At 67.3% G+C, this 40,685-nt stretch carries 34 protein-coding genes (1 of these 34 cut by a window edge); 14 read left to right on the forward strand and 20 right to left on the reverse strand.

Going from position 1 to position 40,685, the window contains the following annotated elements:
• The 5 genes from D7T59_RS10210 to D7T59_RS10230 form a co-directional block, all read right to left on the reverse strand.
• On the reverse strand, window positions 1-64 hold the 5' end (the start) of the coding sequence (locus D7T59_RS10210) for an alpha/beta hydrolase (RefSeq protein ID WP_164136816.1). It extends 773 nt beyond the left edge of the window; the window shows 64 of its 837 coding nt (coding positions 1-64); it begins with the start codon at window positions 62-64; the stop codon falls past the left edge of the window.
• 79 nt (window positions 65-143) lie between these two features.
• Window positions 144-1,523 (reverse strand): sensor histidine kinase, encoded by a 1,380-nt coding sequence (locus D7T59_RS10215; RefSeq protein ID WP_164136815.1) that lies wholly within the window; start codon window positions 1,521-1,523, stop codon window positions 144-146.
• Window positions 1,520-2,203 carry a response regulator gene (locus D7T59_RS10220; protein ID WP_008265770.1) on the reverse strand — a complete coding sequence of 228 codons (684 nt, stop codon included), beginning with the start codon at window positions 2,201-2,203 and terminating at the stop codon, window positions 1,520-1,522. Before D7T59_RS10220 ends, D7T59_RS10215 begins: the two co-directional genes overlap by 4 nt.
• Window positions 2,204-2,336: 133 nt before the next feature.
• Window positions 2,337-3,458: a metallophosphoesterase gene (locus tag D7T59_RS10225; RefSeq protein WP_180852192.1), complete on the reverse strand. Its 1,122-nt coding sequence runs from the start codon at window positions 3,456-3,458 to the stop codon at window positions 2,337-2,339.
• 73 nt (window positions 3,459-3,531) lie between these two features.
• On the reverse strand, window positions 3,532-3,981 hold the full coding sequence (locus D7T59_RS10230; RefSeq protein WP_180852193.1) for a winged helix-turn-helix transcriptional regulator: 450 nt from the start codon (window positions 3,979-3,981) through the stop codon (window positions 3,532-3,534).
• 90 nt (window positions 3,982-4,071) lie between these two features.
• On the opposite strand from D7T59_RS10230, the gene D7T59_RS10235 reads away from it, so the two are divergent.
• Entirely contained in the window at window positions 4,072-5,277 is a 1,206-nt protein-coding gene (locus D7T59_RS10235) for an MFS transporter (protein WP_407070868.1), read from the forward strand.
• Between the two features lie 111 nt (window positions 5,278-5,388).
• Here the strand turns inward: D7T59_RS10235 and D7T59_RS10240 are convergent, their stop codons facing one another.
• Window positions 5,389-6,804: a diguanylate cyclase gene (locus tag D7T59_RS10240; protein ID WP_180852197.1), complete on the reverse strand. Its 1,416-nt coding sequence runs from the start codon at window positions 6,802-6,804 to the stop codon at window positions 5,389-5,391.
• Window positions 6,805-7,090: 286 nt separating this feature from the next.
• On the opposite strand from D7T59_RS10240, the gene D7T59_RS10245 reads away from it, so the two are divergent.
• A complete protein-coding gene (locus tag D7T59_RS10245; RefSeq protein ID WP_180852198.1) occupies window positions 7,091-9,340 on the forward strand; it encodes a TonB-dependent siderophore receptor in 2,250 nt (749 codons plus the stop codon).
• A 45-nt stretch (window positions 9,341-9,385) separates the two neighbouring features.
• Here D7T59_RS10245 and D7T59_RS10250 read toward each other — a convergent pair whose 3' ends face one another.
• Entirely contained in the window at window positions 9,386-10,312 is a 927-nt protein-coding gene (locus D7T59_RS10250; protein ID WP_180852200.1) for a hypothetical protein, read from the reverse strand.
• A gap of 221 nt (window positions 10,313-10,533) precedes the next feature.
• Here D7T59_RS10250 and D7T59_RS10255 point away from each other — a divergent pair, with 221 nt between their 5' ends.
• Complete coding sequence (locus tag D7T59_RS10255) at window positions 10,534-11,514, forward strand: cation diffusion facilitator family transporter (protein WP_164136808.1); 981 nt, start codon at window positions 10,534-10,536, stop codon at window positions 11,512-11,514.
• A 308-nt stretch (window positions 11,515-11,822) separates the two neighbouring features.
• On the opposite strand, the gene nfi is transcribed toward D7T59_RS10255, so the two are convergent.
• Window positions 11,823-12,506 carry a deoxyribonuclease V gene (gene nfi / locus D7T59_RS10260; protein ID WP_180852202.1) on the reverse strand — a complete coding sequence of 228 codons (684 nt, stop codon included), beginning with the start codon at window positions 12,504-12,506 and terminating at the stop codon, window positions 11,823-11,825.
• 94 nt (window positions 12,507-12,600) lie between these two features.
• Here nfi and gpmA point away from each other — a divergent pair, with 94 nt between their 5' ends.
• Window positions 12,601-13,350: a 2,3-diphosphoglycerate-dependent phosphoglycerate mutase gene (gene gpmA / locus D7T59_RS10265; RefSeq protein WP_014036448.1), complete on the forward strand. Its 750-nt coding sequence runs from the start codon at window positions 12,601-12,603 to the stop codon at window positions 13,348-13,350.
• 110 nt (window positions 13,351-13,460) lie between these two features.
• Here gpmA and D7T59_RS10270 read toward each other — a convergent pair whose 3' ends face one another.
• Window positions 13,461-13,922 carry a hypothetical protein gene (locus D7T59_RS10270; protein WP_180852204.1) on the reverse strand — a complete coding sequence of 154 codons (462 nt, stop codon included), beginning with the start codon at window positions 13,920-13,922 and terminating at the stop codon, window positions 13,461-13,463.
• Window positions 13,923-14,059: 137 nt separating this feature from the next.
• Between D7T59_RS10270 and D7T59_RS10275 the strand changes: the two genes are divergently transcribed.
• Entirely contained in the window at window positions 14,060-16,153 is a 2,094-nt protein-coding gene (locus tag D7T59_RS10275; protein ID WP_180852206.1) for a M13 family metallopeptidase, read from the forward strand.
• 214 nt (window positions 16,154-16,367) lie between these two features.
• Here the strand turns inward: D7T59_RS10275 and D7T59_RS10280 are convergent, their stop codons facing one another.
• The 4 genes from D7T59_RS10280 to D7T59_RS10295 form a co-directional block, all read right to left on the reverse strand.
• Entirely contained in the window at window positions 16,368-16,985 is a 618-nt protein-coding gene (locus D7T59_RS10280; protein WP_180852207.1) for an HD-GYP domain-containing protein, read from the reverse strand.
• Window positions 16,986-17,030: 45 nt separating this feature from the next.
• Window positions 17,031-20,495: a transcription-repair coupling factor gene (gene mfd / locus D7T59_RS10285; protein WP_180852209.1), complete on the reverse strand. Its 3,465-nt coding sequence runs from the start codon at window positions 20,493-20,495 to the stop codon at window positions 17,031-17,033.
• 150 nt (window positions 20,496-20,645) lie between these two features.
• Window positions 20,646-21,191 carry a GNAT family N-acetyltransferase gene (locus tag D7T59_RS10290; protein ID WP_004150340.1) on the reverse strand — a complete coding sequence of 182 codons (546 nt, stop codon included), beginning with the start codon at window positions 21,189-21,191 and terminating at the stop codon, window positions 20,646-20,648.
• Window positions 21,192-21,286: 95 nt separating this feature from the next.
• On the reverse strand, window positions 21,287-22,144 hold the full coding sequence (locus tag D7T59_RS10295; RefSeq protein ID WP_164138764.1) for a 23S rRNA (adenine(2030)-N(6))-methyltransferase RlmJ: 858 nt from the start codon (window positions 22,142-22,144) through the stop codon (window positions 21,287-21,289).
• 35 nt (window positions 22,145-22,179) lie between these two features.
• Between D7T59_RS10295 and creB the strand changes: the two genes are divergently transcribed.
• The 7 genes from creB (at window position 22,180) to D7T59_RS10330 (ending at window position 29,991) form a co-directional block, all read left to right on the forward strand.
• Window positions 22,180-22,905, forward strand: a complete 726-nt coding sequence (gene creB / locus D7T59_RS10300; RefSeq protein ID WP_180882683.1) for a two-component system response regulator CreB — start codon at window positions 22,180-22,182, stop codon at window positions 22,903-22,905.
• 3 nt (window positions 22,906-22,908) lie between these two features.
• Window positions 22,909-24,369, forward strand: a complete 1,461-nt coding sequence (gene creC / locus D7T59_RS10305; RefSeq protein ID WP_164138760.1) for a two-component system sensor histidine kinase CreC — start codon at window positions 22,909-22,911, stop codon at window positions 24,367-24,369.
• 81 nt (window positions 24,370-24,450) lie between these two features.
• The gene (gene creD / locus D7T59_RS10310) at window positions 24,451-25,770 is read left to right on the forward strand and encodes a cell envelope integrity protein CreD (RefSeq protein ID WP_164138758.1); all 1,320 of its coding nucleotides are present in this window, start codon (window positions 24,451-24,453) and stop codon (window positions 25,768-25,770) included.
• 10 nt (window positions 25,771-25,780) lie between these two features.
• The gene (locus D7T59_RS10315) at window positions 25,781-26,191 is read left to right on the forward strand and encodes a hypothetical protein (RefSeq protein ID WP_180852211.1); all 411 of its coding nucleotides are present in this window, start codon (window positions 25,781-25,783) and stop codon (window positions 26,189-26,191) included.
• Between the two features lie 124 nt (window positions 26,192-26,315).
• On the forward strand, window positions 26,316-27,908 hold the full coding sequence (locus D7T59_RS10320; protein ID WP_180852212.1) for a M20/M25/M40 family metallo-hydrolase: 1,593 nt from the start codon (window positions 26,316-26,318) through the stop codon (window positions 27,906-27,908).
• Window positions 27,909-28,061: 153 nt separating this feature from the next.
• The gene (gene gltX, locus D7T59_RS10325) at window positions 28,062-29,465 is read left to right on the forward strand and encodes a glutamate--tRNA ligase (protein WP_180852213.1); all 1,404 of its coding nucleotides are present in this window, start codon (window positions 28,062-28,064) and stop codon (window positions 29,463-29,465) included.
• Window positions 29,466-29,499: 34 nt separating this feature from the next.
• Complete coding sequence (locus D7T59_RS10330) at window positions 29,500-29,991, forward strand: Fur family transcriptional regulator (protein ID WP_004150412.1); 492 nt, start codon at window positions 29,500-29,502, stop codon at window positions 29,989-29,991.
• A 92-nt stretch (window positions 29,992-30,083) separates the two neighbouring features.
• Here D7T59_RS10330 and D7T59_RS10335 read toward each other — a convergent pair whose 3' ends face one another.
• The 4 genes from D7T59_RS10335 to D7T59_RS10350 form a co-directional block, all read right to left on the reverse strand.
• Window positions 30,084-31,244, reverse strand: a complete 1,161-nt coding sequence (locus tag D7T59_RS10335) for an HlyD family secretion protein (protein ID WP_180852215.1) — start codon at window positions 31,242-31,244, stop codon at window positions 30,084-30,086.
• Between the two features lie 10 nt (window positions 31,245-31,254).
• Complete coding sequence (locus D7T59_RS10340) at window positions 31,255-32,928, reverse strand: MFS transporter (protein ID WP_180852217.1); 1,674 nt, start codon at window positions 32,926-32,928, stop codon at window positions 31,255-31,257.
• On the reverse strand, window positions 32,928-33,494 hold the full coding sequence (locus D7T59_RS10345; RefSeq protein ID WP_010483118.1) for a TetR/AcrR family transcriptional regulator: 567 nt from the start codon (window positions 33,492-33,494) through the stop codon (window positions 32,928-32,930). Before D7T59_RS10345 ends, D7T59_RS10340 begins: the two co-directional genes overlap by 1 nt.
• A 193-nt stretch (window positions 33,495-33,687) precedes the next feature.
• Window positions 33,688-35,892: a TonB-dependent receptor gene (locus tag D7T59_RS10350; RefSeq protein WP_180852219.1), complete on the reverse strand. Its 2,205-nt coding sequence runs from the start codon at window positions 35,890-35,892 to the stop codon at window positions 33,688-33,690.
• Window positions 35,893-36,027: 135 nt separating this feature from the next.
• On the opposite strand from D7T59_RS10350, the gene D7T59_RS10355 reads away from it, so the two are divergent.
• Both D7T59_RS10355 and D7T59_RS10360 read left to right on the forward strand, forming a co-directional pair.
• A complete protein-coding gene (locus tag D7T59_RS10355) occupies window positions 36,028-36,441 on the forward strand; it encodes a MerC domain-containing protein (protein ID WP_008264835.1) in 414 nt (137 codons plus the stop codon).
• 110 nt (window positions 36,442-36,551) lie between these two features.
• Window positions 36,552-36,731: a 30S ribosomal protein THX gene (locus D7T59_RS10360; RefSeq protein ID WP_004150462.1), complete on the forward strand. Its 180-nt coding sequence runs from the start codon at window positions 36,552-36,554 to the stop codon at window positions 36,729-36,731.
• A gap of 132 nt (window positions 36,732-36,863) precedes the next feature.
• Here D7T59_RS10360 and D7T59_RS10365 read toward each other — a convergent pair whose 3' ends face one another.
• The 3 genes from D7T59_RS10365 to D7T59_RS10375 form a co-directional block, all read right to left on the reverse strand.
• Entirely contained in the window at window positions 36,864-38,114 is a 1,251-nt protein-coding gene (locus tag D7T59_RS10365) for an alkaline phosphatase family protein (RefSeq protein ID WP_180852221.1), read from the reverse strand.
• Window positions 38,115-38,534: 420 nt separating this feature from the next.
• A complete protein-coding gene (locus D7T59_RS10370) occupies window positions 38,535-39,026 on the reverse strand; it encodes a methylated-DNA--[protein]-cysteine S-methyltransferase (protein WP_164138289.1) in 492 nt (163 codons plus the stop codon).
• Window positions 39,023-40,501: a DNA-3-methyladenine glycosylase 2 family protein gene (locus D7T59_RS10375; RefSeq protein ID WP_180852223.1), complete on the reverse strand. Its 1,479-nt coding sequence runs from the start codon at window positions 40,499-40,501 to the stop codon at window positions 39,023-39,025. The genes D7T59_RS10370 and D7T59_RS10375 overlap by 4 nt, the downstream gene beginning before the upstream one ends.
• Window positions 40,502-40,685: the final 184 nt, after the last annotated feature.

The following is a 40,685-nucleotide window of genomic DNA, read 5'->3' on the forward strand; positions in this document are numbered from 1 at the left end:
GGCCATGGACCAGCAGCACGCCCTGTGGGCCACCGGGGAGGAAGAAGTCGTGCGATTCGGTCACCTGGCGGCTCCGGGACGGCAGTGGGGATGGCAGGATCGCAAGCGCGATTTTCGCCAGCCTTTCAGCGCCCCGGGCCGGGTCAGGGGGCCTTCAGCAGCGGCAGCGTGATGGCGACCTTGAGCCCGCCACCCGGGCGGTTGAGGAAGCTCAGGCGACCGCCGAAGTGCTCCACCGCCTCGTGCGCGATGGCCAGGCCCAGCCCGGTGCCGCTGGCGGTGGTGCCAGGGGCACGGAAGAAGCGCTCGCCGAGGCGCGGCATCACGTCTTCCGGGACGCCGGGGCCGTTGTCTTCCACGTACAGTTCCACATCATTGTCGTCCAGTGCGTGCACGCCGACCGTGACGGTGGCATCACGTCCGGCATAGCGCAGGGCGTTGTCGATCAGGTTGTCCAGTGCCTCCTGCAGCATCGCACCGTTGCCCAGCACGCGCAGCGGCTGGGGGCTGCCACGGTAGCCGAGGTCGATGCCATCACGGATCGCTTCCGGCACCCGCATGCCGACCCACTGCGGTACCAGAACGCCCAGATCCAACGCTTCGACCGTTTCCGGCACGGTCTGCGCCCGGCTCAGCGCCAGCAGCTGGGTGCTGACCCGCGCGGTGCGCTGATTGAGCCGGCGGATGTGCTGCAGGGCCTCGCGCACCGTATCCGGATCGCCATGTGCCAGCGCCTGGTCCACATGCAGGGCCATTCCGGCCAATGGCGAGCGCAGCTGGTGCGCAGCGTCGGCGATGAAGCGGTTCTGCAGGGTGATCATTTCCGCCTGGCGCGCGAACAGATCGTCGATGGTGCTGATCAGCGGCTGGATCTCCTCCGGTACGTCGGCATCGGAAATCGGCGCCAGTTCGCCGCGGCGCTGCGCCAGGCGGGTCCTCAGCGGGGTCAGGATGCGCAGGCCGTAGGTCACGCCGAACCAGACCAGCGCGGCGGTGCCCAGCGCCAGCATGGTCATCAGCGGAATGATGATCATCAGGATCTCGCGTGCGCGCTGGCGGCGGTCGGCCATGCTCTCGGCCACAGTCACTGCCAGCTGGTCCTGCGGATCGTTCATCGCCTGCGTGCAGACCGTGGCCATGCGTACCTGCTGGCCGTTGAGGGTGCCGTCGTACAGCGCCGGATGCACGCCGGTGCAGTCCTGCGAGGGGGCGTACGGGCTGAAGTCTGCATTGCCGCTGAGGGTGCCCTTGCGGCTGCTGTCGACGTTGAAATAGCGATGGCCGTCGGGGTCGTACTCGATCAGGAAACGCGCCTGTGGTGACAGGTCGCTGGTCACCGGCATGGTGCTCAGCATCTGCGCGAACGAGTGGGTGTCGTCGATCAGGTTGCGGTCGTGGATGCGGTTGGAATAGTCCAGCGCAACGTAATAGGCCAGGAGCGTGTTGAAGGTGAGCAGGCCCAGCATCGGCAGCGCCAGGAAGGCGAGCAGGCGCCGGCGCAGGCTGGGCGGTCCACTGATCACGGGGCGCTGTCGTCCTGCGCGTCTTCCAGCATGTAGCCCAGCCCGCGCACGGTGCGGATGCCCATGCCGCCGGGCTGCAGCTTGCGGCGCAGGCGGTGCAGGGCGATGTCCAGGCCATTGTCGGTCAGGTCCTGGCCCCAGTCGCACAGCGCTTCCACCAGCTGCGCGCGCGATACGATGCGCTCGGCGCGTACCGCCAGTGCCGACAGCAGGCCGAATTCGCGCGCGGTCAGTTCCAGCGACTGGTCGTCGATCCACACCCGATGCCCGGCCAGGTCCAGGCGCAGGCGGCCGATGCGCAGGTCCGGGTTGCCATTGCTGGTGACCCGGCGCAGCTGGGCACGCACGCGTGCTTCGAATTCGTCCAGCGCGAACGGCTTGACCAGGTAGTCGTCGGCACCCAGGTCGAGCACGCGTACGCGTTCGGCCAGGCCGTCGCGGGCGGTCACCACCAGCACCGCCAGGCCATCACCGCGCTGGCGCAGGCGCTGCAGCACGTCGCGGCCATCCAGCTGCGGCAGGCCCAGGTCCAGCACCAGCAGTGCGTACTGGGTCGAGCCCAGGGCAGCGTCGGCGTGCGCGCCATTGTCGACGTGGTCGACCACGTGCCCCTGCCGGCGCAGCGAGGCGCACAGGCCGGAGGCGATGTCCGGGTCGTCTTCAGCAATCAGAACGCGCATGCGCGGGGGGCTCCTGTAACGGTCAGGCCCACCGGATGGACGGGGTGGGCCTCTCGGCTGCCGAGGGTAGCCGCAAACCGGGTGAAGGTGGAGCGCGGCAACGCCGTCGGGCGCGGTCGCGCTGTCCGTCCATTCAGTCCTGCAGGCCGGGCTCGCCCTGCGCCAGCGGCACCCGCGAACCGTCCAGCAGGCCGCGGCTGAGTCTGCCATCCTCGATGAACAGCAGTTCGCCGTTCTCGCCGTTCTTGATGCTGCTGTCGATGGCGATCACGCGGTCGCCATGGAAGCTGCTGACGTGCGGCATCGAGGTGTGGCCGACCACGATGCGGGTCAGTTGCAGGCGGTCGAGCACGTTCTGCACCCCAGCGGTGTCGAGGCGGCCATCGAAGTAGCCGCGGTACCAGATCGGGCTGGTCTTGCCGTCATACAGCGGCGCGGTGGCCGGGTCGGCCTTCACCTCGGCCTTGGGCAGGCCCAGCGAGGCCTGGTAAGCCGCGTTGGTGCGTGCCGGGTCCAGCGCCAGCTCGACGGCTTCGGGCGAGATGCCACCGTGCAGGAACAGGGTGTCACCGATCTTCAGCAGTACCGGGCGGGTGCGCAGCCACTGGCCGATCACCGAATCGGGACCGTACAGCTGCGGGTAGCTGCGACCGAGCAGCTGGGCGCTGCGCAGGTACTTCGGGTTGACGTAGCGCAGGTCGTCGTACAGCACCATGGTTTCGTGGTTGCCGAGCACGAAGTGCACTGCGCCACCGGCGGCGGCCGCCTGCTGCTGCAGGCCGTACAGCAGCCAGAAGGCCTCGGTCACCTGCGGGCCACGGTCGAACACATCGCCGGCGATGACCAGGGTGTCCTTGCCCAGCGCCCAGCGATCCTGTGCATCGATGACCTGGTTGGCGCGCAGCAGCCGCACCAGCAGCCCGTACTGGCCGTGGATGTCGGACAGCGCGACGATGCGTGGCACGGCCGGCAGCACGGAAATCGAGGGTGCATTCGGCGCGGCCACATGCACGGTGTGCTCGTAGCCGCAGCGCGAGGCGACATCGGTGCCTGCTGCGCCAATGGCCAGCGCGTGCGACTCGACCTTGTCGGCGCAGATCCACTTGGCCTGCAGCTGGTTGCCCTGGCGGAACACATAGGGGCCATCGGCCTCTACATGGGCGGCCGGTGCGGCGACCTCGCGGGCCTGCAGGGTTCCCGTGGCGCAGGCCACCAGCAGCAGGGCGGTCGAGAGGAAGGGGCGATAGCGCGGCATCGGCGGCATCCAGCGGCGGAAAGGCCCGATGCTACCCGGCATGGCCGTGCCGTGGTGTGCGCGAATTGGCGGATCAGGCGCCGCGCCCATCGTCCTTGAGTTTGCGTACGCGGGTCGCGGCGGCCTGCAGGGGCTGACCGTCGCGGCCACGCGGTTGCATGTAGGGCAACGGCCGCCGCGTGCTGGATTCGAGCAGCTGCGAATGGGCTTCACCGGCGCCGAAGCGATGGCGTTCTCCCCACTGGCGCAGCGCGACCAGCAGCGGGAACAGTTCCTGGCCGGCGTGGGTGAGCACGTATTCCTGGTAGGCCGAACCATCGGAGGCCGGCTGCAGCTGCAGGATGCCGGCCTCGACCAGCCTGCGCAGGCGATCGCTGAGGATGTTGCGCGCAGCGCCCAGGCTGCGCTGGAAGTCGCCAAAGCGGGTGATGCCATCGAAGGCATCGCGAATGACCAGCAATGCCCAGCGGTCGCCGAGCAGGTCGGCGCTGCGGGCGACGGGGCAGGGGCTGTCAGCGTGCATGGCGGGCATCTCCGAATGTGGTTGCAGTTTAAAACCAATATCGCTAGCCTGCATCAAGTTTCAATTTGCAACTACATCATGAATGTTCCAATGATTTCCCGCCCACTGCTGGCCCTGCTCGCGGTCGCGGCCGGCGCCAGCGTTGCCAACGTCTATTACGCGCAACCGCTGCTTGACCAGCTGGCACAAGCGTTCGCGCTGGATCGCGCGGTGGCGGGCGCGGTACTGGCCGCTACCCAGGCCGGCAGTGTGCTGGCGCTGCTCGGCCTGCTGCCGTTGGCCGATCGCGGTGACCGGCGTCGCCTGCTGCGGTTGCAGCTGATGGCACTGGTGCTGGGCCTGCTGTGGCTGGCGGCTGCCCGTACTGCGGCATGGCTGTTGTCGGGCATGCTGCTGGCCGGCCTGCTGGGAACCGCGCTGACCCAGGGGCTGATCGCCTATACCGCCACGCTGGCGCCGCCGGAGCAGCGCGGCCGCGTGGTGGGCGTGGTGCAGGGCGGTGTGTTCATCGGCCTGTTGCTGGCGCGCGTGGTATCGGGCGCGGTCGCGGCCACCATCGGCTGGCGGGCGGTCTATCTGCTGTCGGCAGCGGTGATGGCGGCCTTGGCCGTGCTGCTGTGGCGGCGCCTGCCGGCGGTGCCGGTACCGGTGGTACGACCGCGCTGGCGCGAACTGCTGTGTTCGATGCTGGGCATGCTGCGCCGGAACCGTACGCTGCGCGAGCGTGGGCCGCTGGCGTTGCTGCTGTTTGCTGGCCTCAACGTGTTCTGGGCGGCGGCGCCGCTGCCGTTGTCGGCGCCTCCGCTGCAGTGGTCCACTGCGGCCATCGGTGCACTGGGCCTGGCCGGCGTAGTTGGCGCATTGATGGCGGCGCGGGTCGGGCACTGGATGGACCGCGGTTGGGCCGATCGGGTCAGTCTTGGCGCGTTGCTGCTGATGCTGGCCGCGTGGTGGCCGCTTCTGGGCCTGCCGCAGTCGCTGTCGTTGCTGCTGCTGGGCGTGATCGTGCTCGACCTGGGTGGGCAGGCACTGCACGTCGCCAACCAGGCGCTGCTGCTACGTGCGCCCGGTGAACAGCATGGACGCCTGGTGGCGCTGTACATGCTGTTCTATGCGGTGGGCAGTGGTGCCGGTGCGGCTGCCGGGCCCTGGATGCAGGCCCGTCATGGATGGTCGGCGGTCTGCCTGCTGGGCGCAGGCATCGCGCTGTTGGCAGTGCTGTGGTGGGGGGCGTGGCGGATGGCGGCGTTCAATGCATCGGCTGCGGTGCGAAGCGGTAGCGCCGGTTGTCGGTAGAGTCGACTGTTAGTCGACTGCTCTTCCGTCAGTTTGCAAAGAAACCGCGCTGCGCGCGATAGTCGACTGACAGTCGACTCTACCGCCCCCGGGATTTTCATTTCCGCCGGTTCAGCGCTGCAATGCCCGCCGTCCCGGGGCCTCCTGCAATGCCTCGCTGGCCACCACCACGCGGTTGCGGCCGCTGCGCTTGGCCTCGTACATCGCGGCGTCGGCACGTGCCATCAGCCGCTCGTAGTCCGGGTGACCATCGTGACCGGCCACACCGATGCTGGCGGTCAGTTCCAGTATCTGCCCGTTGGCCAGCGTCACCGGCGATTGCGCGATCTGCCTGCGCAGGCTTTCGGCAATCACCTCGGCCTGTGATTCGCTGGCCGCAATCAGCACCACCACGAACTCCTCACCGCCATAGCGGAACAGGTAATCACTGCCGCGTGTGAGCTGCCCCAGCAGGCCGGCCACGTGCTGCAACGCGCGGTCGCCTGCATCGTGGCCGTGGCCGTCGTTGATCGCCTTGAAGTGATCCAGGTCGAGCAGCAGCAGCGAGAACGGCGTGCGGTTGCGGGTGGCCAGTTCGATTTCCCGGCGCAGCACGGTGGGCAGGAAGCGGCGGTTGAGCAGGTTGGTCAGGGCATCGCTGCCGGCATCGAGTTCGCCGATGCGTTCGAACAGCAGCGTCATCAGGGTACGGATGGCGGCCAGGTCCTCGCGGATGGCCGGCAGTACTGCCAGCCGCTGCGCCGGGGCATCGCCGCTCGCGCGCTGCAGGTGCCCGTCGATGCGGGCCATCAACTGGCCCACCTGCTGCGTTTCGCTGCTCTCGCCGAAGCTGGGGATGCCCTTGTGGGTGAACCACAGGCCGAACTCGGAGGTGGCCAGGCTGGCACTATCGCTGCCCTGCACGTGGCCGGCCAGGGCGTAGAGCAGGGCGTTCTCCCAATCCAGCAGCAGGGCGCGCTGGCGCTCGCGTTCGGTGCTGACGTTCTGCACCAGCGAGAACAACCGGTAGGCCGCATCGGCACGGGTGGAGCGTTCGCGCGCATGGGTGTAGGCCAGGGTCATGCCTTCCATGGCGATGTCCATGACCGCACTGAGGCAGTCGATGGCGGCGAAGGCGGTGGCGCTGTCCGGCGCATCGTCGCGCAGGCGCATGAACAGTTCGTGCTTGAGCACGCGTGCGCCGCGGGTGACCAGATCGACCGGAATGCCAACCCGCGCATGCACGTCGCCGATCACCCGCTGCGAGGCCACGGTGGTGGCGACGCCAGCGGCGTCGGTGGTCAGCAACTGCACCAGCCAGCGCTGCATGGCCGGTTGCAGGCGCTGCTTGACCTGCTCGTGGGACAGGAAGCGGCGTGCACGGCCATCCTGCAGCAGCACTTCGTAGAAGCGCTGGGCCAGCGCGGGTGGGGTATCGGTGGCAGCGGCGCGCAACAGCGCGGTGGCGGCCGGGCCGGCCTGTTGCAGGCACTGCTGCCAGGCCTCGGCCAGCGGCTGGCTGGCATCGTCCAGTTGGGGTGGTTCCACGTCGATCTCTGACTGCGTACGGCAAACCACGGGTATCGGCCGCGGCGGCGTGCGGTTGATGGCGGGTTGGCCGGCCAGTTTACGCGCGGTGCAGGGTTGCACGGTGCGCAAACCACATCGGTGCCGCTGCTGCAATGAGTAGACGCATTTGAGAATCACTCGCATTGATGGGAGAATGCGCGCACGGATCGGGCCGCAGGTGACTGCAGCGACGCTCCGCCTCCCCCTCGTCGTTGCCTCAAGCCCTTTGCCAGAGGCCCCGTTGCCCTGCCAGAAGGTCCAGACCATGTCCCCTGCCATTGTCCTTTCGCCGCGCCCGCTGGCGCTTGCCGTTGCCGCCCTGCTGGCGGGCAGCGCCCTGACCGCCCAGGCCGAAACCGACGCCACCGATATCGACACGGTGCATGTCACCGCCTCGCAGATCGCACGCCAGGCACTGGGTACCTCGACCATCACCGCCGAGGACATCGCCAGGCGCCCGCCCGCCAACGACATTGCCGAGCTGCTGCGCACCATGCCGGGCGTCAATCTGACCGGCAACAGCGCCTCGGGCCAGTACGGCAACAACCGCCAGATCGATCTGCGCGGCATGGGCCCGGAAAACACCCTGATCCTGGTAGATGGCAAGCGCATCGGCGCCCGCGATGCAGTACGCATGGGCCGCAGCGGCGAACGCAATACGCGCGGCGATACCAACTGGGTGCCGGCGGAAATGATCGAACGCATCGAAGTGCTGCGCGGCCCGGCGGCGGCGCGCTACGGCTCGGGTGCCTCCGGTGGCGTGGTCAACATCATCACCAAGCGCCCGACCGGTGATCTGACCGGCGCGGTCGATCTGTACGGCCTGGTACCCGAGCACAGCGCTGAAGGTGGCAGCGAACGCGTCGGCCTGCAGCTGAGCGGGCCGATGACCGACACCCTGTCGTTCCGCCTGTACGGCAACCTCAACAAGACCGACGCCGATTCGCTGGAGCTCAACCGCCAGTACGCCACCAATCCGAACGCGGTGCCCCCGGCCGGCCGCGAGGGCGTCAAGAATCGTGATGTCAACGCGCTGCTGCGCTGGGACGTGACCGCCAACCAGGTGGTCGAGTTCGAGGCCGGCACCAGCCGCCAGGGCAACATCTACGCCGGCGACCGTGCGGTCAGCACCACCGGCACTTCGACCGGCATCGATCTGGCCGCCCTGGCCGACGACAAGGCGGAAACCAACCGCATGTACCGCAACACCGGCGCGATCACCCATCGCGGCCGCTGGGGCGATGTCACTTCGCGGGTGACGGCGGCAGTGGAAGCGGTGAACAACTCGCGCATCAATGAAGGCCTTGCCGGTGGCCCGGAAGGCAGCTTCAACGGCACCGACTGGTCGACCTCGCGCCTGCGCAACTACCAGCTGGATGGCGAAGTGAGTTTCCCGACCACACTGGGCGGTGCCGAGAACATCTGGACGCTGGGCTTTGAATACCTGGACAGCCGCCTGACCGACCCGTATTCGATGAGCCAGTCCAGCAGCAGCGGCGGCGGCTTCCCGGGGCTGTCGGCCGACCGAGCGCGCGGCAAGGCCGATGCGCAGACCACCGCCGTATTCGTGGAAGACAACATCTACCTGGGCGAGCGCTGGATCGTTACCCCGGGGCTGCGTTTCGACCATCACAGCCAGTTCGGCAACAACACCAGCCCCAGCCTCAATGCGCAGTTCCGCATCAACAGCGACTGGGTGGTGAAGGGCGGTATAGCGCGTGCGTTCAAGGCGCCGAACCTGTACCAGTCGAACCCGGACTATCTGTACTACACCCGTGGCAATGGCTGCCCGAATGCACTGCCTAGCCTGGGCGCCGGCTGCTACATGCGCGGCAACGCGGACCTGAAGGCGGAAACCAGCCTGAACAAGGAGCTGGGCATCGAGTGGGCGCCGCAGAGCGGCTGGCAGGCGTCGTTGACCTACTTCCACAACGACTACAAGGACAAGATCCAGGCCGGCTACGACCAGATCGGCCTGACCGCCGACGGCCGCGGCCGCATCTTCCGCTGGGAGAACGCACCGAAGGCGATCGTGCAGGGGCTGGAAGGCAACCTGGTGATCCCGCTGCTGGGCGAGCAGGGCAGCCGCCTGAAGTGGAGCAACAACTTCACCTACATGGTGGAGAACGAGAACAAGACCACGCGCCAGCCGCTGTCGGTGATCCCGAAGTACACGATCAACACCATGCTGGACTGGCAGGCCACCGACAAGCTGTCGCTGCTGCTGACCGGCACGTTCTATGGCAAGCAGAAGCCGGCCACCACCAACATCAACAACGATCCGCGCTGCACCGGTACCTGCGACCCGTCGATCGCACTGCAGGATCGCGGTGCGTACAACATCTGGGGCGTGAGCGCGCGCTACAAGGTGACAGAGACGGTCAGCTTCGGTTTCGGCGTCAACAACCTGGCCGACAAGCGCCTGTTCCGCGAGGCCAACAGCAGCGATGCCGGCGCGGCGACCTACAACGAACCGGGCCGCGCGTACTGGGCCAGCCTGCGTTTCGGGTTCTGATCCGACGAGAACTGCGCCGGGGCGTTCCCCGGCGCAGCCTGGAGGTTACTTCACCTGCCGGCAATCGCGCAGGTGGACGCCACCGGTGTCCATCTTGTCGACCACGCCTTCCAGTTTCACCCAGTCGTTCTCACGCAGGGTGGCGCCCAGTGCCATCTGATCCGGGGCCAGCGCACAGTGCACGGTGAAGTTGGCGTTGTTGTCGTCGTTCGACTGGCGCCCGCCGATGCCACCGATGCCCTTCATCCTGGTGACCAGATAGCCCACCTCGAAGGTCTTGGCAAAGCGGTTCGGCTGGGCGGTGTAGACCTGGCCATCGATGATGAAACGACGGCCGAAATACTTGACGAGCAACGGCTGGTACATCGCATCGGTATCCGGCGGGGTGCTGGTGCCGGAGAACAGCGCCCTGAGCGGTGCGGTGTTGATTTCCCGCTGCAGCCGCTTGGAGTCCTTGCCCATTTCGGTGGACATGCCGACCGCGGTGGCCTGGATCGGCTTGTCGAAACCGCTGGAAACACGCACGGCTTCGGCGATCGCCTCGCCTTCGGGGCCGGTCTTCAGCTTGTCCAGCCAGCCACACAGCGCGCTGCGTGCGTCCTCTTCCTTGGCGGTCTGCCCGCGCGACAGCTTGGTGCCGACCACCACGTTGCCACCATTGGAGGCGGTGATGATGCTGACCAGCGGCATCTTGGTGTCGGTCTGCAGCACGTACATCTGGCCTTCGGTCTCGGTGATGACATCACCGCTGACGAAGTTGTTGCCTTCGTCAAGTGCCGCCTTGCGCAGCTGGCCCAGCGCACTGCGGGGCTTCAGGCCGGGAAGGGTGACCTCGGAGGTGAAGAACTGGCCATTGCGGGGGTCGCCTACCGCCTGGAAGTTCTGCTGGCAGGTCTTGGCCGAGACGCTTGCGGCCGTGCCCAGCGCGCAGGCCACGGCGACGGCGACCCAGGGGGTCTTGGTAGTCCACATGTTCCGGATTCCTTGTGCTTGGGTGTCCATTGCGGGCAGCAACGCCGAAGCGATCCGGCCGCCCGTTCCCCATCCACAGGGGATGGGGCCATCATAGTGTGGCCCGGCACGGGCGCAAGCTGCGGCGAGCCGCGGTGTGCAGTCTGCAATGTTATAAACACCGTGATAGTTTCCCCACGGCCGCCGGCGTAGCCTGCCTCCATCGCAAAGGAGCTGTTGCCATGGGCCACGACCACGATCACCTGCCATCCGAGATCCGCCACGAGAAGCCCTTGTGGTGGGCACTCGGCCTGACTTCCACCTTCCTCGTCGTCGAGGTGGTGGGCGCGTTCTGGACCAACAGCCTGGCGCTGCTGTCCGACGCGGCCCACATGGCCACCGATGCGCTGGCGCTGATGATCGCGCTGATCGCGGTACGGCTGAGCCGACGCCCGCCGGACGCGCGCCGCACCTACGGCTACGCACGCCTGGAAGCACTGGGCGCGATGATCAACGGCGCGATGCTGTTCGTGGTTGCCGGCTACATCCTGTGGGAAGCCGTCGGGCGCTTCAGCAAGCCGCAGGAGATCGCCTCCACCGGCATGCTGGTGATCGCCTCGGCCGGCCTGGTCATCAACCTGATCTCGATGCGCCTGCTGCAGGCCGGCAGCGGCGAGAGCCTCAACGTGAAGGGTGCCTACCTGGAAGTGTGGGCGGACATGCTCGGCTCGGTGGCGGTGATCGCGGGTGCGGTGCTGATCCAGTTCACCGGCTGGAAGCCGATCGACCCGATCCTGGCAGTGCTGATCGGCCTGTGGGTGCTGCCGCGCACCTGGGTGCTGATGCGCGAGGCGATCAACGTGCTGCTGGAAGGCGTGCCCAAGGGCATGGACGTGGCCAAGGTGCGCGACAGCCTGTCCGGCCATGCCGCGGTGCTGGACGTGCATGACCTGCACGTGTGGGCGCTGGCCTCCAGCACCCCGGCGCTGACCGCGCATGTCGTGATGCGCGACGGCACCGATGCCGATGCGCTGCGCCGTGAGCTGGGTGCCCGCCTGCACGATGATTTCGGCATCGAGCACGTGACGCTGCAGATCGAGGCCGACCACTGCGGCGAAGCCTGCGGTGAACCGGCGCCGGTGAAGGGCGGCGAGCACGAGGGCCACGAAGGTCACGACCATGGTGAGGACGCGCAGGGCCATCGCGGTCACGTGCATCGTTGAATGGGGAAATGCGGGGACGCCGATCGGGTGAAACCGGCCGGGTGAAACCAACTGGACGAAACCAACTGGACGAAACGGGCTGGATGAAGCCGGCTGGATGAAGCCGGCTGGATCAAACCGACTGGATGAAACCGACTGGATGAAGCCGGCTGGATCAAACCGACTGGATGAAACCGACTGGATGAAACCGGHTGGATGAAACCGGCTGGATCAAACCGACTGGATGAAACCGGCTGGGTAGAGTCGACTGTTAGTCGACTGCTCTACCGCGTGGTTGCGACAGAGCCCGCGCTGCGCGCGATAGTCGACTAACAGTCGACTCTACCTCGTTGGGAAGCCAGCCGGTCCGCCAGCCGGGTCGGCTCCGGCAGGCGGTAGCCCCGCAAAGTGCGCTGTACCCAGTCCAGCGCAGTATCCGCACTGACCCGATGGCCGCCGGCCACGAACAGCGGCTTGCAGCGGATCTTGCTGCGCAGCACCCAGCCCAGTTGTTCATCGCCATCCAGCAGCGGCGTATGCGCGCCGGCCTCGGCGCCCGGTTCGACGAACCGTCCCACCAGTTTCGACTTGGCCACACCGATGCTGGGCAGGTCGGTGACCACACCCAGGTGCGCGGCCACGCCCAACCGGCGCGGATGGCTGACGCCGTGGCCATCGACGAACACCAGGTCCGGCGTGCGCGGCAGCAGCGCCAGCGCGGCCAACAACGCTGGCAGCTCGCGGAAGCTGAGCAGGCCGGGGATGTACGGCATCACCGTGGGAATGCGCGCGATCTCCTGCGCCACGGGCTGCAGCGTCTTCGCATCCAGCAGCACCGCTGCGGCGCGGGTGGTGGCGCCGTTGTCCTCGAAGCCGACATCCAGCCCGGCCAGCCAGCGCACCGTGCGTGGCAGGCGGTCCTGGCGCTCCACGCGGCCGGCAAGCTGGATCTGCTGCGCGCGGGCAGTGGCGACGCTGCCTTCCCAGCGCCCGGGATCGATCACCGTATTCATTGGTCACAGCATCGCATGCGCGGTGCCACGGCCCGGTGAGCGGCGCCCGGGGCTACAATGGCGGCCTGCCTTTCCTCGCGTTGGAGACCCTGCAGTGACCCGTAAACTCGTACTGTTGCGCCATGGCCAGAGCCAGTGGAACCTGGACAACCGCTTCACCGGCTGGGTTGATGTCGACCTGACCGAGCAGGGGCGCCGGGAAGCGGCCGCCGCCGGTCGCCTGATGCGCGAGGAAGGCCTGCAGTTCGACGTCGCCCACACCTCCGTGCTCAAGCGCGCCATCCACACCCTGCAGGGTGCACTGGCCGAGCTGGAGCAGGACTGGCTGCCGGTGAACAAGTCCTGGCGCCTCAATGAGCGCCACTATGGTGGCCTGCAGGGCCTGGACAAGGCCGAGACCGCTGCCAAGCACGGCGAAGAGCAGGTCAAGGTGTGGCGCCGTTCGTACGACATCCCGCCGCCGCCGATGGACCTGGAAGACCCCGGCCACCCGATCCACGACCGTCGCTACGCCGGCCTGGACCGCAACGCGCTGCCGGGCACCGAATCGCTGGCAACGACGCTCGACCGCGTGCTGCCGTACTGGCACGACGCCATCGCGCCGCAGCTGAAGGACGGCAAGACCGTGCTGGTCACTGCGCACGGCAACTCGCTGCGCGCGCTGTACAAGTACCTCAACAACGTGTCGCGCGAGGAAATCCTCGAGCTGAACATTCCGACCGGCATCCCGCTGCTGTTTGAACTGAACGACGACCTGACGGTGCAGTCGTTCCGCTACCTGGGCGACCCGGAAGCAGCGCGCAAGGCCGCTGAAGCCGTAGCCAACCAGGGCAAGGCGAAATAAGAAGCAGAAGGCCGGCGCAAGCCGGCCTTCGCTTTTGTAGAGTCGAGCCATGCTTGGCTGGCGCTGTCGCACCCGAGTAGAGCCACCCCATGGGTGGCTGCATCTGCCAGCTACGAAGGACCCAACAGACGCGCTCTCGGTGGCTGCAACGCGGCAATGTCGATGACGTGGTCCTGGCATATCACCTGATAGTGCATGAATGGGCCGGGGTAACGGGTGTCAGCGAAGGTGGCACGTTCCAGATAATCGAGGAACTTCGAACGGCTGTAACGGCGGAACAGGTTGCCGCTCCAGGCTTCGGAGTCGTCCCAGCTCTGGTAGGACTCGTTGTGCACGGCGTAGCTGATGTAGGCGTTCCAAACCAGCTTGAACCGCTGCGAATGGGAAGTTATCTCTATCGCGCGCACGCCCTCGATCGAACGTCCATTGCCGAGGTCCACTGGGCGAGGCTCTCCTTTCACCTGTCCCTCCTCGATGACCAGCCGCAGACAGTTGGCCTCCGGTTCGCCAATATCCGTCAGGAATAGATACTCGCGGCTGTCGAGGGCCAGTAGCAGCGCAGCGTCGTCCATGGGCGCGATATCCGGTGATCGGGAAGACAAGAATACCGGCGTGCAGTTGGTTGGCGACTCCACGGGCTCGTGACCTTTGGCCGGTCCCCAGTCCCGTTCCCCCGGCTACCCTGTGAAATTACCCGCAGGAGAGCCTCATGAACTTCCGCAACCTGGCCCCGCTGGGCCTGACCATCGCCATTGCTGCCTCGCTGGCAGCCTGTGGCAAGAATGAATCCGCGCCGGCCGCCAACGCCGACGCCAAGCCGGCCTTCGACCTGTCGCAGATCAAGACCCCGCTGATCTCGCTCAACAGCGCCGATCTGGACCCGTCGATCTCGGCCTGTACCGACCTCAATGGCTTCGTCAACAGCAAGTGGCTGAAGGCCAACCCGGTGCCGGGTGACCAGACCACCTGGGGCAGCTTCGAGATCCTGCGCGAGCGCTCGCTGGAAGTGCAGCACGCACTGGTGCAGCAGGCCGCGGCCAGCCAGGCCAAGGCCGGCTCGGTGGAAGCCAAGATCGGTGACATCTGGAAGACCGGCAACGATGAAGCCAAGATCGAAGCCGCCGGCCTGGCACCGCTGCAGCCGCAGCTGGACAAGATCACCGCGCTGAACGATACCGCCGCCATCACCCAGTATCTGCGCGACAGCCAGGCCGAGGGCAAGGGCGTGCTGTTCTCGCTGTTCGCCAATGCCGACTACAAGGATTCGGCCAACGTCATCGCCTACGTCGGCCAGGGCGGCCTGGGCCTGCCGGAGAAGGGCTACTACTTCGACGAATCGCAGGCCAAGATCCGCGACGCCTACGTGGCCTACATCGCCCAGGTGCTGACCCTGTCCGGCGCGGATGCTGCACAGGCCGCCGAGCAGGCCAAGGCCGTGATGGCCTTTGAAACCCGCCTGGCCAAGGCCTCGATGTCGCGCATCGAGATGCGTGATCCGGCCAAGCGCTACAACCCGCTCAGCGCTGCCGATGCCGACAAGCTGACCCCGAACTTCAGCTGGACCGCGCTGTTCGACACCCTGAAGGTACCGGCCGCGCAGAAGTTCTCGCTGGCCCAGCCGGGCTTCTTCGGTGAAATGGACAAGATGCTGGCCGACGTGCCGGCCAGCACCTGGCAGGCCTACCTGCGCTTCCACACCATCGACGATGCCTCGCCGTACCTGAGCAGCCAGTTCGAGAAGGCCAACTTCGAGTTCTACGGCAAGACCCTGCGCGGCCAGCAGGAAATGCAGCCGCGCTGGAAGCGTGTGCTGGAATCGGTCAACGGCGGCATGGGCGAAGCCCTGGGCCAGCTGTACGTCGACGCCGTGTTCCCGGCCGAGTCGAAGGTGGCCATGCAGCACCTGGTGGAAAACCTGTCGCAGGCGCTGAAGGCGCGCCTGGAGCAGCTGCCGTGGATGGGCGAGGAAACGAAGAAGAAGGCGCTGGAAAAGTGGGCCAGCTTCACCCCGAAGATCGGTTACCCGGACAAGTGGCGCGACTGGGCGGGCCTGCAGACCAACGGTGACAGCTACCTGGGCAACATGCAGGCGGCGCGCACGTTCAACTACCGCTACATGCTGGACAAGATCGGCAAGCCGGTGGACAAGACCGAGTGGGGCATGACCCCGCAGACGGTCAACGCCTACTACAACGCCACCAAGAACGAGATCGTGTTCCCGGCGGCGATCCTGCAGGCGCCGTTCTTCGATGCCAAGGCCGATCCGGCGCTGAACTACGGCGGCATCGGTGCGGTCATCGGCCACGAGATGATGCACGGCTACGATGACTCGGGCAGCCAGTTCGCCGCCAACGGCAACTTCGACAACTGGTGGACCGACGCCGACCGCAAGGCCTTCACCGAGCGTACCGACCAGCTGGTCGCACAGTTCGATGGCTACGAGTCGGTGCCGGGCGTGTTCGTGAAGGGCAAACTGACCCTGGGCGAGAACATCGGCGACCTGGGCGGCCTGACCGTGGCCTACGACGCGCTGCAGATGGCGCTGAAGGAAGATCCGAAGGCGAACGTTGAAGTCGATGGTCACAGCCAGGACCAGCGCTTCTTCATGAACTGGGCCACCGTGTGGCGCCGCAACTTCACCGATGGTGAGCTGCGCGTCCGCCTGAACACCGACCCGCACGCCCCGGCCAACTTCCGTGCCAACGGCGCGCCGTCGAACATGCCGTCTTACGCCGCCGCGTTCCAGTGCAAGGCTGGCGACGCGATGGTGCGTGCCGACGACAAGCGCGTGGTGATCTGGTAATCGATCGTCCGTGATGCGTGATGCAGAAGGCCCGGCAAATGCCGGGCCTTTTGTCTTCCAGACCGGTAGCGAGGAGCGGACTGGTAGAGTCGACTGTTAGTCGACTATCGCGCGCAGCGCGGGATTTTCGCGGTCTGGACGAAGAGCAGTCGACCAACGGTCGACTCTACAGGTGCGTCGGCTGGCGCGTCAGTTCATGCCCGGCGGTAGGCAGCTACGCCAGCTCCGGTTCCTGCGCCAGCATGCGATGGAAGCGCTGCAGCACATAGGGATCGATCAGGCCGCCGGACTGCTCGTCGATGATGCGCAACGCAGTCTCGCGTTCCATCGCTGCGCGGTAGGGGCGCACGCTGGTCATGGCATCGTAGGCATCCGCAACGGTGACGATGCGTGAGCCCAGCGGAATGCTTTCGCCACGCAGGCCGTCGGGATAACCGCTGCCATCGAAGGCTTCGTGATGGGCGCGGATCAGGCGTGCGACCGGGGCCGCATCACTGCGGCCGGTGGCGAGAAAGATGTGTTCGCCGCGCACCGGATGCTCGCGCATGATCGCGCGTTCCTCGTCGGTATGCCGGCGCGGCGTCAGCAGTACATCGTCGGGGATGCCGATCTTGCCGATGTCGTGGAAGCGCGCGGCCAGGCCGATCTGCGAACAGGCATCGTCGTCGAGATCGCAGTGCGTGGCCAGGCGCTGCGCGAGCAGGCCAACGCGGTCGCAATGGTGGCGGGTGTAGGCGTCGCGCATCTGCAGCGACATCGAAAGGGCGTCGATCAGGCAGGCCTGCGCGTGCAGCAGGTCGGGGGCGGGTACGGCGTCAGGGAACATGGTCATCCGCCCGCACCGGGTGGGGACCGGTGCGGGGTGTTCGGGGGGCGATCAAGCCGGGGCGAGGGTGGTCAGAAGGGCGCGGGCCGCATTGAAGCGGTCTTCCGGCAACGGCAGCGGGTGCTTGATGCGCAGCTTGTCAGGCCCTTCCATGGCGTAGAGGTTCGGTTGTTTCTGGATCAGCTGGATCACCGCCATCGGATCGATGTTCGGCTTGGACTCGAACACGATGCGGCCACCGTTCTCGCCCAGGTCCAGCTTGCGGATGCCCAGCGTGTTGGCTTTCAGCTTCAGCTCGGCGATGGCGAACAGGTGCTTGGCGGCATCCGGCAGAAGGCCGAAACGATCGATCATCTCCACCTGCAGCTCGCGCAGTGCATCGCTGTCGCGCGCGCTGGAAATGCGCTTGTACAGGGTCAGGCGAGTGTGCACGTCCGGCAGGTAGTCTTCCGGAATCAGCGCCGGCACATGCAGCTCGACTTCGGCACCGCGCACTTCCTCGCCGGCATCCAGGTCGGGCAGCTTGCCCTGCTTGATGCTGCGCACCGCGCGTTCCAGCAGCTCGGTATACAGGCTGAAGCCGACCTCGGCCATCTGCCCGCTCTGGTCCTCGCCGAGCAGTTCACCGGCACCGCGGATCTCCAGATCATGCGTGGCCAGGGTGAAGCCGGCGCCCAGTTCGTCCATTGAAGCGATGGCTTCCAGGCGCTTTTCGGCGTCCGGGGTGATCGAGCGGCGGTCGGGGGCCACCAGGTACGCGTAAGCGCGATGGTGCGAACGGCCGACGCGGCCGCGCAGCTGGTGCAGCTGGGCAAGGCCGAAGCGGTCGGCGCGGTTGATGATGATGGTGTTGGCGTTGGGGATGTCGATGCCCGACTCGATGATCGTGGTCGACAGCAGCACGTTGAAGCGCTGCTTCTGGAAATCCAGCATCACCTTTTCCAGCTCGCGCTCGGGCATCTGCCCGTGGGCGATGCCGATGCGCGCCTCCGGCACCAGCTCGGACAGCTCGCGCTGCATGCGGCCGATGCTTTCCACGTCGTTGTGCAGGAAGTACAGCTGGCCACCGCGCGCCAGCTCGCGCTGGAAGGCTTCGCGCAGCAGCGCGTTGTCCCACTGGGTGATGAAGGTCTGCACCGCCAGCCGGTTCGGTGGCGGCGTGGCGATGATCGACAGGTCGCGCAGGCCGGCCATGGCCATGTTCAAGGTGCGCGGGATCGGCGTGGCGGTCAGGGTCAGCAGGTGCACGTTGGCGCGCAGCGCCTTCAGGGCCTCCTTCTGGCGTACGCCGAAACGCTGCTCTTCGTCGACGATCACCATGCCCAGGTCCTTGAACTTCACGTCCGGCTGCAGCAGGCGATGGGTGCCGACGATGACGTCGATGGTGCCGGCGGCGACCTTTTCCAGCTCGGCCTTGATTTCCTTGGTGGTCTTGAAGCGCGACAGCACCTCGACCTTCAGCGGGTAATCGGCGAAACGGTCGCGGAAGTTGCGGTAATGCTGTTCGGCCAGCAACGTGGTCGGCACCAGCACGGCCACCTGCTTGCCGGCACTGGCGGCGGCGAACGCGGCGCGCACCGCGACCTCGGTCTTGCCGAAGCCGACGTCGCCGCAGACCACGCGGTCCATCGGCTGGCTGCTGGCCAGGTCGCGCAGGGTGGCATCGATCGCGGCCAGCTGGTCCGGGGTTTCCTCGAACGGGAAACCGGCCGCGAACGGCTCGTACATTGCGCGGTCCACCTGCAGGGCCAGGCCGGCGCGCGCCTGGCGGCGGGCCTGGATCTCCAGCAGCTCGGCAGCGACGTCGCGCACCTTTTCGGCGGCCTTGCGCTTGGCCTTGCTCCACTGCTCGCCACCGAGCGAATGCAGCGGTGCCGTCTCCGCTGAAGCGCCCGAGTAGCGGCTGATCAGGTGCAGCTGGGCGACCGGCACGTACAGGCGGTCACCCTTGGCATATTCGATTTCGAGGAACTCGCCGGGCATGCCGCCGACGTCCATCGCGATCAGGCCACGGTAGCGGCCAACGCCATGGTCCTCGTGCACGATCGGCGCACCCTCGGTCAGCTCGCCAAGGTCGCGGATGATCGCTTCCGGCTCGCGGCCGGCCCGCCGCGTACGGCGGGTGCTGCCGGCGCGCTCGGGGAACAGCTGGCGCTCGGTCAGCACCGCGATGCGCGGATCGTCCAGTGCGAAGCCATCTTCCAGCGGCGCCACCGCGATCGCGAAGCGCGCATCGTCGGTGAGGAAGCTGGGCAGGTCGGCCACCACCGGCGGCTTCAGCTCGGCGGCCTGCAGCACTTCCAGCAGGGCTTCACGACGGCCGGGCGAATCGGCGGCGATCAGCACGCGGCCCGGGTAGTGGCCGAGGAAGGATTTCAGTGCGTCGCCGGCCGGTGCGTCGCGTGCGGCCACCGGCAATGGCGGCAATGGCTGGTCGCCCAGCGGATGCGCGTCGGCGATGCGTGCGTGGTCAGCAGCCCACACCTCGATGCGCGGGGCATCGTTCAGGCGCTCGCGCAGCAGCTCCGGCGACAGGTACAGCGCCGACGGCGGCAGCAGCGGCCGTTCGACGTCGTGGCGGCGCTGTTCGTAGCGCTCGCCGGTCTGCGCCCAGAACGCCTCGGCGGCTTCGCCGGCACCGGCGCAGACTACCGGCAGGCTGCCGTCGGGCAGGTAGTCGAACAGGGTTGCGGTGCGTTCGAAGAACAGCGGCAGGTAGTACTCGACGCCCGCCGGGGCCAGCCCGGACTTCAGGTCCTGGTACAGCGCGCTGCGCCGGGTATCGACGTCGAAGCGCTCGCGCAGCGTGGCGAGCACGCGGGCGATGCTGGCCTCGTCCATCGGTACTTCGCGGCCCGGCAGCATGTGCACCGCCTCGACCCTGTCCAGCGAGCGCTGGCTTTCCGGATCGAAGGCACGGATCGAGTCGATGTCCTCGTCCAGCAGTTCGACACGCAGCGGCTCGTCGGCGCCCATCGGGAACACGTCGAGCAGGCCACCGCGCACGGCAAAGTCACCCGGGTCCATCACCTGCGGCACGTTGCGGTAGCCGGCGCTTTCCAGGCGACGTTTCTCGGCTTCCAGGTCCAGGCGCTGGCCGACCTTCAGGTCGAAGCTGCCACCGATCACATAGCTGCGCGGGGCCAGCTGCTGCAGCAGGGTCTGCACCGGCACGATCACCAGGCCGCGCTTCAGCGTGGGCAGGCGGTGCAGGGCCGACAGGCGCTGCGAGATGATGTCCGGATGCGGGCTGAAGCGGTCGTAGGGCAGGGTTTCCCAGTCCGGGAAGGCGACCACCGGCAGGGCCGGGTCGCCGCCGAGCAGGGTGTGCAGGTCGGCTTCGAGCTGGTTGGCACCGTGGTTGTCACGGGCAATCACCAGCAGCGGAGCGTCGTGCGCACGCGCGGCCTGGGCCAGGTACCAGGCCAGGGCGGTCGGCGAGGCGGGGGCGCGCCACCAGGCGCGGAGCTGGCCGGCACGCGGCAGCGGCGGGGCGGGGTATGAGGTACGCGACATGGACCCCGGATTTTAGCAGAAGCCCCCGCCTGGCTCGGTGTGTAGTACCGGCCGCTGGCCGGCAGCCTCATGCGCCGTTGGGGTAGTGGAATGCCGGCCAGCGGCCGGCACTACCGGTAATGCGTCGCCAGGCCACGCCCGGCGCTACGGTCAGTTGTCCAGCTCCAGCACCATCCGCACCAGGCCTTCGGCACCGGTCGGGTGCGGCACCGGCTTGAAGCCCAGCGAGGCGGCCAGCTGCTTCATCGGCTCGTTCTCGGCGGCGACGTCGCCGTACAGGCGGTCCAGGTACTTGCCGCGGCCCCACTTCACCAGCTTGCGCATCAGCTGCCGGCCCAGGCCCTGGCCAATGAGGAAGCGGCTGATCAGGATCGCGTACTCGGCTTCACGGGTACCGGGGATGATCGAGGCCCGGGCGACCGCGCCGACCACCGCCTCACCGGCGGGGAGGGATTCGGCAGCGACCAGGGTGATCTCGGTCTTGGGATTCGGGTGGGTCAGGCGCTGGGTGGTTTCCGGCGAAAGCTCGGTCACCGCCTGCAGGAAACGATCACGGATTTCTTCCGGCCCGAACAGGCTGAACGCCGCTTGCAGCGGTGCGCCATCTTCCGGGCGGATGGGGCGGATCAGCAGCTCGTGGCCGCTGGGAGCCTTGAAGATCTCATGCCAGGGCGGCATGCGGTTGCGAGTGGCCATACCGGGTGATTCCTTGGTGGTCCATCGATTGTGGCATCACCGGGGCTGCATTCCGTGAACGAAAGGCTCACGGCGGTACAGCCTCGTGAAGGCCGTTATTCGGGGGCTTTGAGCCAATCCAGGCGGGTGCTGGCACCGGGTTCGCCCAGGTGCTGGCGCAGTGCCGGCAGGGCCGGGCCCACGACCCGGTCGAACTGCCAGGGCGGGTTGAGCAGCAGCATGCCACTGCCGTTGAGGCGCAGCGGTGAGTCGTCCGGGCGCACCAGGAACTCGATCGTCATCGCCGATTTCACCGGCAGGGCGGTGGCCTTGCGCAGGAAATGCAGGATGGTGCGGCGCTGCTTGATCGGGAACCAGACCGCGCAGGTGGCCTGCGGCCAGCGTGCCAGGGTCTCGGCCAGAGCGGCCAGGACGGCCTGGTACTCGGCGTCCTGCGCCTCGTAGGGCGGGTCGATCAGCACCAGGCCGCGTCCGATCTTGCTGCCGTTGAACTTCGGCGGCAGCAGCGAACGCAGCAGCGCGTAGCCATCGCCCGGATGCACGCCGACACGGCTGTCATGCGCGAACAGCGCCTTCAGCGTGGCCGTTTCGGCTTCCTGCAGCTCGCACACCGCCATGCGGTCCTGCGCACGCATGGCCTGCGCGCTCAGCAGCGGCGAGCCCGGATAATTGGTCAGCGCGCCTACCGGGTTGTCGGCCTGTACCGCCTTCAGATAGCGCTCGACCACCTCGGGCAGCTTGGGCTGGGCCATCAGCCGCATGATCCCGGATTCGGCCTCGAGGGTCTTGCGGCTCTCCTCGCTGGCCAGCAGGTAGCGGCCGGCACCGCCGTGGGTGTCGAGCACGAAGAACGGGCTGTCCTTGCGCTTGAAGCTGTCGATCAGGGCCAGCTGCACGATGTGCTTGAGCACATCGGCGTGGTTGCCGGCATGGAAGGCGTGGCGATAGTTCATGGGCGGCAGTGTACGGGGCGACGGCCGCAGCGGCTATGCTGCGCGCCATGACAGCTCCCGTTGCCCATGTCCTGGTAGTCGAGGACGAAGCCGCCATCGCCGAAACCGTGCTCTATGCGCTGCGCAGCGAGGGCTATGCCGCCAGCCACTGCCTGCTGGGCGGCGAGGCCCTGCAGCGGCTGCAGGCCGGGGATATCGACGTGGTGGTGCTGGACGTGGGCCTGCCCGACCTGGGCGGCTTCGAGGTATGCCGGCGCCTGCGCGCGCWGGCCGGGCCGGTGGCGCAGCTGCCGGTGATCTTCCTGACCGCCCGCAACGACGAAGTGGACCGGGTGCTCGGCCTGGAACTGGGCGCCGACGATTACATGACCAAGCCGTTCTCGCCGCGCGAACTGGTGGCGCGGGTGCGCGCACGGCTGCGCCGTGCGGCACCGGTCATCGCAGCGCCCGGCGCCGATGCGGGCTGGCAGGAGCATGGCGCCTTCGCCATCGACCGTGAAGGCCGGCGTATCCGCTTCCATGGCCAGGCACTGGACCTGACCCGCTACGAGTACGCGCTGCTGGAGGCGCTGCTGCAGCGCCCCGGCGCCATTCTCAGCCGTGCCCAGCTGATGGACCGTGGCTGGGACAGCAGCGCCGACAGCGCTGACCGAACCGTCGATACCCATGTAAAAACGCTGCGCGCCAAGCTGCGCGCGGCCGGTGCCAGCGAAGACCCGATCCGTACCCATCGTGGCCTCGGCTACGCGCTGGAGGTCTAGCCGATGCGCCTGGTACTGAAGCTGTTCCTGGGCTTCTTCCTGATCACCGGCATTGCTGCGTTCTTCGTGATGCGCGTGTTCGTCAACGAAGTGAAGCCCGGTGTGCGCCAGGCAATGGAATCGACCCTGGTCGATGCGGCCAACGTGCTGGCCGAAATGGCCGCCGCCGACGTCAAGGCCGGTACCATCCGCAGCGGCAGCTTCACCCGCAATCTGGCCAAGGCGCGACAGCGTGACCTGAAGGCGATGGTCTGGCGCTTTCCGAAGCGTTCGCTGGATTACCGGGTGACCATCACCGATGCCAAGGGCATCGTCATCTACGACTCGCTGGGTCGCGACCTGGGGCGCGACAATTCGCGCTGGAATGATGTGTACCGCACGCTGCGCGGCGAGTACGGCGCCCGCTCCAGCCCTGAGATTGCCGGCGAAGAGGGCGATACGGTGATGCATGTGGCAGCGCCGGTATATGACCCGGCCGATGGGCGTACCCTGATCGGCGTGCTCAGCCTGGCCCAGCCCAACCGCAGCATCGATCCGTTCATCGCCGCCAGCCAGCGCGCCATCATCGAGCGCGGTGCCTGGCTGATCGGCTTGTCGGCGCTGGTCGGCGTGCTGGTGACGATGTGGCTGACCACCGGCCTGGGCCAGCTCAGCCGTTATGCGCGCGCGGTCAGCGCCGGCGAACCGGTGCCACCGCCGCGCCGCCGCCGCGACGAGATCGGCGATCTGGGCCAGGCGCTGGAAACCATGCGCCGCAAGCTGGAGGGCAAGGCCTACGTCGAGCAGTACGTGCAGTCACTGACGCATGAGATGAAGAGCCCATTGGCGGCGATCCGCGGTGCCGCCGAGCTGCTGCAGGAGCCGCTTCCGGAAGCCGATCGCATGCATTTCGCACGCAGCATCGTCGATCAGCAGGAGCGGCTGACCGAGACCATCGACAAACTGCTGGCGCTGGCCGAAGTGGAACAGCACGGCTGGCTGCAGACCCGCGATCCGATTGCATTGCCAGTGCTGCTGGCCGATGCGGCCGCTGCCGCGCAGGTGCGCGCACAAGCGGCGGGCGTGCAGGTCCGCATCGGCAGCGTGCCCGACCTGCAGGTGCAGGGCGACGGCTACCTGCTGCGGCAGGCGCTGCACAACCTGATCGAAAACGCGATTGCCTTCTCGCCGGCCGGCGCGGAGATCGCGCTGCAGGCCGAGGTGGACGGGCAGGGCGTGCGCCTGCAGGTGGCCGACCGTGGCGCCGGCATTCCCGACTACGCGCGTGAGCGGGTGTTCGAACGCTTCTATTCGTTGGCACGCCCGGGCAGCGGCCGGCGTAGTTCCGGCCTGGGCCTGCCGTTCGTGCAGGAGGTCGCCCGCCTGCATGATGGACGTGCCAGTGTGGATATCCGCGAGGGGGGCGGCACCGTGGCCTGCCTGTGGCTGCCGCTGGGCGCGCCGGGCCAGCGCTCGCGCCGCTGACTTCACACTCGCTTCAAGTTCGCCACAAACCCTGCTCACTGCGGCGGTCCATCCTGCAGCCCTCTCCAACGAGGATGGACCATGAAATCCCTGAAGATGCTGCTGCGGTTCGCCATTGTCGGCGGGCTGATCCTGCTGCTGCTGGTTCCGCTGACGATGATCCGCGGTGTCATCAACGAACGCAGTGCGTACCGCGACGAGGCCTTCTCGCGGGTGGCCGACAGCCGCGCCGGTGCACAGCAGCTGGTGGGCCCGGTGCGGGTGGTGCCGTGGGTGGAACGCAAGCAGGTTGAGCTGGTCGACCCGCTGGGCGTCAAGAAGACCGAGGTACAGGTCACCGAAGGGCACTGGCTGCAGATGCCGGCGTCGCTGGAGGTCGGCGGTGAAATGCTGCCGAGCCAGCGCGAAGTCGGCCTGTTCAAGGTGCCGGTGTACAGCTGGAACGGCCAGATGAAGGCGACCTTCGCCGCAGACGACTATCCGGTGAAGGCCGGCCGCAGCTACGGCCAGCCGTATGTAGCGGTGGGCATTTCCGATGTACGTGGCCTGGTGGGTACGCCGAACCTGCGCGTGGATGGCAAGCAGCTGCGCCTGCTGCCCGGTGTCGGCGCAGCCAGCGAAGTGGGCCGCGGTCTGCATGCACCTGTGGCCGGATTCGCCGAAGACCATGGCGGCACGCTGGCCGCCAGCACCGTGGAGCTGGAGCTGCGCCTGGACGGAAGCCGCATGCTGTCGGTGGTACCGGTGGGCGATGACACCCACATCGCGCTGCGTTCGAGCTGGCCGCATCCGTCGTTCAGCGGTGCATTCCTGCCGAATGAGCGCCGCGTTGATGCGCAGGGCTTTGATGCGCGCTGGGCGGTGTCCTCGCTGGCCTCCGACGCACAGCGCCAGCTGCGCAGTGACGGTGCGGTCGAATCGCAGGCGGTGACCGTGTCGCTGGTTGATCCGGTCGATACCTACACCCAGGCCGATCGCGCTTCCAAGTACGGGGTGCTGTTCGTGCTGCTGACCTTCGTCGGCTTCATCCTGTTCGAGCTGATCAGGTCGCTGCGCATCCACCCGTTGCAGTACCTGATGGTGGGCCTGGCGCTGGCGATCTTCTTCCTGCTGCTGATCAGCCTGTCCGAGCACATCGCATTCTGGAAGGCCTACCTGGTTTCGGCCGTGGCCTGTATCGGCCTGCAGGCGGTGTACCTGGCCAACGTGCTGGGCCACTGGAAGCGCGGCCTCGGCTTCGCTGCGCTGCTGACCGTGTTGTATGGCGCGCTGTATGGCCTGCTGGTGTCGGAGAACAACGCGCTGCTGATGGGTTCGCTGCTGCTGTTCGTGATCCTGGCGCTGGCGATGTGGGTGACCCGCCGGGTCGACTGGTACGCGCTTGGCGCGGAACTGAAGTAAGGAGCACGCCATGGGCTGGCGCCAGGGGTTGCGGCAACGGGCACGGCAGGGCATTCCGGCCCTGCTGGAAGTGGATGCACTGCTGCAGGCACATGGCGTGCTGGCGGCCCTGCCGGGGGCACGGATCGCCCCCGGCCTGGTCCGCTTCCAGCTGGCGGCGGTGACCTGCGAGGGATTGCGGGGGCAGGGATTGCGCTGGCTGCAGGGCGCGCGGCAGGGACGCGGCGCGGTGGCAGGCCGGGTGCCGCGCTACCGGCCATGGAAGGCCGGGGCGGAGGCGCTGGCCGAGATCGGCATCGGCGGCCTTCCGGATGGCTGGCCGGCACACGCGGCAGTGTACGGCTGCAGCAGCATCGACCGGCGGCACTGGTTGCTGCTGCTGCCCGAGCGGGCGCAGTTGTGGCTGGGGTGGAATGGGTGATTCGGCTGTTCATCCACGCATGGCGTGGATCTACTGCTGCCCATGACCGATGGGACGGTATCGCCGCGCCCCTGCTGGCTAGACTCGATGGGTTGATGATCGAGCCGAAGGGCAGGGGTGCGATGTGTTGAAGTGGGGCGTGCTGGCCGCAGCGCTGGTGATGGGTGGCAATGCAGGGGCGCAGCAGCGCGAGACGGTGGACCTGGACATGGTCAGCCGCATCCGCCAGGAGGCCTTCCATCGTTCGCAGGTGATGGATACCTTCAGTTATCTCACCGAGCGCATCGGCCCGCGCCTGACCAACTCGCCGGCGATGGGGCGCGCCAACGCCTGGACCCGCGGCAAGTTCAACGAATGGAAGCTGGACAACGTCCACGACGAAGCCTTCGATGATTTCGGCCGTGGCTGGGAGTTCACCTCGGCCAGCGTGGAAATGCTGGGTGACCGCGTGCAGCCGCTGCATGCGCTGCCGAAGGCCTGGACGCCGGGCACCAAGGGCCCGGTCGAAGGCGAGCTGGTGCAGGTCGAGATCAAGAAGCCCGAAGACATCGAGAAGTACCGCGGCAAGCTGCGCGGCAGGATCCTGCTGCTGGGCGAGGCGCGTGAGTACAAGCGCGGCACCGAGCCGGATTCGCACCGCCACGACGCGACCTCGCTCGAGGGGCTGCAGGAGTTCACCCTGCCGAAGGACAAGGACGCTACCGCCGAGCGCGCCAAGCGGGTCAAGGAATACCAGGAACGCCAGCAGCTGGCGGCCAAGGTCAATGCGTTCTTCGTCGAAGAGGGCGCACTGGCCTCGATCAGCATCAGCAGCTGGGACAACGGCATCATCCGCGTTGCTGGCGGTGGTTCGCGCAAGGCCGGTGAGTCGGTGGGCATCCCCGAGCTGGCGATGATCAGCGAGCATTTCAATCCGCTGGTGCGCGCGCTGGAGGCCAAGCAGACCGTGCGCCTGCGCGTGGATGTGGCCGCGCGTTTCACCGACGAGGCCGACCAGCCCGGCTACAACACGCTGGCCGAGATCCGCGGCAGCAGCAAGCCCGATGAAGTGGTGATGATCGGCGCGCACCTGGACTCCTGGCACAGCGGTACCGGTGCGGCCGACAATGCCGCCGGCGTGGCGGTGATGATGGAGGCGATGCGGATCCTCAAGGCCACCGGCGCCAAGCCCAGGCGCACCATCCGGGTGGCGCTGTGGAGCGGTGAGGAACAGGGCCTGATCGGCTCGCAGGCCTATGTGGCCAAGCATTTCGGCCAGTTCCCGGAACCGAGCGACCCGGCGCAGAAGGCGCTGCCGGCCTCGCTGCGCGAGCCGACCGGCGCGCTGCAGAAGACACGCGACTACAGCAGGTTCCAGGTCTACTTCAACATGGACAACGGCTCGGGCCGCTTCCGGGGCATCTACGCGCAGGAAAACCTGGCAGCGATGCCGATCTTCGAGGCGTGGCTGGCGCCGTTCCATGACGTGGGCGCTACCACCGTGGCCACCCGCAACACGGGCAGCACCGACCACATCAGCTTCGACCGCATCGGCCTGCCGGGCTTCCAGTTCATCCAGGACCGGCTGGACTACTTCACCAATGTCCACCACAGCCACCTGGACACCTGGGACCACGCCGAGCCGGAAGACCTGAAGCAGGCCGCCGCCATCGTCGCCTCGTTCGCCTACAACGCCGCGATGCGTGAGCAGTCCTTCCCGCGCAAGGTAGAGCCGTAAAAGGGGACGGAGGGGATTAAGTCGTTTCTCCCCTCCGTTTCCCGGTTGCAGGCCCAGCGGCTGGGCAATCGCGACTTAATCCCCTCCGTCCCCTTTTTCCGTCGGCGGCGGAGGGCTGTTAAAATCGGGGAATTCCCGTTCCCCGAGCCGTCCATGACCTGCCGCACCCGCTTCGCCCCCAGTCCCACCGGCTACCTGCACATCGGTGGTGCCCGCACTGCGCTGTACTGCTGGCTGGAGGCCCGCCACCGTGGCGGCGAGTTCGTGCTGCGCATCGAGGACACCGACCGTGAACGCAGCACCCAGGGCGCGATCGACGCGATCCTGGAGGCGATGGACTGGCTGGGCCTGGACTACGACGTCGGCCCGATCTACCAGACCGACCGCGTCGCCCGTTACCTGGAAGTGGCCGAACAGCTGGTGGCCGACGGCAAGGCGTACTACGCCTACGAAACCCGCGAAGAGCTGGACGCGATGCGCGAGGCCGCCATGGCCAGGCAGGAGAAGCCGCGCTACAACGGCGCCGCGCGCGAACTGGGCCTGCCGCGCAAGGACGACCCGAATCGCGTCATCCGCTTCAAGAACCCGCTGGAAGGCACGGTGGTGTTCGACGACCTGATCAAGGGCCGCATCGAGATCGCCAACAGCGAGCTGGATGACATGGTCATCTTCCGCCCGGACGGCTACCCCACCTACAACTTCGCGGTGGTGGTGGACGACTGGGACATGGGCATCACCGAGGTCATCCGCGGCGACGACCACATCAACAACACCCCGCGCCAGATCAACCTGTACGAGGGCATCGGTGCGCCGGTGCCGAAGTTCGGCCACATGCCGATGATCCTGGACGAGCAGGGCGCCAAGCTGTCCAAGCGCACCGGCGCGGCCGACGTGATGCAGTACAAGGACGCCGGCTACCTGCCCGATGCGCTGCTGAGCTACCTGGCCCGCCTGGGCTGGTCGCACGGTGACCAGGAACTGTTCAGCCGCCAGGAGCTGATCGACCTGTTCGATGTGAAGGACTGCAATTCCAAGGCCTCGCGCCTGGACATGGCCAAGCTGGGCTGGGTCAACCAGCACTTCCTGAAGACCGAGGATGTGTCCGCGATCGTGCCGCACCTGGTCTACCAGCTGCAGAAGCTGGGCCTGGACGTGGCCGCCGGCCCGGCCCCGGAGGACGTGGTGATCGCCCTGCGTGAACGCGTGCAGACCCTGAAGGAAATGGCCGAAAAGGCCGTGGTCTGGTACCAGCCGCTGACCGAGTACGACGAAGCCGCCGTGGCCAAGCACTTCAAGGCCGGTGCCGAGGTGGCGCTGGGCAAGGCCCGCGAGCTGCTGGCAGCCCTGCCGGAATGGACCGCCGAGTCGGTGGGCGTGGCCCTGCACGATGCCGCCGCGGCGCTGGAGATCGGCATGGGCAAGGTCGCCCAGCCGCTGCGCGTGGCCATCACCGGCACCCAGGTCAGCCCTGACATTTCCCATACCGTGTACCTGGCCGGCCGCGAGCAGGCCTTGAAACGCATTGATGTGGCCATCACCAAGGTAGCAACGGCCTGAGGCATCCTTGCCAGGCCCGAACCGGAGAACACGCATGCCCGCCAAGACCGCCACTGCCTGTACGGCCCCGCACCACCACGTCCATGACGCATCGGATTTCGTGGCGGTGGTCGAGCGCGTCTCGCGCGAACGCGGGCTGCGCCTGACTCCGATCCGCGCCAATGTGCTGAAGCTGATCGCCGAGGCCGGCAAGCCGGTCAAGGCCTATGAACTGCTGGAATGGGTGCGCAACGGCAAGGGCGTGGGCGCTGACGCCCCGCCCACCGTCTACCGCGCGCTCGACTTCCTGATGGCCAATGGCTTCGTGCACAAGCTGGAATCGGTCAATGCCTTCGTGGCCTGCCACCATCCCAGCAGCGCCGCGCACTCGGTGCCGTTCCTGATCTGCAACAGCTGCCACAGTGCAGTGGAACTGGAAGACCGCGAGATCGTCACCCAGCTGGAGAAGCGGGCCAAGGAACTCGGCTTCCAACCGCAGGCACAGACCCTGGAAGTCCACGGGCTCTGCGCGCGCTGCGCCGGGTAACGCAACGGTAGTGCCGGCCGCTGGCCGGCACAGGAGCCGGGTCAGATCCCTTTGCCATTGGCAAAGGGATCTGACCCCGTTTCATGACAAGGCTAGTCCATCGGCTTGCTTGCGGTATCCACCCTCACGATCACCGACATGCCGGGCCGCAGCTGCGCGGCCAACGTCTGGCCTTCATTGATCGATATCCGCACCGGCAACCGTTGCACCACCTTGGTGAAGTTGCCGCTGGCATTGTCCGGGCGCAGTACGCTGAATTCCGATCCGGTGGCCGGGGCGATTTCCTGCACGCGGCCCCGCAGCACCTGGCCCTGGAATGCGTCCACCGAGAACGAGGCCGGCTGGCCGATGGCCATTCCCCAGGTCTGGCTTTCCTTGTAGTTGGCCACCACCCACAGCGTGTCGGGCACCAGGAACAGCAGCTGCGAACCGGCGGCGACGTACTGGCCCACGCGCACGCTGGCTTCGCTGATCTGTCCGTCGCGCGGCGCATGGATCACGGTATTGGCCAGGTCGATGCGCGCCAGTTCCAGCTGTGCCTGCGCGCTCTCCACCTGCGCCTCCAGGCTCTTGCGCGCCACCTGGGTCGATACCAGCGTTTCCTCGGCGATGCGGATCTGCGCCTGCGACTGCTGCACGCTGGCCTGTGCCGACGCCTGGGTGGTGCGGAACTTGTCGCGGTCGTTGACTGACACCAGCTGCTGCGCCGCCAGTTCCTCGTAGCGTTTCAATTCATTGCGTGAACGCTGCAGTTCGGCCTGGCCGGCCGACAACGTTGCGTGCGCCGAGGCGATCTGCGCACGGTTCTGCGCCTGCGACTGGTCGGAGTTGGCCAGCGCAGCACGCGCGCTGTCCAGCGTCGCCTGCGCCTGCGCGACACGCTGCGCATAGATGCGGTCATCGATGCGCAGCAGCGGTTCGCCCTGCTTCACGTGCTGGAAGTCCTTCACCAGCACTTCGGTCACGTAGCCGTTCACCTGCGGCGCCATCACCGTGATCTGTCCGCGCACATAGGCGTTGTCAGTCACCATCACGCTGCTGGTGAAGGGCCACAGGTGCCAGGCGCGCAGGATCAGCGCAATGCCCAGCAAGGCCACCACCACCATCACCACCACGCTGCGCGCGCTGGGCTTGAGGTACTTCGGCGCGGCCGCCGGTGCAGCCGGCGTGGGCGCTGGCGCCGCATCGGTCGGTGGCGGTGGGGTGACGTTGTCGGCGTCGGTATCGTCAGGGCGGGGCGGGACGGGAGGCATGAGGAAGGACTCAGCGGGATGCGGCCGGCGTGGCCACGGCAGGGGAGGTGGGATGACGCTTGCGCCATTGCTTGAGCACGGCGGTGCGCAGCGACAGCAGCAGCAACCAGCACAGGAAGCCGATCGCCAGCCAGCCGCTCAGGGTGAACACGTCGTTGAAGCCGCGCACGTTGGCTTCGCGGCGCGTGGTCTGCGCCAGCTGCGCGCTGCCCTGCGCGCTGCGCAGCACCGGGTCGGTGATCTGTGCGACATACAGTTGCTGTTGGATGCGCAGGCGCTGCGCCACCACAGGATCGGCCGGGTCGAGCTGGCTGGTCAGCGCGCTGGAGTACAACTGCTCGCGGTGCAGCTGGAAGGTGCCCAGCACCGCCGAGCCAGCCAGGCCACCCAGCGTCTGCGTGATCGACAGCGTCACCAGGAAGGTGATCATGTGGTCCACGCCCTGTTTCAGTGCGGCGGAAATGCCGAGCATGATCAGCGGCCCCATGAACATGCCGGCGCCGACAGACGCCAGGAACTGGCTGACGTAGAAGTCGTGCGGCCGGTCCATGCTGGTGCGGTGCTGGTCGAAGAAGGCGGCAGCGCCGAGCAGCAGGATCGCCATCAGCAGCTGGGCGATCAACCGCTTCGGGCCGAACGTCAGCGAGGCACCGGCGATGCCGGTGACCACACCTGCGAGTATCACCACGAACAGCGGGCGCATCTGGTCCGGGCCCATGCCCAGCGTGCGCATCAGGTTGACCACGCCGTAGGACTGCTCGGTGGTGAGGAAGCGGATCAGGAACGCGCCGACGATGAAATGCAGCACCGGAAGCTTCGACAGCCAGCGGATCTGCAGCAGCGGATTGCGCCGGTAGTGTTCGATGATGAAGGCGGTGGTGGACAGTACGATCGAGGCGACCAGCGCCCAGCCCAGCCATGGCGTGTTGAGCCACCAGCGGGTATAGCCCTGCGCCAGCACGATCACCAGCAGCGCGACGGCTGGCGCAAGCAGGGCGAAGGTGAGGAAGTCCAATGGCTCGAAGGCCTTCACCTGGATGCCGGGCGGCAGCTTCAGCACCACCACTGCCGCGAACGCGCACAGTGCCAGCCCGGCTTCAAACGAGTACAGCTGGTGCCACTGGCCGGTATCGACCAGGCCTGGCGAAACGATCCAGGCGATCGGCACCGCCAGCTGCGAAAGGCCTACGCCGACCACCAGCAGATTGCCGGTGAACCGCCGCGGCAGCGCCTGCAGCATGTACAGCGTGCCCAGGGTCGAACAGGCCGCGCCAGCGAAGCCGCTGGCGGCACGGGTCAGCATCGTGGTCTCGAAGCTGCCGACGAACAGGTGCAGCACCGCCAGCACCGCATACAGGCCCAGCCCGATCTCCGCGAACAGGCGGATGCCGTACTGCTGGCGGAACTTGAAGGCCAGCAGGTTGGCCGTGACGTTGACCATTGCATAGGCCGCCACCAGCCAGCTGCCCTGGGTCGGAGTCAATGCCAGCTGGCCCTGCAGGAAGGGCAGGTTGGCGGTGACCAGCGCATTGCCGAGACCGCCGGTGATCGCCACCAGCAGCGACACCAGTGCATAGGCCGCGCGTCGATAGGGGGGATGCCAGGGCATCGAAGCCGAACCGGGCATGGTCGGCTTCTCGTGCTCCTCCCAATCCGGAACCGGCTTCAGATACGGCTGGACCATCAGCGGGCCTCGCTGGTTGCTCCCTGGAGACCCCCGCGCAGCAGCTGCAGGGCGCGCCCGGCCAGGTGGGCGCGCTCGTCGCGGGTCTTGCCGCGCAGGGCTGCGCCCAGCATGCCCGAGATCAGTGAAATATCCGTCTTTTCCAGGTCGGCCCGGCACAGGCCAGCGGCCTTGGCACGGGCGATCGGCGCTTCCAGCAGGTCGCGCACGGTCTCGCGCGCGGTGCGCATGGCCGGCACGTCCGAATCCACCGCGCGCCAGTAATCGGCGAGGGCAGGCGAATCGATGATGCGCTGGGCCATGCCCTCGAACACTTCGAACAGAGCGTCGTCGCGGTCGCCGAGCTGTTCGACCTGGCGTCGGATGCGGTCGACCGTACGTTGCAGCAGCGCCTGGATCAGCGCGGTGCGGTCGGGAAAATTGCGGTACAGGGTGGCCCGGCCTACCTGGGCACGTTCGACCACCAGGTCCAGCGGGGCGGTGACACCGTGTTGGCCGAAGACATGATCGGCGGCGTCGAGGATGAGGGCGCGGCGGGCAGCGGCATCGGCACGTTGGGCGGTCATGGGTTTATTTTCGGACATAAGTGTCCGGTTGACGAGACTTTGAGTGACGGGATTGTCCGCTTGTTGTCGTACGCACATCTTTGTGACGGATATGTGATGGCGTGGACCGGAACGAAAGCGGGGGCCCGAAGGCCCCCGAGGGATCCGACCCCGATCGGTCGGAAGATCCACGCCATGCGTGGATGGGGGAGAGTCAGAAGAACGCGCGGATGCCGAAAGCGACACCACGGCCCGGCAGCGGCGAGTAGTCGCGCAGCAGCGAGGTATGCGGGCGCACTTCGCGGTTGGTCAGGTTGCTGCCATCCAGGAACACCTCATAGCTGTTGCTCGCGTTGCGATCCCAGCGGTAGGCCAGATGCGCGTCGACCAGGGTGTAGCCGTTGCTCGGCTCCTCGTTCTGCGCGACGTCCTTCTGGCGGCTGTAACGCACCGCACCGACCGAGGCGCGCCAACCGTCCTTCGACCAGCGCAGGTCGGCGCCGACGCGGGCCGGAGCAATGCGCGGCAGGTAGCCGGTGTTGGCCAGCTCCACGCTGTAGTTGTGGTTGTGGTCGCCATGCGGCACGGCGATGTCCAGGTTGCGGCTGCCGCTGCCATCCAGCTTGGCCTTCACGTAGTCGCCGAACAGGCGCAGGTCCCAGTCACCGGCCCCGCCTTCGAACAGGTGCACCAGCGCTTCGGCTTCGGCACCGCGGAACACCGCGTCCTGCTGGGTCCACGCACGAACGGGCAGGCCCTCGGTGACGCCGGTGTCGGCCAGGTAGATGAAGTCCTTGAATTTGGTCTGGTAGACCGACGCGGAGAAGTCCAGGCGTTCGCTGTGGGTGTGGATACCCAGTTCCACGCGCTGGCCGCGCTCGGTCTTCAGGTTGGCGTCGCCGATTTCCAGCGAGCGGGTGGCGATATGCGCGCCGGCGGCATACAGCTCTTCGTTGGTCGGTGCACGCTCGGAGCTGTCCACGCCGATGCGCAGGTCGACGGTGTCGTTGAGCTTCCAGATGCCGGCCGCAGACAGGTTGGTGGCGCCGAAGGTGCGGCGACGGTAGTCACCGGTCGGGTCCAGCTTGACCTGGTCGTGGCGGCCGCCCAGTTCCAGCTTGAACGGGCCGAACTGCTTTTCCTGCAGCACGAACAGGCCGATGTTCTTCGTGCCGGTATCCGGAACGAACGCCTCTTCGCCCTTGGCACCGAAATCACTGTTGCCGAACTGCAGGCCGAAGGCGCCGTCCCAGCCGCCGATCTGCTGCTGCACGGCTTCCAGGCGCGCCTCGATGCCACGGTTGGTGAAGCGGGTGGACGGCGTGCCGGCTTCCAGCTCCACGTGTTCGTAGTCGGTGTAGGCCACGCGTGCGTTGATGTTCTTCAGGAACGAAACCGGGTTGTAGATGCCGGCCTTGGTCTCGAAGCGGTTCTGCACCATGTCGATGCGCACGTCATGCTCGTCACCGCCTTCCTCTTCATCGCCATGGTCGTGGCCGTGGTCATGGCCATGATCATCGCCATCGGCGTGCACGTGCGCACCATTGGGAATGCCGTAGTTGGTGCGATAGGTGCTGGCCGATACGCCGAAGTAGCCGCCGTCGCCCAGCCAGGTCGCGCCGACGCCGCCGGCGCGGGTGCGGATCGAGCTGTTGTCGAGGCGGCCGCGGCGCGGCTCTTCGCCTTCCTCGCCCGCGTGGTCATGGTCGTGATCGTGATGGTCTTCAAGGCTGTCGATCACTGCATAGCCGGGAATGCGGTAGTCGTCGCCGTTGCGGACGAGGCCATCCACGTGCAGCACGACATTGCCGCTGACGCCATCGAGGCGGAACATGCCGCTCCGCTCGTTGTTCACCGAATTGCCGCGCAGCTCGGCGCGACCGCTGAGCGGACGCTCCGGCAGCTCGCGCGCGATGCGGCCATCGACCACATTGACCGCACCGCCGATGGCGCCGCTGCCGAACAGCAGCGTGGCCGGTCCCTTCAGCACTTCAATCTGGTCGGCCAGGAACGGCTCGATGCTGGTGGCATGGTCGGCACTGACGGTGGAGGCATCCATGTTGCCCATGCCGTTGGACAGCACGGCCACGCGCGGGCCTTCCTGGCCGCGGATGATCGGGCGGCCGACGCCGGGGCCGAAGAAGGTGCTCTGCACGCCGGGCAGCTTGGCTACGGTATCGCCGAGGGTGCCGGCCTTCTGCTCGTCCAGGCGCTCACCGGCCAGCACGTCCACCGGGCGCGCCAGGGACTCGGCATCGCCCTGCAGCGGCGAGGCCGTGACCTGCACCGACGACAGTTCAGTCAGGTGGCGGTCACGATGCGAGGTGTCCTGGCCGGCTGCAAAAGCGACGGACGGCAGCAGGGTGGCGAGGGCCAAGGCCAGGGAATGCGGCTTGAGCCGCGGGGTGTGGGCGGGCATGAAGAAGTCCTTTGTTACTGTATATCAATCGCAGGGCGCACGAATCCCGTCAGCGGGACAGGGGGAGGGAAACCGTGCGGGTCGGGAATGGATGTTATATTATTCCATAACGATTCGCCGACCCTGCTGGAAGTCATGTCCCTGTCCTCACGCCTGCGCCACCTGCTCGACCGTTTCGGTGCTACTGGTTCGATGCTGTGCGCGGTGCACTGCGCGGTGATCCCCGTGCTGCTGGCGGCGGCGCCGTCGCTGGGCCTGTCGTTCTGGTTGAGCGACGGCGTGGAGCAGGCACTGGTGGTGTTCGTGACCCTGCTGGGCCTGTTCAGCCTGGTCTGGGGCTACCGACGCCATGGTGCGTTGCGCGCGCTGGGCTTCCTGATTCCCGGCCTGGTCGCGCTGTGGGCGGGCGTGCTGTACGACCCGTTGCATCACAACGCGGTGCCGCACGCGGTGGTGATGACCATCGGCGGCCTGTTGGTTGGCGTCGCGCACCTGGTCAACCTGCGCCTCAACCACGGTCACGTGCACGACGCCAGCTGCGCGCACTAGGCGCTCCGTGATAGGATTTTCGATCGTGCGCGGGGGCGCCCAGCAAGGCGGCCCCGCCGAACCCGTGTCAGTACGGGGTAACCAGATTTCACATTTGAGGAGTTGAAGACATGGGTAAGGGTGACCGCAAGACCGCCAAGGGCAAGCGCTACAACGCCAGCTACGGCAACGCCCGTTCGCACACCGCGAGCAAGGTCGCCGTAGGCGCCGCCGCTCCGGTTGCCAAGAAGACCGTGGCCAAGGCTCCGGCGAAGAAGGCTGTGGCGAAGAAGGCCGTCGCCAAGGCCTGATCCGGCCGAACGACCGGTTCAAGGAAAAACGCGGCGCCTGGCGCCGCGTTTTTTTATGCACGTTTTTGTAGAGCCGAGCCCATGCTCGGCTGGCGCAATGCAGTCGAGCCCATGCTCGGCTCTACAGGGAAGTCAGCGCAGGGTCTGCTTCAGCGTTTCCGGATTTCCGTCGTTCGGTGCTGCCGGTACCTGCAGCAGATGGGCCAGCAGCGGGTAGACATCCACGTTGTCGAAGCCCTCGATCACCAGGCCCTGGCGGAACGACGGGCCACCGGCCACGAACACCGCACGCATGGACGGCAGCGCGTTGTCGTAGCCATGCGAACCCCGGTCCTGCTTGGCGCGCTTGGCGATCTTTTCGCGGTGCAGCGCATCCCAGCCTTCATCCATGGCGCAGACGATGGCCGGAACCCTCGGGTGCGTGCCGTAATGCCAGCGCGGTGGCAGGTTCTCCTTCTTCCAGCATTCGTAATGTGCATGGCGGCCAAGCAGGGCGCGCTCGGCATCCGTTTCACGGCCCGGCAGAGGGGCGAACCCTACGGATTGGCCCTGGCTGACATTGCGCGCGATGGCCGGATCGACCATCGATTCGGTCGCGATCACGTGGCCATCGGCCACGCTGGCCATCCCATGGTCAGACACGACGATCACGTTGGTGGTCGATGCCAGCCCACGCTGCTGCAGGCCGTCCAGCACCTGCCCGATGATCTGGTCGGCACGCACGATGGCGTCGGCGTACTGCTTCGAATCCGGGCCGTAGTGATGGCCGGCCTTGTCCACGTGTTCCATGTACAGCGTGGTCAGTCGCGGCGCATCGGCGTCGGTCTGTGCAAGCCAGTCGAGCACGATGCCGGCGCGCTGCTCCAGCGGCTCCTGGCCGTCATAGACGCGCCACTGGCTCGGGCGCACGCCGCGGATTTCCGACTCGCTGCCCGGCCATGAGGTGGTGGCGGTACGCACGCCGACGTTCTCTGCGCCGACCCAGATCGGTTCACCGCCCCACCAGCCACTGGTGGTGACCGCTTCGCGGTTGCTCAGTTCGAAACGGCCCAGGCTGGCGTCGTCCATGCTGTTGTTGACGATGCCGTGGTGGTCCGGGCGCAGGCCGGTGACGAGGGTGTAGTGGTTGGGGAAGGTCAGCGACGGGTACGAAGGCGTCATCCAGCGCGCGCGGACGCCGCCGTCGATCAGTCGCTGCAGGTTCGGGGTCAGGCCGCGGTCCAGTGCATCGGCGCGCAGGCCGTCGATGGAGATCAGCAGCAGCCTCGGCGGCGCGGCCGAAACGACAGGCATGGGAACAGAGGCGGAAGGGGCGGGTGCGGTGGTGCAGGCGGCCAATGGCAGCAGCAGCGCCAGCGCGCAGGTCAGGCGTACGGAAGTCATCGCAACATCATAAGCGGCGGCAATGACGTGCCCAAGACACGTTGCGCTATCGCTCGCCGTGTCCGCGCATTTTTCCTTATCCCAGGGCCTGTCGGCGCGCCCCCTTCAACAAGAAGGGGGTTTTTCTCCAGACATATTCCTGATGCTTCCATCCACGCATGGCGTGGATCTACCGTGTCGACCAAGGTCGACACCTACCAATAGTCGCGCAGAATGACGTTCAGACAGATTGCAGGAACCTGTCGAAGGCGGGGTGGGTCCGGTTGCAGGGGCGTGAGCGCCATGGATGGCGCGACCGAGCTTACAGGGACGTACTTGCAGCGTCCCCTGCAACCGGACCCACCCTGCATCCGCGTAGGAAGCCCGCTGTTGCTGTTGCTCTAGCCTCTGCGGGTGCCGGGCGCAGCCCGGCCAGCCCTCTCAGGCGAACAGCGGTGCCTGGCGTTGTTCCAGCCGCAACAGCGCGGCCTTGGTTTCCAGCCCGCCGCCGAAGCCGGTCAGCGCGCCGTTGCTGCCGATCACGCGGTGGCAGGGCAGGATGATCGGCAGCGGATTGCGGCCGTTGGCCGCGCCCACCGCGCGGGTCGCACTGGGTTGGCCCAGGTGCTGCGCCAGCTGCAGGTAACTCCAGGTCTGGCCGAACGGGATCAGCGCCAGTGCCTGCCACACCCGCAGCTGGAACGGCGTGCCACGTGGCGCCAGCACAAGGTCAAAGCTGTTGCGCTCGCCGTGCAGGAACTGCAACAGCTGGTCGCGCGCTTCCGGCAAGGCATCCGGTGCGTAATGCCAGCCATCACGCCCGCGCGCGGGGTGGCGGTTCTCCGGGAACAGCACATGCGAAAGACCGCGCTCGTCACCGGCGATGGTCAGCACGCCGATCGGGCTGTCGAAACGATCGAACAACAGGGTCATGTCGGTTCTCCAACGAAAGTGCCGGACAGGTGCCACAGGTGCAGTACGGCATAGGCGCGCCACGGGCGCCACGGTTGCGAGCGGGCTTCGGTCGCGCGTTCGCTCAGGCGCTGGCCCTGTGCGTGGCCGAGCACCTGCTGCAGCACCAGGTCGCCGGCGGGGAAGGCGTCGGGCTGGCCGAGTCCGCGAAGAGCGATGTACTGCGCGGTCCAGGGACCGATGCCGGGCAGCGCAACGCAGCGCGCAACGAACTCCTCCAGTGCCTGGCCGGGCCCGAAGTCGAGCTGGCCGCTGGCGCAGGCGGTGGCCAGCGCACGCACGGTGGCGGCGCGGCTGCGCGGCAGGCCGATCGATTCCAGTGGCGCCTCGGCCAGTACCTCGGGCGCAGGGAACTGGCGATCGAATTCCGATGGCATGCCCGGCAGGTGCGCACCGTACGCATCCACCAGACGCCGCGCAAAGGTCGTGGCCGCGGCCACGCTGACCTGCTGGCCGAGCACGGCGCGTACGCCCACCTCAAAACCGTCCCAGCCGCCCGGAACGCGCAGCCCGGGGCGTTCGGCGATGCCACGCGCCAGCAACGGTTCTTCGCCCAGCGCGGCATGGACCTGCTGCAGGTCGGCATCCAGATCGAACACGCGACGCACGCGGCGCACGATGTCGGGGATCAGGCGCGGATCCACCGCGCCCAGCTGCAGACGCAGCTCCGGGCGTTTCGGGTCGGCGGTGATGCGCAGCAGGGTGGGGCGCTCCGGCGTGCCCAGCACGCGCTGGTAGCTGTCCTCGCCGATCAGTTCGATACCGGGCAGGCTGCGCTTGCGCAGGAACGCCAGCATGCGTGGGAAATCCAGCGGCGGGCGATACACCAGGCGCAGCACCAGGCCGCCATCATCGGCTGCCAACGGCTGGTGCTGGCGGCGCAGCGCGGTTGGCGCCATGCCGCAGCCCTGCAGGAAGGCCGTGTTGAAACGGCGGAGACTGTTGTAGCCGGCGGCCAGCGCGACGTCGGTCACCGGCAGCGTGGTCTCGGTCAGCAGCTGCTTGGCCAGCAGCAGCCGATGGGTGGCGTGGATCTGCGCTGGCGTTGCGCCCAGATGTTCGACGAACAGGCGCTGCAGCTGGCGCGCGCTGAGGCCGATCTTCTCTGCGAGGCCGGCTACCGGCTGCTCCTGCAGGAAGCCGCCATGGATCAGGGCCAGTGCGCGCTGCACGGTCTGCCCGGCCAATGTCTGCTGGGCCTGCGGTGCCAGCTCGGGGCGGCAGCGCAGGCACGGCCGGTAGCCGGCTGCAGCGGCGGCAGCGGCGCTCGGGTAGTAGGTGATGTTGCGCGGCTTCGGCGGCGGCGCCGGGCAGACAGGGCGGCAGTAGATGCCGGTGCTGCGCACGGCGGTGAAGAACACGCCGTCGAAGCGTGCGTCGCGGGCCAGGCGGGCGCGGTCGCAGGCGGCGGTGTCGAGGGCAAGGGCGGTGTCCATGGCGCCAGTCTAGGCGGGTGCGGGCAGGGATACTCGCCGGATTCGGACATGGATGCTGGAGGGGTTCTGGCAGGGCTTGCAGCCCTGCACCCGCCGAGGCCAGAGCAACAGCAACAGCAGCTTCCTGCGGGGGGGGGGGGGGGGGGGGGGGGGGGGGGGGGGGGGGGGGGGGGGGGGGGGGGGA

The sequence above is a fragment of the Stenotrophomonas maltophilia genome (genome assembly GCF_013464915.1).
GTDB lineage: Bacteria > Pseudomonadota > Gammaproteobacteria > Xanthomonadales > Xanthomonadaceae > Stenotrophomonas > Stenotrophomonas maltophilia_AT.

What these genes read in the sequence shown, in the direction of transcription:
- D7T59_RS10365 (WP_180852221.1), bottom strand. Translation starts at nt 38,114, where the DNA reads ATGACTTCCGTACGCCTGACCTGCGCGCTGGCGCTGCTGCTGCCATTG.
- D7T59_RS10355 (WP_008264835.1), top strand. Translation starts at nt 36,028, where the DNA reads ATGTCCCTGTCCTCACGCCTGCGCCACCTGCTCGACCGTTTCGGTGCT.
- D7T59_RS10360 (WP_004150462.1), top strand. Translation starts at nt 36,552, where the DNA reads ATGGGTAAGGGTGACCGCAAGACCGCCAAGGGCAAGCGCTACAACGCC.
- creD (WP_164138758.1), top strand. Translation starts at nt 24,451, where the DNA reads ATGAAATCCCTGAAGATGCTGCTGCGGTTCGCCATTGTCGGCGGGCTG.
- D7T59_RS10225 (WP_180852192.1), bottom strand. Translation starts at nt 3,458, where the DNA reads ATGCCGCGCTATCGCCCCTTCCTCTCGACCGCCCTGCTGCTGGTGGCC.
- D7T59_RS10280 (WP_180852207.1), bottom strand. Translation starts at nt 16,985, where the DNA reads ATGACCATGTTCCCTGACGCCGTACCCGCCCCCGACCTGCTGCACGCG.
- D7T59_RS10345 (WP_010483118.1), bottom strand. Translation starts at nt 33,494, where the DNA reads ATGACCGCCCAACGTGCCGATGCCGCTGCCCGCCGCGCCCTCATCCTC.
- creC (WP_164138760.1), top strand. Translation starts at nt 22,909, where the DNA reads ATGCGCCTGGTACTGAAGCTGTTCCTGGGCTTCTTCCTGATCACCGGC.
- D7T59_RS10330 (WP_004150412.1), top strand. Translation starts at nt 29,500, where the DNA reads ATGCCCGCCAAGACCGCCACTGCCTGTACGGCCCCGCACCACCACGTC.
- D7T59_RS10315 (WP_180852211.1), top strand. Translation starts at nt 25,781, where the DNA reads ATGGGCTGGCGCCAGGGGTTGCGGCAACGGGCACGGCAGGGCATTCCG.
- D7T59_RS10275 (WP_180852206.1), top strand. Translation starts at nt 14,060, where the DNA reads ATGAACTTCCGCAACCTGGCCCCGCTGGGCCTGACCATCGCCATTGCT.
- D7T59_RS10245 (WP_180852198.1), top strand. Translation starts at nt 7,091, where the DNA reads ATGTCCCCTGCCATTGTCCTTTCGCCGCGCCCGCTGGCGCTTGCCGTT.
- D7T59_RS10290 (WP_004150340.1), bottom strand. Translation starts at nt 21,191, where the DNA reads ATGGCCACTCGCAACCGCATGCCGCCCTGGCATGAGATCTTCAAGGCT.
- D7T59_RS10295 (WP_164138764.1), bottom strand. Translation starts at nt 22,144, where the DNA reads ATGAACTATCGCCACGCCTTCCATGCCGGCAACCACGCCGATGTGCTC.
- D7T59_RS10350 (WP_180852219.1), bottom strand. Translation starts at nt 35,892, where the DNA reads ATGCCCGCCCACACCCCGCGGCTCAAGCCGCATTCCCTGGCCTTGGCC.
- D7T59_RS10255 (WP_164136808.1), top strand. Translation starts at nt 10,534, where the DNA reads ATGGGCCACGACCACGATCACCTGCCATCCGAGATCCGCCACGAGAAG.
- D7T59_RS10220 (WP_008265770.1), bottom strand. Translation starts at nt 2,203, where the DNA reads ATGCGCGTTCTGATTGCTGAAGACGACCCGGACATCGCCTCCGGCCTG.
- D7T59_RS10250 (WP_180852200.1), bottom strand. Translation starts at nt 10,312, where the DNA reads ATGTGGACTACCAAGACCCCCTGGGTCGCCGTCGCCGTGGCCTGCGCG.
- D7T59_RS10270 (WP_180852204.1), bottom strand. Translation starts at nt 13,922, where the DNA reads ATGGACGACGCTGCGCTGCTACTGGCCCTCGACAGCCGCGAGTATCTA.
- D7T59_RS10340 (WP_180852217.1), bottom strand. Translation starts at nt 32,928, where the DNA reads ATGGTCCAGCCGTATCTGAAGCCGGTTCCGGATTGGGAGGAGCACGAG.
- D7T59_RS10230 (WP_180852193.1), bottom strand. Translation starts at nt 3,981, where the DNA reads ATGCACGCTGACAGCCCCTGCCCCGTCGCCCGCAGCGCCGACCTGCTC.
- D7T59_RS10335 (WP_180852215.1), bottom strand. Translation starts at nt 31,244, where the DNA reads ATGCCTCCCGTCCCGCCCCGCCCTGACGATACCGACGCCGACAACGTC.
- D7T59_RS10370 (WP_164138289.1), bottom strand. Translation starts at nt 39,026, where the DNA reads ATGACCCTGTTGTTCGATCGTTTCGACAGCCCGATCGGCGTGCTGACC.
- nfi (WP_180852202.1), bottom strand. Translation starts at nt 12,506, where the DNA reads ATGAATACGGTGATCGATCCCGGGCGCTGGGAAGGCAGCGTCGCCACT.
- mfd (WP_180852209.1), bottom strand. Translation starts at nt 20,495, where the DNA reads ATGTCGCGTACCTCATACCCCGCCCCGCCGCTGCCGCGTGCCGGCCAG.
- D7T59_RS10235 (WP_407070868.1), top strand. Translation starts at nt 4,072, where the DNA reads ATGATTTCCCGCCCACTGCTGGCCCTGCTCGCGGTCGCGGCCGGCGCC.
- D7T59_RS10375 (WP_180852223.1), bottom strand. Translation starts at nt 40,501, where the DNA reads ATGGACACCGCCCTTGCCCTCGACACCGCCGCCTGCGACCGCGCCCGC.
- gltX (WP_180852213.1), top strand. Translation starts at nt 28,062, where the DNA reads ATGACCTGCCGCACCCGCTTCGCCCCCAGTCCCACCGGCTACCTGCAC.